Raw genomic sequence first — 57,671 nt, forward strand, 5'->3', positions numbered from 1 at the left:
GCACCTCCATCGGCTCGTCCACGCAGGTCAGCGGCGTGCCCTTCACCATCACCATCACGCTGACCAACACCAATGCCAACTGCGCGGCGCTGTCCGGCTACGCCATCTACCTGTGGCACTGCACGCAGGACGGCAACTACTCGGTCTACAGCTCCAACAACATCGCCGACAACTACCTGCGCGGCGTGCAGGCCACGGACGCGAACGGCACCGTCACCTTCACCACCATCGTGCCGGGCTGCTACGCCGGCCGCATGCCCCACATGCACCTGGAGGTCTACCGCAGCCTGGCCGCCGCCAGCAATGCCAGCAACAAGATCAAGACCACCCAGCTGGCCTTTCCCACCGCGCTGCTGAGCAGCATCTACAACGCCAATTCCGGCTACAGCGCCAGCGTGCGCAACCTGGCCTCCATCACCTTCGCCACCGACAACGTCTTCAGCGACGGCACCGCGCTGGAGATGACCACCATGCAGGCCAACAGCGGCGGCGGGTACTCGGCCCACATCACGATCTCTGTGGCCGCGTAGGCGCCACAGGCACCACAGGCACCTTCGACAGCCCGGCGGCGCGCGCCGGTTCTGGCCAGTGCGCCGCACCTTCTTTCCACCAACCCCAGGAATACACACCATGATTCTTAACGCCCTTGCCCGCCGTGCACAGGCCTTCGCTGCGCTCGCAGCCGTGCTGGCCGCCATGTCTGTCCGCAGCACCCGCGCTGGCACAAGCCCAGGGCCGCCAGGGCCCGCCCGCACCGCCGCCCGAGGCATACGCAGCCTGCAAGGGCCGGGCGGAAGGGACCAGCGTCACGCTGACCATGCCGGACGGCAAATCGCTCCCGGGCACATGCCGCACAATGGACGGCACCCTCGTGGCCATGCCCGCAGGCGGGCCCGGTGGCCCCGGCGGTGCGGGCGGCCCGCCCCCTGCCCGCTGACCCTGCCGACACGCTGCCGCAGCCCCGCTGACCGATGCCCCACCTCACCCTGCACCGCAAAGCCTTCCTCGCCCTGGCCGCCCTGCTGGTGGCCTTGCTGCTGATCTTCGCGGGCTTTTCGCGGCTGGGGCTGCAGCGCGGCCTGGGGCCGTATGTGGCAGAGATCGAGCTGGCCCGCATGGACTGGCTGGCCGAGCGGCTGCAGGCCCACCACACCCAGGTGGGCGGCTGGGAGACGCTGCGCAACCAACCCGGCCTGTGGGGCCGGCTCAGCCACCCGGGCGGCGGTCCGCGCAGGCCCGGCAGCAGCGACACTGGCGGCGGTTTCGGCCCCCCGCCCGACGGACCGCCGCCCGAGCAGCGGGGCAACGGGCCGGGCAGCAATGGAAGCACGCCCCCCCGCATGGGCGCAGTGGCCGACGACCGTCCGCCCCAGCCCCCAGAGCGGCATCCCAATGACCTCTACCCCCGGCTGGGCCTTGTGGACGCGCAGGACCGGCTGGTCGCTGGCAGCGCACCGCAGCCCGGAGGCGCACGGCTGGCCTTGCGCGGCGCCGACGGGCACACCCTCGGCCACCTGGTGCTCGCGCCACCGCAGGGTGTGCGCAGCGAGGCCGACCAGGCGTTCCTCGCGCAGCAGCTGGGCTTCGTCGTATGGACCGGGCTCGCGGGGCTGGTGCTCGCGCTGCTGCTGTCGGGCTGGCTCGCGCGGCGCTGGCTCGCCCCCGTCGAGGCCCTGGCCCACGGCGCGCGCGACATTGCGCAGGGCCACCTGCACACCCGCGTGCCCGTGCACGGCAACGACGAGCTGGCCCACCTCGCCCGCACCTTCAACACCATGGCCGAGCAGCTCGCCAGCATCGAGGCTTCCCGCCGCCAGTGGCTGGGCGACGTGGCCCACGAGCTGCGCACCCCCCTGGCCGCCATGCGCGCAGAGATCGAGGCCGTGCAGGACGGCGTACGCCCCTTCGACGACAAGACCGCGCTGCGCCTGCACCGCCAGGTAATGCGGCTCATCCAGTTGGTAGGGGATCTGCGCGCCAGCCTGGACGCCGCGGGCACCAGCGCACCGTCGGCCCAGGTGCCCGTGCACCCGCTGTCGCTGCTGGCCGAGGCGCTGGCGTCCATGCGCCCGCGGCTGGCACAGGCCCGCATCGCCGTGGACACCGCAGGGCTCCATGCCTTGGCCACGCAGTCGCCCGCACCGCTGGTGAAAGGCGACGCGCAGCAGTTGCACCAGGTGTTCCTGAACCTGCTGGAAAACAGCCTGCGCTACACCGACGCGGGCGGGCAACTGCGCATCGCCGCATTCGAAGCACAGGCGCCGGACAGCGCACCGCTGCTGCGCGTGCAACTGGACGACAGCGCCCCCGGCGTGCCCGCGCATGAGCTGCCCCGCATCTTCGAGCGCCTGTACCGCGCGGAGACCTCGCGCAACCGCGACCATGGCGGCTCGGGCCTGGGCCTGGCCATCTGCCGCGCCATCGTGCTCGCGCACGGCGGCACGCTGACGGCCGACGCATCGCCCCTGGGCGGGCTGCGCATCACGCTGGACCTGCCGCTGCTCGACAACCCGCCCCCCACCCCGTGACATGAACCACCGCATCCTCGTCGTCGAAGACGAACCCGACATCGCCGCCATCGTGGTGGACTACCTGCGCCACGCGGGCTACGCCGTGGAACACCAGGCCGACGGCCGCGCGGCCCTGGCCAGCATGCTGGCCGCGCCGCCTTCGCTGACCCTGCTGGACATCATGCTGCCGGGCATGGACGGCCTGGAGGTGCTGCGCCAGGCCCGCCGCCACACCCAGCACCCCATCATCATGCTCACCGCCCGCGTGGAAGAGGTGGACCGGCTCATCGGGCTGGAGCTGGGCGCCGACGACTACATCTGCAAGCCGTTCTCGCCGCGCGAAGTGGTGGCGCGCGCCAAGGCCGTTCTGCGCCGCACCGCCGCCGCGCAGGAACCCGCGCCCGGCACGACCACCACCGTGGCCGCGCTGGTGCTGGACGAACTGCACTGGCAGGCCACGCTGCACGGCACGGCCCTGGGACTCACACGGCGCGAGTTCCGGCTGCTGCAGGTGCTGGCGCGGCAGCGGGGGCGCATCTTCTCGCGCTCGCAGCTGCTGGACCAGGCCTATGACGACACGCTGGACGTGAACGAGCGGGCCATCGACAGCCACATCAAGAACCTGCGCAAGAAGCTCAAGGCGGCCAGCGCGGACGGCAGCGACTGGATCCGGTCCGTGTACGGCGTGGGCTTTGCGCTCGACCCGACGCCCCCCGAGCAATGACGGATGAGGCCGGGTGATGCCGGATGACGCGGATTTGCAGTCGATCATTCAACACCTTCAATACCGGTCGGGCTGAGCCTGTCGAAGCCCTGCGCAGCGCTTCGGCAGGCTCAGCCCGAACGGTTTTGTGTGCCCATGAAAATCCTGGAGTGCAGTGCGGGCAGGCTTCCCAGGCAGCCCGGCTGGCCTATTCTTGAACGCTATATTTTTTATAGCTAATAACGATTTACCAGCAAGCGTTAGAGCACATTTTCAACGGATTCTCGGCCCCTGTGCAAACCCGGCCTTCGGGCGGCGTCTCACCCGTTGGCTCGCACCGCACCTACACCGGCGATGCGCATTCGCGGTTGTGATCGAAAGCCTCTTCCCCACGGCTTTGCACACTGCCCATGTCCCGCCCGTCCAGCACATCCCGCACGATCGACACCGCCACGCCAAGGCCTCCAATCCCCCGGCCCACCCGGCTTCCCGGAGGGATGGTGTACGTCACGCCCGCGCTCCCGGGGCTGACCCGTGTGGCGGCGGGCGACAAGAAATTCCGCTACCGCCAGCCGGACGGCCAGTGGCTCAGCGACGAGGAAGAGATTGCACGCATCCAGCGCCTGGCCATTCCGCCTGCCTATACCGATGTGTGGATCTGCCCGCTGCCCAACGGCCACCTGCAGGCCACGGGGCTGGACGCACGCGGGCGGCGCCAGTACCGCTACCACCCTGAATGGCGCCTGCAACGCGACGAGGGCAAGTTCGAGCACATGCAGGCCTTCGGCCGCGCGCTGCCCCGTATCCGCGCCCGCGTGGCGCGCGACCTGGCGGCGCAGCGCAAGGGTGGACCGCTCACGCGCACCATCGTCCTGGCCACGCTGGTGCGGCTGCTGGACACCACCTTCCTGCGCGTGGGCAACGAGGAGTACGCGGCCACCAACAAGTCGTACGGCCTGACCACGTTGCGCACCCGCCATGTGAAGGTGCAGGGCAGCCAGCTCCGGCTGCGTTTTCGCGGCAAGAGCGGCGTGCAGCAGGAGGCCGAGCTGGACGACCCGCGCGTGGCCCGCGTGGTGCGCCACTGCCAGCAACTGCCCGGGCAGGAGCTCTTCCAGTACGAGGACGAGGACGGCGCTCTGCACACCGTGGGCTCGGGGGACGTGAACGACTACTTGCGCGAGATCACGCACAGCGCCGCCGATGCACAGGGCGACCCGTTCACCGCCAAGGACTTCCGCACCTGGCACGGCACCACGCAGGCGCTGGAACTGACCCGCCTGGCCTGCACGCGCACCGGCACGGCAGATACCGACGATGCAGGCCGCAAGAGCGCGCGCTTCAGCGCAAAGGCCATCCTGGCGGAGGTGGCGCGCCAGCTGGGCAATACACCCGCAGTGTGCAAGAAGTCCTACGTGCACCCCGCGGTGCTGGAGCTGGGCTCGCGCCTGGCCTCGGATGCAGGGCCGGGCATGCAGGAGGTGTGGGAGCGCATCGGCGGCGCCGCATCCCCCCGGGGCCTGAGCGCTGCCGAGCGGCGGCTGCTGGCCTTTCTGCGCAAGCCCCGCGGGCCGCGCCGGTCCCGCCGGGCGCGGGGCAAGGCCAGGGACTAGGCACAGGTTGCACCACGTCGTGGTGTCGCGCACGTGCCGCGCCAGGATGTCGCGCCAAGGGATGCCTCGCTAAACTGGCCGGCTGCGCTCACCTCCAGTCTGCCGCCATGACCTTTGCCGCCCTTGCCCTGCCTGAGCCTGCCAGCCCCTTGGCCGACCGCCACCAGCAGCGCCCGTTTCTGAGCCAGACCGAGCGCGAGGCCATCAACCGGGGCCGCTGGTTCGCCGCGCTCACGCCTTCGCTGCGGCACGACATCTTCCGGCTGGGGCGCGTCACGCGCTACGCGCACGGCCAGATGATCGTGGAACAGGGCGACCTGGCGCAGGACTGGTTCGCCTGTGCCAGCGGCGCCATCCGGTTTCGGCGCACCACGCCCTCGGGCAAGCAGGTGACGCTGGCCTATGTGGAGCCCGGCATCTGGGTGGGCGAGGCCGAGGTGCTGCACCGTGGTCCCAACACCTACGACGCGCACGCTCACGGCCCCACCACGGTGCTGAGCGTGGCCGAGGGCGTGTTCCGACAGCTGCTGCGCGAGCACCCCGAGTTCGGCGAAGCCCTGCTCACGCTGCAGGCGCGGCGCATGCGCTACCTGTACTGGATGATGGAAGACATGGCCACCCTGCCCCTGCGTGCGCGGCTGGCCAAGCAGCTGCTGCACGTGCTGCGCCGCTTCGGCGAGCGCGCCGCCGTGCCCGGCCAGCGCGGCGCCATCGGGCTGTCGCTGGTGCAGGACGAACTCGCGCAGCTGCTGGGCGGCTCGCGCCAGCGCATCAATGTGGAGCTCAAGTGGATGGAGCGCGAGGGCATCATCGGCATCCACCAGCGCAGCATCGTGGTCTACCAGCAGGAGCAGCTCGAGGCGCTGGCACAGCAGGAAGTGACGCAGCACGGCGACTGAGCCCGGGCCACATCCGTGGCGCGGGCCATGGCGCCGGGTGGGCGTGTCTGCCTGCACACGCCCACCCTCGCAACGCCCTCCCCGCCCTGGCGTCTTCTCCCCCGCTCTCTTCCTCTCTCTTTTTTGACTTCCTGCATCGGCTGCACTTTTCGCCAGCCCTGCGCGCCAGGGATCTTCTGCACGAATCGAGCTGCCAAGGGTGCGCTGCGGATAGGGATGGACTGCAAGGCGCACAACGCAGCAATAGCTGCAGCCATTGCGAGTGTTTGCAACGCCGCAGGCCATCCGAAACCGCAGATGCACACGGGGCGATGATTCGTGCAGAGAGTCCCTGGAGCCGTGCCGCCCTACCAGCGGTAAGCCGCCGACAGCGTGGCCGAGCGCGGGTTGCCGTGGCGGCAGAAGTTGCCGTTGCAGGTGAGGAACTCCTTGTCCGCCACATTGCGCACGTTGAGCGCCACGCGCCACGGCCCGTCCTGCCAGGCCAGCATGGCATCGACAAGGCCGTAGCCAGCGACACGCGTCGCGTTGGCCGTGCCGTCCACCATGTCTCCCGTGTAGCGCACGCCGGCCCCCACCGTCCAGGCCGGCAGGCCCCACGCAGCCAGGCGGTAGTGGCCCCAGAGCGACGCCTGGTGGTAGGGCACCTCGGCCGCGCGGCGGCCTATCTCTGCCGGGCGGTTGCTGCGGGTGATGCGCCGGTCGGTGTAGGCGTAGGCGCCCACCACCTCGAGGTGGCGGGTGACCGGGCCGCGCACCTCCAGTTCGGCTCCGCGCGAGCGGGCCTGGCCGGTCTGCACGCTGAACTGCGGGTTGACAGGGTCGGTGGTGAGCACGTTGCTCTGGCGCAGCTCATAGGCGGCGGCGGACAGCAGCAGGCCGCCTTCGCCCTGCGGCTGCCAGCGCACGCCGATCTCCATCTGTTCGCCCTCGGTGGGCTTGAAGCGCTGGCCCTGCGCGTCCTTGCCGCCCTGCGGCTGAAACGATTGGCTGTAACCCGCAAAGGGGGCCCAGCCACCCGGCGCGAGGTAGACCACGCCGACGCGGCCGGTGAAGGCGTCTGTGCGCTCGGCCGACCAGGGGCCAGGAGTGAAGAAGGGCCGCGAGCGGTAGTCGCTCCAGTCGTGGCGCAGGCCGGCGAGCGCCACCCAGCGCTCACCGAACTTGATCTGGTCCTGCACGTACAGGCCTGCCTGCCAACGCCGAGACGTCGACGAAAACGCCTGCGGCACCGGCGCGCCGGGTACGGCACCGTACTGCGGCTGGTACAGGTCGAGCGGCGCCAAGGTGCGCGAGTACCACTCGGACTCGGAACGAAAGCGCGTGTAGTCCAGCCCCGCGATCAGGGTGTGCGCCACATCGCCGCTGCGCCAGCGCTGCTGCCAGCTGGTGTCCGAGGAGAAGCCGCGCACGCGCTCGAACTCGTCGATGGCGCGGCGCTCCAGGCGCGTGGGGGCGGCAGGGTCCAACGTCGCGCTGGTGAAGAAGACATCCGCCTCGGAGTCGAAGAGCCGCACGCCCTGGCGCAGCGTGGCCTGCTCGTTCACCTGGTGCTCGAACAACGCCGTCAGCGTGGTCTGCTGCACGTCCTGCCGGTCGTAGGCGGGCTCGCCCACGAATCGGAAACGCGCCACGCGCTGGCCGCCAGGCCCGGGCAGCAGCGTGCCCGCCTGCGGCAGCGGGAACGAATAGCCCAGGCGGCGCTTCTGGTGCTGCAGCAGCAAGGTGAGCGACGTGGCGGCCGAAGGCTGCCAGTGCAGCGCGGGCGCGATGTACACCGTGTCGTTCTGAAGCTCGCGCACGGGCGTGTCGCTGTCGCGCGCCAGGGCCGTGAGGCGCCACGTCCAGTCGCTGCCAGGCGCCACGACTCCCCCCAGGTCCACGCCGATCTGCTTGTGCGCGTGGGTGCCGGCCTCGACCACCACTTCGCGCACCGCGTCGGCCATGGGGCGCTTGCTCACCGTGGCGAGCACGCCGCCCGGCGCCGACATGCCATACAGCACCGACGCGGCTCCCTTGACCATCTCCACCCGCTCCAGCCCATAGGGCTCCTGCTTGCCCGAGGCCCAGGAGTTGTCGGACACCTTGAGCCCGTCCGCGAACAGGCTGCCGCTGCCCGCATTGGCCTGGAAGCCCCGGCTGACGATCGCATCGTAGGAGCCGCTGTAGCCCGACACCGGGCGCACGCCGGCCGCGTACTCGAACGCCTGCTCCAGGTCCCGCACGCGCTGCACCTGCATCTGCTCCGCAGTGACCACGGTGATGGTCTGCGGGGTCTCCATGATGGGCGTGTCGGTCTTGGTGGCGCTGGCGCTGCGCCGGGCCACCAGCCCGCGCACCGGGCCCGTGGCGGTTTCCACCTCGGCCTCGGCGGCCACACGCACCTCGGGCAGTGCGGCGGCGCCGTCGGCCGGCACCCGCTCCAGCACCAGTGTGGCGCCGTCGCGGCGCATGCGCAGGCCGCTGCCGCGCAGCAGTTCGGCCAGCGCGGCGTCGGTGCTGCGGGAGCCCTGCACAGCCTGCGCCCGGCGGCCCTGCACCAGGTCCGGCGCATAGACCAGTTGCACGCCCGACTGCCGGGCAAACTGGGCCAGGGCGTCCGCCAGCGGCTGGGCCGGGATGTCGAACGACGCTGCGGCAGGCGCAACCTGCGCGATGGCCGGTTGCATCTGCATCTGCGCCAGCGTGGCCATGGCCAGCACGGCGGCGGCAAGTGCGTGGCGGGGAAGACCGATGCCGGAATCTGGCAAAGCGGATGGAGCGGGCTGACTGGGCTGACTAGGCATGGTGTCTGCCGCACGGGGCTTTTGTCGGTTCATGGTGAAGTCCTTTCCCCGCTACAACGAACCGGGCAGGTCACTTCCTGAATGGAGGGGCGCATTGCACACGTCGTCGCCACTCAAGCGATACAAAAACGATAGCAACCAGCGCTTGTTGGAAATGCCGCAGGCCCTGTTTTCATGCTTGAAACACCAGCGGCGCAGGTGTCGCTGGCCGATCACGCGGCGCCGATGTGCCACTGCCCCGCCACCAGCCGCACCCGCACGGGCATCACCGCAGGCAGCGTGCGCACGAAGTCTTCGGCCTGCGCGATGCGCACCTGCCCCGACAGGCGCAGCGTGGCTACGCTGGCATCCAGCTGAACGCGGCGCGGCAGGTAGCGGCGCAGGCGCTCCACCGCTTCGGCCAACGGCGTATCCGCAAAGGCGACCAGGCCATGCCGCCAATTCGCGGCCTCATGCGCCGGTGTGCGTGGCGGCTCCAGCAAGCTGCCGGGCGATACCCGCAACGCCTGGCCGCCGCTCAGCTCACGCACGGCGCCCACCTGCCCCTGCGGGTCCAGCGACTCCACCCGCACGCGGCCGGACTCCACCTGCACATCGACCGTCATGCCCGCCCCACCTTGGGCGCGCTCAATGCCGAACCGCGTGCCCAGCACGGTCACCCGCACCGCGCCGCCCGCGGCGCCCCCGGGCACATCCACCACGAACGGGCGATCGGCATCGCGCACCACGTCGAAGAACGCAGCCCCCGCCAGCAGCTGCATGCGCCGCTGACCGGCGTAGTACGCCATGTGCAAGCGACTTTGCGCGTCCAGCATGATGTGGCTGCCGTCGGGCAGCGGGTGGCGCAGCGTCTGCCCTTGACCCGTGGTGGCCACCTGCTGCCACTGCGCCACGGCCACGCGCCACCAGTGCCATGCGCCCGCGCCACCGACTGCCATGCCTGCCAGGCTGAGCAAGGCGGCCAGCGAGCGGCGGCGCCCGGCGCGCCGTGCCCCGCTCGGCAGGGGGGCAGCTGCAGGCGCAAGGCGGCCTGCCGCATGCCACTGCTCCATGGCAGCCTGAACATGGTCCATGGCCAGCATCATGTCGCGCTCGACCATGTTGCGCGAAATGCCGTATTCGGTCGCCAGCGCCCCCTGGCCCTCGCCATGGATGCGGTGGCGCAGGAAGATCTGCCGCGCCCGCTCGGGCACCGCTGCAAGTGCGGACTCGACAGCATCGACGGCCTGCCGGTACATCAGCGCCTCGCACTCGTCGGGACCGTGACGGCCAGGCACTGCGCCATCGCGCTCGCCAGGGCCATGCCCTTGCGCATGGCGCGCCACCACGCCTGCGTGCCGCTGGCGGTCGATGACGAGGTTGCGCGCCATGGCAAACACATAGGCACGCGCTTCGCCCCCGCACAACGCGGGCTGCTCGCCGCGCTGGTCCATGTCGGCCAGGCGCAGCCAGGTGTCATGCGCCACGTCGCGCGCATCGTCGGCATTGCCGGTGCGGCGCGACAGGTACCGCAGCAGGTCGCGGTAGCTGTCGCGAAAGCTGGCCAGCAGAACGGATGAAGGCGAGGACGATGGCGGCGCGGCGGTATCGCTGCCGGAGGTCACGTCAAAGGCCGACCATGTTGCCCGGCACCACCCACTGGTCAAACTGCTCGCCCGTCACGTGGCCCGAGGCCACGGCCGCTTCGCGCAGGCTGGTGCCTTCCTTGTGCGCCTTCTTGGCGATGTAGGCGGCCTTGTCGTAGCCGATGTGCGTGTTGAGCGCGGTCACCAGCATGAGCGAGCGGTCCACCAGCTCGGTGATGCGTTCGCGGTTGGGCTCGATGCCCACGGCGCACTGGTCGTTGAAGCTCACCATGCCGTCGGCCAGCAGGCGCACGCTCTGCAGGAAGTTGTGCGCCACCATGGGGCGGAACACGTTGAGCTCGAAGTTGCCCGACGCCCCGCCGAAATTGATGGCCACGTCGTTGCCGAACACCTGCGCGGCCAGCATGGTCACCGCCTCGCTCTGGGTGGGGTTGACCTTGCCGGGCATGATGGACGAGCCGGGCTCGTTCTCGGGGATGCTCAACTCGCCGATGCCGCTGCGCGGGCCGCTGGCCAGCCAGCGCACGTCGTTGGCGATCTTCATCATGCTGGCGGCCAGGGTCTTGAGCGCTCCGTGCGCATGCACCAGGCCGTCCACCGAGGCCAGGGCCTCGAACTTGTTGGGTGCGGTCACGAAGGGAAGGCCCGTGAGGCGCGCCAGCTCGGCGGCGGACTGCTCGGCATAGCCCTTGGGCGCGTTCAGGCCCGTGCCCACGGCCGTGCCGCCCAGGGCCAGCTCGTACAGGTGGGGCAGCGCGGCGCGCACGTGGCGCTCGCCGTGGTCCAGCTGCGCCACGTAGCCCGAAAACTCCTGGCCCAGCGTGAGCGGGGTGGCATCCTGCAGATGGGTGCGGCCGATCTTGACGATGCCGTCAAAGTCCTGCGCCTTCTTGGCCAGCGTGGCGCGCAGCCTGGCGATGGCGGGCAAGAGCCTGTGTGTCAGCGCCTCCACCGCGGCCACGTGCATCGCGGTGGGGAACACGTCGTTGCTCGACTGGCTGCGGTTCACATCGTCGTTGGGGTGCACCAGACGGCCCTCGCCGCGCTCACCGCCCAGCAGTTCGCTCGCGCGGTTGGCCAGCACCTCGTTGACGTTCATGTTGGTCTGGGTGCCCGAGCCGGTCTGCCACACCACCAGCGGGAACTCGCCCGGGTGCTTGCCGGCGATGACCTCGTCGGCGGCGGCCACGATGGCATCGGTCTTCTTCGCGTCCTGCAGGCCCAGGGCCTGGTTCACGACGGCGGACGCGCGCTTGACCTGGGCCAGCGCCTTGATGATCTCGCGCGGCTGCTGTTCGCCGGAGATGTCGAAGTTCTGCAGCGATCGCTGCGTCTGCGCGCCCCACAGTCTGTCGGCCGGGACGTCGATGGGGCCAAATGTGTCGCGTTCGGTACGGGTGGTCATGGGCAGCGGATCTCCAGGTAAGGCATGAGGCGGACAGGGGCGCACGGGCGGCAGGCTCCCGCACGGTCAGGGCGGCGGGGCGGGGCCGGCGTGCAGCGGCAATCAACGGTTCAGCAGGCAAAAGCCGGCGCGCCCGGCAGCATAATGCAAAAACAAACCATTCTCATTTACAAGACTGCATCCCACCATGAGCGCGCCCTGCAAGGGCTGTGCAGCCAGTGTGCGGCAGCCCGTCCAAGCGCGCGGCGCACAGAGGCGCCACCCTTGCAGGCGAGGGGCCTTCGGACACCCGGAGCTGCCGCTAAAGCCCCACGCCGGCGCACTTTGGTACCGATCGATACACTCGCGGCGCGTTCTGCATGCCAGCAAGCCGTTTTCGCCCGCAACGCCACCGCGCTCCCGGGCCTCTTCTTGACGGCGCTGCGCGCCCGATGCACCCTGCCCTACCTACCCCAGCACTCCTCGCACCATGAACACGTTCATGCCCTCCAGCTACAACCTGTTCGTCGTGGCCGCTTCCTTCGCCATCGCCATGCTCGCGTCGTACGTGACGCTGGACCTGGCTCGCCGGGTGCGCACCGCGCACCGACGCGTAGGACTTGCCTGGTGGGCCGCGGGCTCCATCGTGATGGGCACGGGCATCTGGTCCATGCATTTCCTGGGCATGCAGGCTTTCAGGCTACCCATCGCGATCGGTTTCTCGGGCGGGCTCACGCTCGCATCGTGGCTTGCGGCGGTGGGCGCGTCCGCCATGGCCCTGCAGCTGGCGAGCCGTGAAACCTTCGGGCGCGCGCCTTTGGCCCTGGGCGCGCTGGTGATGGGCGCAGGCATCAGCGCCATGCACTACATCGGGATGGCGGCCATGGAGATGGCGCCGGGCATCGTGTGGAACCCGCTGCTGGTCGCTGCGTCGGTGCTGATCGCGGTGCTGGCATCGGCCACGGCGCTGCTGATCTTCAAGCTGCTGCGCCAGGTGCAGCCCGCCCAGCGGCTGCCCTACCAGCTGGCGGCGTCGTTCGTGATGGCCGTGGCCATTTGCGGCATGCACTACACCGGCATGGCCGCAGCCAGCTTTGCGATGGGGTCGGTCTGCCTGAGCGCGGGCGAGCTGGGCGGCACGGGTCTCACGGCGATGGTGATCATCGCTACGGGCATGCTGCTCGTGAGCACGCTGTTCACATCCATCCTGGACGCCCGCCTGCAGGCCACCGCCGAGCGCCTGACTCTGTCGCTGCAAGACAGCAACACCCGCCTGCAGGCAGCCAACGACGAGCTGCAAAAACGCGCATTTGCTGACGCGCTGACCGGCCTGCCCAACCGGCTGCTGTTCGAGGACCGGCTGATCCACGCGCTGCTGCGGCTGGACCGCACCAACCACCATCGGGTGGAAGACCGCCTGGCCGTGCTGTTCGTGGATCTGGACGGCTTCAAACCCATCAACGATTCCTTCGGCCACGCGGCCGGCGACGTGATCCTGCGCAGCGCGGCCGAGCGGCTGCAGCGACAGGCACGCGAGTCCGACACCGTGGCGCGCGTGGGCGGCGATGAGTTCCTCATCCTGCTGGAAGACGTGACCGACGTGGCTGCCTGCGTCACCATGGCCAACAGAGTGCTCGCCGCGCTTTCGCAGCCCTTCGATGTGTCGGGCAAGAAGGTACAGATCGCGTGCTCCATCGGCATCGTGGTGCACCCCGACCATGGCGAACGGGGCAAGCTGGTTGCCAACGCCGACGCGGCCATGTATGCAGCCAAACGGGCCGGTGGTGGCTGCTACGCGCTGTTCGAACCCCACATGGGATCGGATGCCTCTGAACAGCTGGAGCTGCAGAACGACCTGCGCCAAGCCATCGACCGCGGCGAGCTGGCCTTGCACTACCAGCCCAAGATCGACGGCACGCGTGGCCAGATCAGCGGCGTGGAGGCCCTGCTGCGCTGGAACCATCCCAGGCACGGCATGGTGAGCCCGCTGGTGTTCATCGCGCTGGCCGAGCGCTTCGGGCTCATCGGCCGGCTGGGCAACTGGGTCATCAACGAAGCGTGCCGGCAGACGGCCGAATGGGCGCGCAGCGGCCTGCGCATGCGCGTGGCCATCAACCTGTCGGTGCACCAGTTGCGCGAAAGCGGGCTGGCCGAGCGCATCGAGCAGGCCCTGCTGCGCCACGGACTCGATGCCTCGCAGCTGCTGTGCGAGATCACCGAGTCGGTGGCCATGGAGGACATCAAGGCCACGCAGCGCACCTTCGAGGGACTGGCGCGCATCGGGGTGTTCCTGTCCATCGATGATTTCGGCACCGGGTACTCGAGCCTGAACTACCTGCGCCAATTGCCAGCCCAGCAGCTCAAGATCGACCGCAGCTTCGTGAACGACCTGGAGAGCAGCGACGATGCCCGCGCGGTGGTGGCCGCGGTGGTGAGCCTGGCCCACGCGCTGGGCCTGCGCGTGGTGGCCGAGGGAGTGGAGACCAGCGGCCAGCGCGACATCCTGCTGGGCATGGGCTGCGATGAGCTGCAAGGCTTCTTCTACGCCCGGCCGATGCCGGCCGACACCCTGCTGGCCTGGTCGCAGGGTGAAAAACCCGCTGGCAGCGCGGACTTCACACCGTCTGTGATCGGGTCGCTGCCGGATCTATGACCCGCGATACCCCGATCTGACAGGGGCTGCGGCGAAGATGGACGACGTCCATGTCAGCGGCGCCTGACATGGCACAGCGCGCCGCATGCCGACGATGTCGTGATGGCGGTTCTCCCGCCCCGCCGCACGGCCTGACCGGGCCCGCAGCGCATCATCCATCCACCGGAGCACACCATGGCCACCAGCAGCCTTCTCGGCATCGACAGCGACAACCTCCCGCCCGCCCACAGCGCGACCGGCATCGACAGCCTGGGGCCCAGCGATGCGTCCGATTCCGGGAGCGACAGCGCAGGCGCCTACAGCGCCGATTCCGACAGCGATACCGACCGCTTCGGCACCGGTGAGCGCAGCAGCGTCAACCCTGACACCCAGCCCACGGCCCGCGACATCCTGCCCGACCATGTGGAATCGATGGCCACCGGCGGGCCCGGCGAAGACGACGCCGATCCCGATGACGGCATGGTCGGCGACGACGAGGTCCGGGACGTGGACACCGAACGCGGCGGCCGCGAGACCCAGGCCCCCATCCGTTCCCCCTTGGGCGCTGACGACCTGCCCGGCGGGAACGACACCGATGACGCCGTCGAGGCCGACGAGGACGAGGCGAACGGCACTGCATAGACGCCCGCCCGGCCCTTCGGGAAGCGCAACCCGTGGGCGTCGTGGGAGGGCACCAAAGGCCGATCACAGGCGGCGGCCTTTGGACTACAGGGGGCCGGGGTCCGTGGCGGTCTGTCAAAATACGGTCCGCCTGCCTTCGGCAGTGCGGTCTGCGGCCCAGCGCTGGTTGCCGGACGGCGCATGCGGGGGGTGGGACAGGGACGCGCCAGCGTCCTCCACAAAAGACTCCCCCACGAACCGCCATGACCACCTCCATCCGCCAGGACGATCTCATCGAATCCGTAGCCGCTGCGCTGCAGTACATCAGCTACTACCACCCCACCGACTACATCGCCCACCTGGCGCGCGCCTACGAGCGCGAGCAGAGCCCCGCGGCCAAGGACGCGATCGCCCAGATCCTGACCAACAGCAAGAAGAGCGCTACGGGCCAGCGCCCCATCTGCCAGGACACCGGCATCGTCAACGTGTTCCTGAAGGTGGGCATGGACGTGCGCTGGGAAGGCTTCACGGGCAGCCTGGACGACGCCATCAACGAAGGCGTGCGCCGTGGCTACAACCACCCCGACAACACCCTGCGCGCGAGCGTGGTGGCCGACCCCCAGTTCGACCGCAAGAACACCAAGGACAACACGCCCGCCGTGATCTTCACCGAGATCGTGCCCGGCAACACCGTGGACGTCACCGTGGCAGCCAAGGGCGGCGGCTCGGAAAACAAGTCCAAGATGTACATGCTCAACCCCAGCGACAACGTGGTGGACTGGGTGCTCAAGACCGTGCCCACCATGGGTGCCGGCTGGTGCCCACCCGGCATGCTGGGCATCGGCATCGGGGGCACGGCCGAGAAGGCGGTGCTGATGGCCAAGGAAAGCCTGATGGACGACCTGGACATGTACGAACTGCAGGCCAAGGCCGAAGCCGCGAAGAATGGCGGGCCTGCGCTCGACAAGGTCGAGGCGCTGCGCCTGGAACTGTTCGAGAAGGTCAACGCCCTGGGCATTGGTGCGCAGGGCCTGGGCGGCCTGACGACCGTGCTGGACGTCAAGATCAAGATGTACCCCACGCACGCGGCCAGCAAGCCCATTGCGATGATCCCCAACTGCGCCGCCACGCGCCATGCGCACTTCGTGCTGGACGGCTCGGGCCCCGTGTACCTCACGCCGCCCAGCCTGGACCTGTGGCCCGACGTGAACTGGACGCCCGACTACAACAAGAGCAAGAAGGTCAACCTGGACACGCTCACCAAGGAAGAAGTGGCCAGCTGGAAACCCGGCGACACGCTGCTGCTCAACGGCAAGATGCTGACCGGCCGCGACGCCGCGCACAAGCGCATCCAGGACATGCTGGCCAAGGGCGAGAAGCTGCCCGTGGACTTCACCAACCGCGTCATCTACTACGTGGGCCCCGTGGACCCGGTCAAGGACGAGGCCGTGGGCCCGGCCGGCCCCACCACCGCCACGCGCATGGACAAGTTCACCGACATGATGCTGGAGAAGACCGGGCTGATCGCCATGATCGGCAAGGCCGAGCGCGGCCCGGTGGCCATCGAGTCCATCAAGAACCACCAGAGCGCCTACCTCATGGCCGTGGGCGGCGCCGCCTACCTGGTCAGCAAGGCCATCAAGACCGCCAAGGTCGTGGGCTTCGAAGACCTGGGCATGGAGGCCATTTACGAGTTCGACGTGGTGGACATGCCCGTGACCGTGGCCGTGGACTCCGGCGGCACCAGCGCCCACATCACCGGCCCGGCCGAATGGCAAAAGCGCATCGCCACGGGCGAGTTCAAGGGCATCGGGGTTGCAACGGCGGCTTGATGGGCCAGTCATTGCCGGGGAGGTCGCACCAGCTGGAACGGCGCCTGCGCCGGCCTGCCGCCCTTCCTGCAAGCCGCCTCAGGGCGGCTTTTTCATGGACGCTTGGCGGGGTGTCTAAAGCTCCCGCCCGCCCGTCCCCTGGCCTGGCCTGGCCTGCCCTGGATCGATCGAAATCGGCGCTGAGCGGATTCGGCAGCGTTGAATCAGGTAGTGCGTGTGCGCCGCGACGGGTTTGCTCCCTCTCCCCTTGCGGGAGAGGGCTGGGGAGAGGGGGCCTCTAACCCATTTCAATGGCCGGCCACCACCCCCCCCTCTCAACAGCCCCACCGACTGCACAACCGCCCACCAGCAACCACCAGGACTTCGCCGTTTTCCTACAATCCACGCTTTGCCCAACCCATGCGCTCCTTGATGCCGCTGCCCTCTTCTCCCATCGGTGTGTTTGACAGCGGCGTGGGCGGGCTGAGCGTGCTGCGCGCGCTGCGCGCCGCCCTGCCCTACGAGCGCTTCGTGTACCTGGCCGACAGCGCCAATGCGCCCTACGGCGAGCGTGGCGATCCGTATGTGGGTGCGCGCACGCATGCCATCACCCAGTACCTGCGCGAGCAGCACCACATCAAGGCTCTGGTGGTGGCCTGCAACACCGCCACGGCGGCCGCCATCCACGAAGTACGGGCCAGCCATCCCGACCTGCCGCTGGTGGGCCTGGAGCCGGCCGTCAAGCCGGCGCTGGCGGTTACGCGGACCGGCCGCGTGGGCGTGATCGGCACCCGCGGCACGCTGACGAGCAGCAAGTTCGCCAAGCTGCTGGCATCGCTGGAAAGCCAGGCCGATTTCGTGGTGCAACCGTGCGACGGGCTGGCGCACGCCATCGAGCGCAGCGTTAATTTGCCCGAGCCTCCGGCCGGCAACGCGGTCACCGTGTGCGCAACAGAAACCGGCGCGCTCTGCGAGCGCTACATCCGTGCCATGGGAGATTTCGGCACGGCCCCCGGGCAGATCGACACGCTGGTGCTGGGCTGCACGCACTACATCTTCGTGGCCCACGAGTTGCGAGCCCTGGTCGGTGCCGGCGTGCAATTCATCGAGACCGGCGAAGCTGTCGCACGGCAGACCCGCCGGCTGCTGGAAGCCGCGGGCCTGCTGCGGGCATCCGCCTGCACCCTGGTCGGCACGGGTGATGCCGGCTCCGACGACACTCCATCGGCCGCGCCCGACACCCTGCTGCTGACCACCGGCCCCGTGGACATGCTGCAGGCCGCCGCACATCGCTGGCTGGGGCTGCCGGCCGATTGCTGCGCCACCGTCGCAGTCCCCTGAGCCGGAAGCAACGGCGCTGGATATGATGCCTTTTTGGCATCTACCGCTTTACAGGCAAGCACCAATAGCTATCAAAACAAGAGCAAATTCATCCACCAAGCGCTGCGGCTCAGCGTTTCACCCGGGCTCGAGACCCCACAGCCGCTCACCCGAACTTTCCACGTGCGTGAGGTACAGGCGCAGGTCGAATTCGTACTGGTGGTAGTTCGGCTCCATGTGCGTGCACAGCTGGTAGAAGGCCTTGTCGTGGTCCTTCTCCCGCAGGTGAGCCAGTTCATGCACCACGATCATGCGCAGGAATTCGTCCGGCGCCTGCTTGAACATCGCGGCGATGCGGATCTCGTGCTTGGCGGATAGCTTGTTGCCTTGCACGCGGGACACCGCAGTGTGCAGGCCCAGGGCGTGGCGGACCACATGGATCTTGTTGTCGAACAATACCTTGTTGATCGTCCCGGCATTGCGCAGGTAGCGCGCCTTGAGGTCCTGCGTGTAGTCGTAAAGCCCCTTGTCGCCGCGCACCGAGTGCGGATGCGGGTACTTGCGCAGCAGCACCGCGCCCAGGCGCCCCTGCGTGAGCAACACCCGGGCTTGGTCCTGCAAGGATTCAGGGTAGGCGCGCAGGTAGGGAAGATCGGTGGTCATCAGTTTTCCACGGTGTTGCGCAACCCCGCAGGGCATTCAACGAGCACTGCCAATACCAGTGCACCCATGGAACTGGATTTGCAGGGCCACTGGATGCACCCCCATCAAGGAAAAGGCGAGGCGCGCAGCGCCTCAGCGAGTGCTTCGCTTCAATTTCAGTGCAGATGGCGCGGGCGGCGACCGCCACCCCCCCCGTGCCCGCTTCCCGAACCACCCGGCCCCCGCGGCGGCTTTCCGATCTCCAAGGAATTCACCAGCGCATCGAAACGCTGGCTGAACAGCTTGTCGATCTCTGCCACCACGCCGCCGAGCTCGGCGCCGTCGAAGTGGCGCTCCATCATGTTCACGACATCCTGCACCAGCAGATCTCGCTGCACCTGCATGATGGCGGCGGGCGTAGGCCCCACGAACAACATAACGAAGTCGTCGCGCGACTCGGCGCCTTCGCCTTCCTCTTCCTCATCGAAATCGGTGTCGTAGAACGTGACTTCGATGGCGGCACCCTGCTCGGCGAGTTCGTTGAGACTCATGCACATCTCGTCCAGCGACTGGCGGAAGTCCTCGTCGCCCCTCACCGTCCAGCAAACCTGCAGCAAGTGTTCCTGTGCATCGAACTTGATGCCGGGCTCCTCTTCGTACGCGCTGGCGGCGCCGTCGGCCAGCGACCGGGCGCCAGCGTACTTCCACAAGGGCTTGAGCGCCTCCTGCAGCTGCTCGAAGCTGGTATCGGCACGCAACTGGACCTGCCCGTGGACGTGGATTTCAAAGGGTGCGTTGTAACTTGACATGGATTCAGCCTAGAAACGGCAGTGGGATGCGCGAGCCGGGACGGCTATCGGAATGCAGGCGAGGCGGCCCGGCAAACATGCGGGCCGAAGTGCACACGTGCGGGCGACACCGCGAGGCGCTGCGCGGTTCATGACCGGGGCAATGGAAACAGGCGAAGTGAGCATCATGCGGCCTGTGAGAAGTTAGCAAGCAAGCAGTGAACGGCCATTTCCAGGTTCATGTTCGTGGTGCCCCGAGCCGGGGTCGAACCGGCACGCCCCTTTTCAGGAAAGCGGCGGATTTTAAGTCCGCAGTGTCTACCAATTTCACCATCGGGGCGCCGGCTGGGGCCCAACGCACACCTGCGTTGCAGCGTAACCCGGGCGGCGCATGCACGCAATGCCCTGTCTTGTAGGGTTGCGGGGCCACGGCAACAAGCCCCGCCCTGCAACGCCCAATAAAAAAGGGAAGCCGAAGCTTCCCTTTGGAATATGGAGCGGGAAAAGAGTCTCGAACTCTCGACCTCAACCTTGGCAAGGTTGCGCTCTACCAACTGAGCTATTCCCGCATTTGCTCCGATTCCTGATGTTGCCATCAGCGCGAATCAGCAAGCCTCAAATTATAGCGCCATTTTCTAGCACTGCGAGATTGCAGGCCAAAAAATTCCAACTTCTCACTTTCCGCAAAGCCAGCTTCTTACCGAAGAACGACTGCGGCGGACCGACAGCACGCGAATGCTGCACAACCCGGAATGTCTGGAGGCGCGGTCCGGAGTCGAACCGGACTAACCGGATTTGCAATCCGGGGCATAACCGCTTTGCTACCGCGCCAGGAATTCACATTCCTCTGACAAAAAAGGGAAGCAATTGCTTCCCTTTTTGTGGAAATTGGAGCGGGAAAAGAGTCTCGAACTCTCGACCTCAACCTTGGCAAGGTTGCGCTCTACCAACTGAGCTATTCCCGCATTTACCGAAGCCTAACATTCTACAACGTTTGCTGCGATGGAGTGAATTGTAGCGCATTTTTTGGGTCTCTCCAAAAAAATTGCATCAATGTTTGAGTCCATCGCCAGCGGGTACCGACGCACGGGCCTTTTCGGCCGCAGCGGCGGCCACTTCGGCCACCTCTTCGTCCGTCAGGGCCACTGGCTTGCGCTCCAGGGCGACCTCCAGAACCTTGTCGATCCAGCGCACCGGAACGATCTCGAGGCCGCTCTTCACGTTGTCCGGAATTTCCTGCAGATCCTTCACGTTTTCTTCGGGGATCAGTACGGTCTTGATGCCACCGCGCAGCGCGGCCAGGAGCTTTTCCTTGAGGCCGCCGATCGCGGTGACTTCGCCGCGCAGCGTGATCTCGCCGGTCATCGCCACATCGCCGCGCACCGGGATACCGGTGAGCGCAGACACGAACGCCGTGGTCATGGCGGCGCCAGCGCTCGGGCCATCCTTGGGCGTCGCGCCATCGGGCACGTGGATGTGAATGTCGCGCTTCTCGAACATGTCATCCTTGATGCCCAGCATCCGTGCACGGCTGCGCACCACCGTGCGCGCGGCCTCGACGGACTCCTTCATCACATCGCCCAGCGAACCGGTGCGCGTGATCACGCCCTTGCCGGGCATGGTGGCGGCCTCGATGGTCAGCAGGTCACCGCCCACCTCGGTCCATGCCAGACCCACGACCTGGCCCACCTGGTTCTGCAGCTCGGCACGGCCGTAGGTGTACTTGCGCACGCCCAGAAAGTCCGGCAGGTTGTCGGCCGTCACCACGACCTGTGGTTCCAATTTCTTGAGCTGCAGGCCCTTGACCACCTTGCGGCAGATCTTCGACAGCTCGCGCTCGAGAGACCGCACGCCGGCTTCGCGGGTGTAGTAACGCACCATGTCGCGCACGGCGGGCTCGGTGATCAGCAGTTCCTCGTCTTTCACACCGTTGTTCTTGAGCTGCTTGGGCAGCAGGTACTTCATGGCGATGTTGGTCTTCTCATCCTCGGTGTAACCCGACAGGCGGATCACCTCCATGCGGTCGAGCAGGGCCGGCGGGATGTTCATCGAGTTCGACGTGGCGACGAACATCACGTCGGACAGGTCGAAGTCCACCTCGACGTAGTGGTCGCCGAAGGTATGGTTCTGCTCGGGGTCCAGCACCTCCAGCAGTGCGCTCGACGGGTCGCCACGGAAGTCGGTGCCCAGCTTGTCAATCTCGTCCAGCAGGAACAGCGGGTTGCGCGTGCCCACTTTCGACAGGCTTTGCAGCACCTTGCCCGGCAGCGCGCCGATGTAGGTGCGGCGGTGCCCGCGGATCTCCGCCTCGTCGCGCATGCCGCCCAGGGCCATGCGCACGTACTTGCGGCCGGTGGCCTTGGCGATGGACTGGCCGAGCGAGGTCTTGCCCACGCCTGGAGGGCCGACCAGGCACAGGATGGGCGCCTTCACCTTGTCCACGCGCTGCTGCACCGCAAGGTATTCAAGGATGCGGTCCTTGACCTTGTCCAGGCCGTAGTGGTCTTCGTTCAGCACGCCTTCGGCATTGAGCAGGTCGTGCTTGATCTTGGTCTTCTTGCTCCAGGGCAGCCCCGTGAGCACGTCGATGTAGTTGCGCACCACCGTGGCTTCGGCCGACATGGGCGACATGAGCTTGAGCTTTTTCAGCTCGCCATCGGCCTTCTTGCGCGCCTCGGCAGACATCTTGGCGAGCTTGATCTTCTTCTCGATTTCTTCGATGTCCGCGCCTTCATCGCCCTCGCCCAGTTCCTTCTGGATGGCCTTGACCTGCTCGTTCAAATAGAAGTCGCGCTGGTTCTTCTCCATCTGACGCTTCACGCGGCCGCGGATCTTCTTGTCGACATTGAGGATGTCGACTTCGCGGTCCAGTTGCTCGAACAGATTTTCCAGGCGCGCCTTCACGTCGGACAAATCAAGCACCACCTGCTTGTTCTCGAGCTTGAGCGGCAGGTGGGCGGCGATCGTATCGGCCAGGCGGCCCGGGTCGTCGATGCTGGAGATGGAAGTAAGGATCTCCGGTGGGATCTTCTTGTTCAGCTTGACGTACTGGTCAAACTGCTGCATCACGGCGCGGCGCAATGCCTCGATCTCGCTGGGCTTGTTCGCCTCTGGCGTGGCCTCGACGGGCGTCACCGTCGCGGTGAAGTGGGTCTCCCCATCTTCGATGGACGTCACCAGGGCGCGCTGCTGGCCTTCGACCAGCACCTTCACGGTACCGTCGGGCAGCTTGAGCATCTGCAGGATGGTGGAGACGCAGCCCACATCGAACATGTCCGATACGGACGGCTCGTCCTTGGCGGCAGCCTTCTGGGCCACGAGCATGATGCGGCGATCAGCCTCCATGGCCATCTCGAGCGCCTTGATGCTCTTGGGACGGCCCACGAAAAGCGGGATCACCATGTGGGGGAACACCACCACGTCGCGCAGTGGCAACAGAGGCAGGTCAAGGGGGGTGGCGGGAAGGGGGGTATGTCCGGACATGGAAATCCTCAGTTAACTCTGTGGCATATGGTCCACACGCGGAGATTTTCAACCCCTTCCCACAGCCGCGCTGCAAAAGGGGTTGAAGGGCAGCATATGCAGCGCCCCGAAGCGGTGCCGGGCAAGGAATGCACGCACCGTACCAGCATCTTATTCGCCCGATTGCGGCACGTTATCCGAAAAGCACAAGCCTGGCACGGGCAAGGCCAGCGGACGCTGCACCCCGGCCACCTGGCCGCGCTGGCAGCCGCCTCCACGAGGAAGGTCGCTCGGGGCGGCTCGGGGCGTGCGCCATGGCTTCAGGCCTTCTTGGCCGCTTCGCGGTACACGAGCAGTGGCGGCTTGTTTTCCTCGATGGTGGACTCGTCCACCACCACCTTCTCGACATTGCTCGTGTTGGGCAGGTCGAACATCGTGCCGATCAGCGATTGCTCCAGGATGGAGCGCAATCCGCGCGCACCGGTCTTGCGGGCCAGCGCCTTGCGGGCGATGGCCTTGAGCGCCGCGGGACGGATCTCAAGGTCCACACCTTCCATGGACAACAGCTTGCTGTACTGCTTGACCAGCGCGTTCTTGGGCTCGGTCAGGATCTCGACCAGCGCGTCCTCGCTCAGCTCGGCCAGGGCAGTCACCACCGGCATGCGGCCCACCAGCTCGGGGATGAGACCGAACTTGATCAAATCCTCAGGCTCGATCTCGGTGAACACTTCGGTCAGCGAACGCTGCTTCTTGCTCTTGACCGACGCGCCAAAGCCGATGCCCGACGCCTCGGTACGGTTCTCGATGACCTTCTCCAACCCAGCAAAAGCGCCACCGCAAATGAACAGGATGTTGGTGGTGTCGATCTGCAGGAAGTCCTGGTTCGGGTGCTTGCGGCCGCCCTGGGGCGGCACGCTGGCCATGGTGCCTTCGATCAGCTTGAGCAAGGCCTGCTGCACGCCTTCGCCCGACACGTCGCGGGTGATGCTGGGGTTGTCGGACTTGCGCGAGATCTTGTCGATTTCATCGATATAGACGATGCCGCGTTGGGCGCGTTCAACCTCGTAGTTGCAGCTTTGCAGCAGCTTCTGAACGATGTTCTCCACATCCTCACCCACATAGCCAGCTTCCGTCAGCGTGGTGGCATCGGCCATCACGAAGGGCACGTCCAGCATGCGCGCCAGCGTCTGGGCCAGCAACGTCTTGCCCGAGCCGGTGGGCCCGATCAGCAGGATGTTGCTCTTGGACAACTCCACGTCATCCTTGTGGGCCTTGTCCTTGTGGCGCAGACGCTTGTAGTGGTTGTACACGGCCACGGCCAAGGTGCGCTTGGCCACGTCCTGTCCGATCACGTAATTGTCCAGGTTGTTCTTGATCTCCACCGGCGTGGGCAGGTCGCTGCGACCTTCACGCGCCACGTCACCGGCCGGAAGCTCATCGCGAATGATTTCGTTGCACAGGTCAATGCACTCGTCGCAGATAAAGACGGACGGACCGGCGATCAGCTTCTTCACTTCATGCTGGCTTTTGCCGCAGAAAGAGCAGTAAAGGGTTTTTTCGCTGGAAGAGCCTTTTTTCTCGGCCATGGGGGCAATGCCTTGTTACGTACGGAAAGTTGTCGGGATGATAACCAAATAAAAAACGGCGTCTTCCCCGGGGGAAAACGCCGCCGCGGCCACCTGGCGTGATCAGGAACGCTTGTTGATCACCTGGTCCACCAGGCCGTATTCCTTGGACTCTTCGGCCGACAGGAAATAGTCGCGCTCGGTATCGCGCTGGATCTTCTCAAGGGGCTGGCCCGTGCGCTCGGCCAGGATCTTGTTGAGCTGCTCGCGGGTCTTCAGGATCTCGCGCGCATGGATCTCGATCTCGGTCGCCTGGCCCTGCATGCCGCCCAGGGGCTGGTGGATCATGACCTTGGAGTTGGGCAGCGCAAAACGCTTGCCCTTGGCGCCCGCAGCCAGCAGGAAGGCGCCCATGCTGGCTGCCATGCCGGTGCACAGCGTGGACACGTCGGGCTTGATGAAGTTCATCGTGTCGAAGATCGCCATGCCGGCGCTCACCGAGCCACCGGGGGAGTTGATGTAGAAGGAAATGTCCTTGTCGGGGTTCTCGCTCTCGAGGAACAGCAGTTGCGCCACCACGAGGTTGGCGGTCTGGTCGTTGACCGGACCCACCAGGAAGATCACGCGCTCCTTGAGCAGGCGCGAGTAGATGTCATAGGACCGTTCGCCACGGCCCGACTGCTCGATGACCATCGGGACCATGCCCAGGCCTTGTGTTTCCAATGCGCTCATGTTTTCTCCAGTCAAGCAGGTACTGTACCCAGAAATGAATTGGGGCTTGTGCCCGAAAGCACAAGCCCCTGGTGTGTCCACCAACCGCCGCACGAACCCGAAGGAAGCCGCCGGCGTGGCAAAGGCCTATCAGCCCTGTTGAGCCATCAGTTCGTCGAAGGATACGGCCTTTTCCACGACCTTGGCCTGACCCAGTACGAAATCGGTCACGTTGTTTTCGATCACGACAGCTTCGACTTCCGCAAGACGCTGGCGGTCACCGAAGTACCAGCGCACGACGTCTTCGGGCTTCTCGTAGCTGGCGGCCAGCTCGTCGATGTGGGCCTTGAGCTGCTCGGGCTTGGCCTGCAGGTTGTTGGCGCGCACCAGCTCGGCCACCACCAGGCCCAGGCGCACGCGGCGCTCGGCTTGGGGGCGGAACACGTCTTCAGGGATCTCGGCCTTGTCGGCGTCCTTGATGCCACGCTGCTTGAGCTCGGCACGGGCACCTTCCAGCAGGCGGGCGATTTCAGCCTGCACGCTGGCGTTGGGCAGATCGAGTTCGGCCTTGGCCACCAGCGCATCCATGACGGCCTGCTTGTTGCGGGCCAGCAGGCGGAACTTGACTTCGCGCTCCAGGTTCTTCTTGATGTCGGCGCGCAGGCCGTCCACGGAACCGTCGGCGATGCCCAGCGATTTGGCCAGGGCGTCGTTCACTTCGGGCAGATGGGCGGCTTCGATCTTCTTGACCGTGACGAGGAAGTCAGCCGTCTTGCCGGCGACATCCTTGCCGTGGTACTCCGCGGGGAACGCCAGCGGGAAGGTCTTGCTTTCGCCAGACTTCATGCCGCGCACTGCGTCTTCGAATTCCTTGAGCATCTGGCCTTCGCCAACCAGGAACTGGAAGTCTTCGGCCTTGCCGCCGTCAAACGGCTCGCCGTCGATCTTGCCTTCGAAGTCCACGGTCACGCGATCTCCGTCCTGGGCAGCGGCGTCCATGGCGCGCTGGGCGAAGCTGCGGCGCTGCTTGCGCAGGATGTCAACGGTCTTGTCGATGGCGGCATCGGTCACTTCGGCCGACAGCTTCTCGACTTCGGCATCCGACAGGTCGGCGATCTTGACTTCCGGGAACACTTCGAAGATGGCATCGAAAGTGACCTGGCCTTCGGGAGCGCCTTCCTTTTCGGTGATGCGGGGCTGGCCGGCCACGCGCAGGTTGGCTTCGTTGGCGGCCACGGCAAAGGCTTCGCCGACCTTGTCGTTGAGCACTTCGTACTGCACCGAGTAGCCGTAGCGCTGGGCGACGACGTTCATCGGCACCTTGCCGGGACGGAACCCGTCCATCTTGACCGTGCGGGCCAGGCGCTTGAGGCGCGTGTCGACTTCGGATTGGATCAGGGTGACGGGCACGCTCAGCGTGATCTTGCGCTCGAGCTTCTCAAGGGTTTCAACAGTAACGGCCATGGCTATTCCTCTTATGGATGTGGATCGTGCTGGCTGCAGCGCAGCAGCGCCGTGTTCCGCAAAGTCTCACAGGGGTGGTGCGCGGGGGGGGACTCGAACCCCCACACCATTGCTGGCGTCAGGACCTAAACCTGGTGCGTCTACCAATTTCGCCACCCGCGCGGTTCTACAACAAACAAACAGGCGGCAACCCAAGGCTGCCGCCTGCGTGAAATCGGTCAACCTTCTATTTTACCCTGATGCGGGAAGGCTGGGAATCATCTCCCTCCAAGAAGCTCCGGCGCAGGCCGTTTCACACGGAACCACGCAGCGTACATCGCAGGCAGCGCCAGCAGGGTCAGCACGGTGGCCACCACCAGCCCGCCCATGATGGCCACGGCCATCGGCCCCCAGAACACGCTGCGCGACAGCGGGATCATCGCCAGCACGGCAGCGGCGGCCGTGAGCACGATGGGTCGCAGGCGGCGCACGGCCGATTCAACGATGGCATCCCACGCGGGGATGCCCTTGGCTCGGTCCTGCTCTATCTGGTCGATCAGGATCACGGAATTGCGCTGGATCATGCCCATGAGCGCAATCACACCCAGCAGTGCGACGAAGCCGAACGGCCGGTTGAGCAGCAGCAGGGCGCCCGATACCCCTGCGATCCCCAGGAAGCCGGTGATGTACACCAGGAACGCACGGCTGAAGCTGTGCAGTTGCAGCATCAGGAGCGTGAACACCAGGAACAGCATGATGGGCACACCCGCGACGATGGAGCTGGTGCCCTTGGAACTTTCCTCCACGGCACCGGCCACTTCGATGCGATAGGCGCCCTGCCCCGCGTTGCGCCATTTGTGCTCGATCTCATTGAGCGCCGGCCGCAGCGCCGCCGTCACCGTGGCACCCTGCAGGCCCTCCGTCACATCGCCCTGCACGGTGATGGCGTAGTCGCGGTTCTCGCGCCACATCACGCCCGGCTCCCACGTGAACACGGGCTTGGCGATCTGCGTGAGCGGGATCGACTTGCCCGAGGCGGTGGGCAGGTAAGCGTTGGCGATGTCCGTGATGGCATTGCGTTCGTCCAGCGGCTGGCGCAGCACGATGTCGATCAGCTTGTCGCCCTCGCGGAACTGACCTACCTGCGTGCCTGACAGGATGGTCTTGGAGGCCTGCGCGATGGACTGGCTCGTCACGCCCAGAGCGCGGGCCTTGGCCTGGTCAACCTCCAGGCGCAGCACCTTCACGGATTCGTTCCAGTTGTCGTTCACGCCACGCATGTCGGCGTTCTGGCGCAGCACGGCCTTGACCTCGTCAGCGCGCTCGCGCAAAACCCGCGGGTCCGGCCCCACCACGCGGAACTGCACCGGGTACGGCACGGGCGGCCCGTTGGGCAGCAGCTTGACCCGGCCGCGCACCTCGGGAAATTCCTCGGCCAGCAGCGTGGGCAGCTTCACGCGCAGGGATTCACGCACCTTCAGGTCCTGCGGCAGCACGATGAACTGCGACACGTTGCTTTGCGGGAACACCTGATCCAGCGGCAGGTAGAAGCGCGGCACGCCAGAACCCACCCAGGTGCTGACAGAGCTCACGCCCGCCTCGGCCATGAGGCGCTTTTCCACGCGCTTGGTCACTTCCTCGTTGCCCGCGAAAGAGGTGCCTTCCGGGAACCAGATGTCCACCAGGATCTCGGGGCGGCTCGAATCCGGGAAAAACTGCTGCTGTACCTTGCCCATGCCCACGATGCCCAGCACGAAGATCAGGATGGTGATGCCGATGGTGATCCAGCGGTGCGCCACGCACCAGTTCACCAGACGGCGGAACGCGCGGTAGAACGGGCTGTCGAACACTTCGTGCGCGCCTTCGGCGGTGCCGTGGTGCTCCTGGGCATGCAGCACATGGGCCGGCACCTTGAGCAGCAGCGTGCCCAGGTAGGGCACGAAGTACACCGACACGATCCAGCTCAGGACCAGCGCGATCACGGTCACGGCGAAGATGGCGAAGGTGTACTCCCCCGTCGTCGATTTGGCCAGGCCGATGGGCAGGAAACCCGCGGCCGTGATCAGCGTGCCGGTGAGCATGGGCATGGCGGTGATCTCGTACGCGAAGGTGGCTGCGCGCACCTTGTCGTAGCCCTCTTCGAGCTTGAGCACCATCATCTCCACCGCGATGATCGCGTCGTCCACCAGCAGGCCCAGCGCGATGATCAGCGAGCCCAGCGAAATCTTGTGCAGGCCGATGCCCCAGTACCACATGGCCAGGAAGGTCACGGCCAGCACCAGCGGGATGGTGATGCCCACCACCATGCCGGGGCGCGGGTCGATGTACCAGCGCTTCCACAGCGGCTGCTTGCCCGGACGGCGGTGAAAACCCAGCGCAATGAAGCTCACGGCCAGCACGATGACCACGGCCTCGATCAGCACCTTGACGAACTCATTGACCGAGGTGGACACGGCCTTGGGCTGGTCCTGCACGTTGACCAGGCTCACGCCCGCGGGCAGCGTGCCGGCAATGCGGTCGGCCGCGGTGCGCAGCGCCTTGCCCAGCGCGATGATGTCCCCGCCCTTGGCCATTGACACACCCAGCGCGATCACCTCACGGCCCTGGTGGCGCACCTTCACGGTGGCCGGATCCACATAGCCCCGCTTGACTTCTGCGATGTCGGACAGGCGCAGCTGGGCGCCCGAGGGTCCACGGATCGGCATGGCGGCAAGGTCTTCGATCGCGTTGAACTGGCCTTCCACCCGCACCTGCACCTGGTCCTGCGGCGTCTGGATGGCGCCCGCGCTTTCCACCGCATTCTGCTGGCCCAACTGGGCCAGCACCTGGTTCATGTCCAGGCCCAGCTGCGACAGGCGCTTTTGCGAGATTTCGATGAAGAGCTTTTCGTCCTGCACGCCGAAGAGTTCGACCTTGGCCACGTCAGGCACGCGCAGCAGTTGCTGGCGCGCGTCGTCGGCGAACTGTTTGAGTTCGGCGTAGCTGAAGCCTTCGGACTCCAGCGCGTAGATCACGCCGTACACATCGCCGAAGTCGTCGTTGAAGAACGGGCCCTGGATACCCTGCGGCAGGGTGTAGCGCATGTCGCCCACCTTCTTGCGCACGCTGTACCAGACATTGGCCACATCGCCGGGCTTGGAGGAGTCCTTGATCTGGAAAATGATCTGCGACTCTCCGGGCTTGGAATAGCTGCGGATCTTGTCCGCGTACGGCACTTCCTGCAGCGTGCGCTCAAGCTTGTCGGTGACCTGCTCGGCCACCTGCTGCGCCGTGGCGCCGGGCCAGTAGGTGCGCACCACCATCGCGCGGAAGGTGAATGGCGGGTCTTCATCCTGCCCCAGCTGGAAGTAGGCGACAAAGCCCAGCAGCATCAGCACCAGCATCAGGTAAAGCGTGAGCGCCGGATGGTCGAGCGCCCACTTGGAGAGGTTGAACCCCTCTTTGGGTTGTACTTGCGTCATGGCAGCGGCCTTTTTTACTTGGCGTTCGCGCTGGCGGCCGCGGCAGGAGCAGGCGCTGCAGCAGATGCGGGACTTGCTGCAGTATTTATAGCTGCTTGCGCTTTACTGGCGGTCTCTGTAGCCGTTTTTGCCTGGTAAACCACCACCTTCTGCCCAGGCGAGAGCACGTGCACGCCCGTGGCCACTACCTGTACGCCCGGCGCGAGGCCGCCGGCCACCACGGCCTCGTTGCCGTCGGCGGTGGCGATCTGCACCACTTGCGACTTCACGGTGCTGCTGGCGGGGTCGTACACCCACACCGCCGTGGCCTGGCCTTCCTGACGCAGCGCACTGGTGGGCAGCTTGATGGCAGGTGTGCCCGCATGGCTGAGCACCTTGGGCTTCACGTAGACGGTGGCTCCCAGCGGCGGTACGTCCGCACCATCGATGGCGACCTTGACCTGGTAGGTGCGGGTGGCCGCGTCGGCACTGGCGGCCACTTCGCGCACACGCCCGACCAGCTCCGCCCCGCCGGACCAGCCGCGCACCGTGACCTCGGAGTCCGGAGTGATCACGCCGACCTTGTCCTCCGGGACCGCGAACACCACATCGCGCGGCCCGTCCTGGGCGATGCGCACCACCGGCGTGCCGGCTGCGACCACCTGGCCCGGCTCGGCGTCGATGCCGGTGACCACGCCCGACACATCCGCCACCAGCGTCGTGTATGCCGCCTGATTGCCCTGCGATGACAGTTGCGCCCGCGCCTGATCCAGCGTGGCCTGCGCGGCCTTGAGCGTGGCGTCACGGCGCTCCAGCTCGGCGCCGCTGATGAAGTTCTGGTCCTTGAGCGCCTGGTAGCGCTTGTAGTCGGCAGCCGCCAGGTCGCGCTGCGTGGTGGCCGATGCCAGTTGCGCCCGCGCGGCATCGGTGGCCAGCTGGTAGTCCTTGGGGTCCAGTTGCGCCAGCACCTCGCCGGCGCGCACTCGCTGGCCCAGTTCGGCCTGGCGTTTGACGATCTTGCCGGCCACACGGAAGCCCAGGCGCGACTCCACCCGCGCGCGCACCTCGCCCGAGTACTCCAGGCTGGTCTGCAACGCGCCCACGCCCACGGTCAGCAACTTGACGGAGCGCACAGGCTCCTCAGGAGGTGTGGGGCGCGAGCAGGCGGCCAACAAGGCCACGGTGGCCAGCACCAGCAGCGGTCTGGAGGGCCAGTAGGAAGACCGCTTGGCGGAGGGTGTGCGCATGAGAGATCCGATGAAATTGATGTGAACCGTCAGGAACTGCATGAACAAACGCAGGCGGCGGGCAGGCCACGCAAGCCCGCGCCGAACGCGGATGAACCGCACGCTCCAGATTTGTGTATTTGTTTAATGACTGACCGGTTAGTAATCTATGAGAAGCCCCCCCGTGTTGTCAAGCGACAATTCGGGCGTGAACGACCCCACAAGCCCCCCCTCCCTGAACACGCCTGCTCCCGCTGGCACGCCGCCGGCGGCTGCAACGACAGCATCCACCGAAGCCCCGCCAGTCACGCACTACGAGAACTTTCCGGTCGCGTCCTTGTTGTGCCCGCCCCACCTGCGCCAGCCCATTGCCGCCATCTACGGCTTCGCCCGCACGGCGGACGACATTGCCGACGAAGGCGATGCGCCGCCGGCAGAGCGCCTGGCCGACCTGGCCGCCTACCACGCCGACTTGATGGCGGTCGCCCTGGGCCAAGCCCCCTCGCCGCGCTGGGCCAGCGTTTTTTTGCCGCTGCAGGCCGTGCTGCGCAGCCACCAGTTGCCCGTGCCGCTGCTGGCCGACCTGCTCAGCGCCTTCGCGCAGGACGTGGAGAAAACGCGTGACGCCGAGGGCTACACCGACCGCGCGGAACTCCTGGACTACTGCCGCCGCTCGGCCAACCCCGTGGGCCGCCTGCTGCTGCACCTTTATGGCGTGCACGGCGACGAGGCGCTGCGCGAGAGCGATGCCATCTGCACCGCGCTGCAGCTCATCAACTTCTGGCAGGACCTGTCCGTGGACATTCCCCGGGGCCGCCACTACCTGCCGCGCGCCGACTGCGTGACCCACGGCGCCAGCCAGGCCGACCTGCTGGCGCTGCGCGGCACGAGCGAGAACGCCCGGCTCATCGTCAACTGCGCCCGGTGGGCTCGCGCCACCATGCAAAGCGGCGCGCCCCTGGTTCACCGCCTGCCCGGGCGTGCTGGGTGGGAGCTGCGCCTTGTCGTGCAAGGCGGCCTGCGCATCCTTGACAAGGTCGACGCACTGCAGGGCGGCAGCCTGCACACCCGTCCGCGCCTGCACGCGTGGGACTGGTGCGTGATGCTGGCGCGCGCCCTGGTGATGTAGCTGTGCGATGGATGGCGGCGCGCGAAGTGGCGCTGCAAAGGCCAGCCGCACAACTCAGGGCGCCGACAGCCAGTCGCAGAATGCCATCGACACCGGGTCCTGCGCAGCGCGCGCGGGCCGCAGCCAGTAGTACTGCTTCTCGCCCGACAGCAGCTCGGCAAACGGCATGACCAGCAGCCCGCTGGCGAGCGCCTCGCCCATGAACCGGGGATTTCCCAGCGCCACACCCAGACCCTGGATGGCCGCCTGCACGCTCAGGTGGGCATGATCGAACACCAGATCGCCAGCAGGCTGCAGACCGGGCGCACCGGCTTCTTCCAACCACTGCTGCCAGACAAGGGGCGTAGACCGGCTGTGCAGCAGCGTCAGACGCGCCAAGTCCTTGGGCGTCTTCACGCTCCGGCCGCCTGCCAGCAGCGCGGGGCTGCACATGGGCGTCAACTGGTCCGGCAGGAATGCGCCCAGGCTGACGTCCCGCCACCCCGTGCGGTCGGGCAGCGCCGCCACGTCGGCATCGGCAAAGCAGCGGATCGACACGTCGTACTGCGCGGGCTCGAAATCCAGGTAGCCCACCGTGGTCACCAATTGCACATCCAGCCCCGGCATCTGCGCGCAAAAGCCCGACAGGCGAGGGATGAGCCACTGCGAGGCGAGCGTGGACGTGGCGTTCACCACCAGCGTATTGCGGCGTGTCAGCCGCTCGATGCCCGCCGTGGACTGCGCCATCAGGTCCAGCGCACTGGTGATGCCTGGCAACAGTGCCGCTCCGGGCGTGGTCAGCGCCAGGCGCCGGCCGTCGCGCGCCACCAGAGCAACACCCAGCCACTCTTCCAGCGCCTTGATCTGATGGCTCACTGCGCTTTGCGTCACGCTGAGCTCGCGCGCCGCGTGGGTCACGCTCAGCAGCCGGCCTGCGGCCTCGAAGGCGCGCAGCATATTCAGTGGCGGCAGCCGGCGCGGCGCGCTGCCCGCCATCGCGGGAGCGGGCGACGCGCCATTTTTGGCATGAGCTGGTTTCATGATTAGCGGAAATATTGTCGATAGTCGTACGGAACAGCCCCTCGTACGATGCGGCACATGCACGGAAGAACACCGCCCGACTGGATAGATTTACTCATTATGTGCCGCATCTGCACGCCCCCGGTCCAGCGCGATTGCCGCCCGCCTCCATGCGTACCGTCACCGCCCGGACCCGACCGGCGCTCGCCGGCCCTGCGGTCTTTTCAGGTGGGGTGGCACGCGGTGAAGTCGGCCTGGGGCCCGCGGCCCCCGCAGGATCGCAAGGCATCCGCCGCATGAGCGCAGTCTGCCCCCGCCCAGCCACCGCGCCGGCGCAGGAAACTCGCTCTCCATCACCGGGCCCGTCGCCGCTGCGCGTGGCGGTTCGGCATGCGCTCGCCACCTGGTCCCTCCGCGTGGCCTATGTGACGCAGGGAGCTGCAGCAGGACCGGCGCATGACGCACGGCACCAGCTGCGCCATGTTTTCGCCACCGCCGAGCGCCTGCTGCGCGAGGCCGACGCCCACCTCGACCAGGTCGTGTCGTGCGAGGTGTTCGTGCGTGAACCCGAGGCCCGCCGCACCATCGAAACCCTGCTGTGCGACGGGGTGGCTCACTGGCCGGGCCGCGCGCGCCTCGTGCGCCAGCCCCCTGGCGCCTCCGTGCCCGTCGACGTGGCCGTAACCTTGTTGGTCTCTCAGCCCGACCCGGCCGCCCACGCACTGTAAGAAACATTCATGGGTGGCAAGCGGCGCCATGCCAGGCATGCCAATCAGCTTTCCATATCAAGCCAAAATGGCCGCAAACGCCCTACCATATTGCGCCAAATGCTATAAATACTGAAGCAATCGCTGCACGCAAAGCCTGCGGCGCCTGGCCATTCGGCAGCGCGCTCAGGGTTTGCGCGTGTGCGGCCAAGGGTCTGCGCGGTTAGCCTCGCGCCCACCCCGGCTCCAAGAGCGCCGGGGCTCACGGATGTCTGCTTTGTTGCCGTCGTCGACAGACCAGCGGCGGCGCCACCCGCGCCGCCGCTGCCTCCCAGGCACGCCATGGATTGCATCCGCGCCACCACGGACCTACCCGGACACCCGCCAAGCACGCCACCATGTCAGTCAGCGTATTCGACCTCTTCAAGATCGGCATCGGGCCGTCGAGCTCCCACACGGTGGGCCCCATGATTGCGGCGCGTCAATTCGCCTGCCATCTGCAGGCCGGCGCGGGGCTGGCGGCGGTGCACGCCATCACGGTCGAACTGTTCGGTTCGCTGTCGGCCACCGGCGTGGGCCACGGCACCGACAAGGCGGTGCTGTTGGGCCTTGCGGGCCATGAGCCCGACCGCATCGACCCCGATCAGATCGAGCCGGCCATTGCCGCGATCCGCGCCAGCCGGACACTGTGCCTGCTGGGGGAGCGCACCGTGCCCTTCGTCGAAAAAGACCATTTGCTCTTTCGCCGCAAGAGCCTGCCCCTGCACCCCAACGGCTTGAGCTTTCATGCCTTTGATGCCCTCGGCGCCGAGATCACCCAGCGCGACTACTACTCGGTAGGCGGAGGCTTCGTGATCGACGCTGCTGGGGAGCGCGTACTCAACCAGGCCGCCAGCGCGCAGGCCGACAGCGCCGGCCATGCCCAAGGCCTGCCCCACCCCTTTCGCACCGGCGCCGAGCTGCTCGCCCAGTGCCAGGCCACGGGCTTGTCTCCCGCGCAGGTCATGGCCTCCAACGAAGAGCACTGGCGCAGCGCCGCCGAGGTACGCCGCCAGTTGATGGCCATCTGGCGGACCATGGCCGGCGCGGTGCAGCGCGGCTGCGCCAGCACCGGCCACCTGCCCGGCCCCCTGCAGGTGCGCCGCCGCGCCGCCGAACTGCACCGAAACCTGAAGGCCCAGCCCGAGGCCGCGTTGCGCGACCCCCTGTCAATGCTGGACTGGGTGAACCTCTACGCCATGGCGGTGAATGAAGAAAATGCCGCCGGCGGCCGCGTGGTGACGGCGCCCACCAACGGCGCTGCCGGCGTGATCCCCGCCGTGCTGCACTACTACGTCAATTTCCTGCCCGGGGCAGATGACGACGGCATCGCCACCTTTTTGCTCACGGCCGGCGCCATCGGCATCATCTACAAGGAAAACGCCTCGCTCTCGGGCGCCGAGGTCGGCTGCCAGGGCGAGGTGGGCGTGGCCTGCTCCATGGCCGCCGGTGCCCTGGCCGCCGTGATGGGCGGCACGCCCGAACAGATCGAGAACGCCGCCGAGATCGGCATGGAGCACAACCTGGGCATGACCTGCGACCCCGTGGGCGGCCTGGTGCAGATCCCCTGCATCGAGCGCAACGCCATGGGCGCCATCAAGGCCATCAACGCCGCGCGCATGGCGCTGCGCGGTGATGGGCAGCACGTGGTGTCGCTCGACAAGGTGATCAAGACCATGATGCAGACCGGCGCCGACATGAAGGTCAAGTACAAGGAGACTTCGCGCGGCGGCCTGGCGGTGAATGTTGTGGAATGCTGACGCGCGCCACCGGCCACGCATGCAACTGACCCGGTGCCGGTACACAATCCGCGCTCCACACACCGGCCCACAAGGCGCGGCTGTTTTCCCTGCGTCCTGCGGCGCCACTCCAAGCCTCGCTCTCTTTCTTCATTTTCCCTTTCATGAAAATCTCCTCGATGCTGCGCCCGTGGGCGCTGATGTCTGCCCTGGCATGTGCTGCGCACGCGCCCGCATTGGCCGAAGACACCCTCGCCCGCATTGCCAGCGCGGGCGAACTGCGCCTGGGCCACCGCGAAAAATCCCTTCCGTTCTCGTACAAGGACGCCAACTCCGGCAAGGTGCAGGGCTACACGGTGGACATCTGCCTGCAGATCTTTGAGGAGATCAAGAAGGAGCTCAAGCGCCCCGACCTGAAGCTGAGCTACCTGCTGGTGGACGGCAAGAACCGCATCTCCGACGTGAAGAACAACATCGTGGACCTGGAATGCGGCGGCACGGCCAACACCGCTGCGCGCCAGAAGGAAATCGCCTTCAGCCACCACATCTTCGTGGCCTCGTCCGCCTTCCTGGTCAAGAAAAGCTCCGGCATCAAGACGCTGGACGACCTGCAGGGCAAGAAAATCGCCGTCCAGGGCAAGACCACCAACGAAAACCTGCTCAAGGCCAACGAACGCACCTTCGCGCGCAAGTTCAACTACGTACCGGTCGACAGCACGCTCGACGCCGTGAACGCCCTGGCCAAGGGCGAGGCCGACGCCGCGTTCGCAGACGACGCGGGCATCTGGATCCCGCTCACCCGCCTGGGCAAGGCCATGGACGAGTACCAGTTTCTCGAAAAGCGCCTTTCCGTCGAACCCTACAGCATCGGCCTGCGCCGCGACGACCCCAAGTTCAAGGAACTCGTGGACCGCGTCACCCGCCGCATGATCCAGAACGGCGAGATGGCCGCGCTGTACAAGAAGTGGTTCAGCTCCGAGCAGGGTACGCTGCCCATGAGCGTGTTCATGAAGGAAGCCCTGCGCCGCCCGAGCGACATCGGGGTCGAGCAAATCGCGTTCTAGCCCCCAAGGCTTTGACTCCCCCTGAGTCGCTACGCGCCTTCCCCCTAAGGGGGACGCACCCGGTGGCCTGGCGAAGCCAGTTCCACGGGTGCGCTGGCCTGGAGCGTGCCAGTTTCGCAGGCAGCGCGCTGAACGAAGAAGTTCGCACGCCGTCAAGAGGCCTCCATTTCCCACGAGACCACGGGCTGCCGGCAATTTGGCTCGCCAGCCAGCGCGCCGGCCCATGGGACAATCGCGCCCCATGACCCCACAGCAATACGTACAGCAAAAAGCCGTGGCCTCGGGCAGCAGCTTCTACTACGCTTTCCTGTTCCTGCCGGCCCCTCGCCGCGCAGCGATCACGGCGTTTTACGCGTTCTGCCGCGAAGTGGATGATGTGGTGGATGAAGTCTCCGACACCGGCGTGGCGCGCACCAAGCTCGCGTGGTGGCAGGGCGAGGTGGCCAAGGCCTATGCCGGCCAGCCCACCCACCCGGTGATGCAGGCGCTGATGCCGCACACGGGCGAATACGGCATAGAGCAGCACCACCTGCAGGCCGTCATCGATGGCTGCCAGATGGACCTGGAGCAGACGCGCTACCTCGACTTTGCGGGCCTCAAGGGCTACTGCCACCTGGTGGCGGGCATCGTGGGAGAAGTCACGGCACGCATCTTCGGCCAGACCGACGAGCGCACCACCCAGTACGCCCACACCCTGGGCCTGGCTTTCCAGCTCACCAACATCATCCGCGACGTGGGCGAAGACGCCATGATGGGCCGCATCTACCTGCCGGTCAGCGAACTGCAGCAGTTCGACGTGAAGGCGCACGAGATCCTGAAGCGCACCTACTCCGACCGCTTCACCGCGCTGATGCGCTTCCAGGCCGAGCGCGCGCACCGTCTCTACGAAGAGGCCCTGACCCTGCTGCCCGCAGCCGACCGCCGTGCGCAAAAGCCCGGCCTCATGATGGCCAGCATCTACCGCACCCTGCTGCGCGAGATCGAACACGAGAACTTCCAGGTGCTGCACCAGCGCATCCGCCTCACGCCGCTGCGCAAGTTCTGGCTGGCGTGGAAGGTTCAGGCACTGGGCAGGATGTGAGCCAGGCCGCCTCGCACGCGCACACCCCGCGCCGCCCCGCATCCGAACGACTGGACGTGCCGAGATGAAAGTCGCAGTCATCGGCGCCGGCTGGGCGGGCATGGCAGCGGCCATCGCACACGCGCAGGCCGGGCGCGAGGTCACGGTGTTCGAAGCCGCCCGCACCGTGGGCGGCCGGGCGCGTGCCGTGCCCGCCACGCTGCCGGGGGGCGAATCGGTCACGCTCGACAACGGCCAGCACATCCTCATCGGCGCCTACGCCGAAAGCCTGCGCCTGATGCGCCTGGTGGGGGTGGACGCCAGCGCCGCACTGCTGCGCCTGCCGCTCACGCTGCAGTTTCCAGACGGCCAGGGGCTGCAGCTGCCCGACCTGCCGCCACCGCTGGATGCCCTGCTGGGCATCGCGCGCGCCAAGGGCTGGAGCCTCGGCGACAAGCTCGCGCTGCTGCGCACGGCCACAGCATGGCAGTTGAAGGGCTTCCGCTGCGCGCCCGCGACCTCGGTGGCTGACCTGTGCGCGCCACTCACGCCCCGCCTGATGGCCGAGTTCATCGACCCGCTGTGTGTATCGGCGCTCAACACCCCCGCGCACCAGGCCAGCGGCCAGGTATTCCTGCGCGTTCTGCAGGACAGCCTGTTCAGCGGTCGCGGCGGCTCCAACCTGCTGCTGCCGCGCGCCGACCTGGGTGCGCTCTTTCCAGAGCCTGCTGCGCAGTGGCTGGTAACGCAGGGCCTCCACCAGGTCGTCACCGGCCAGCGGGTGCAGCGGCTTCAACCCCAGCCGGGCGGGCGCTGGCAGGTGATCTGCGCAGGCTCCGCCGAAGACGCATCACCCGTGTTTGACCACGTGACCCTCGCCTGCCCCTCCTGGGAGGCCAGCCGCCTGGCGGCCGGCGTGGCCAGCATCGCCGGACTTGCCGAGGCCGGCCGCTGGAGCGCCCTGGCAGGCGCCCTGAAGTTCGAGGCCATCACCACCGTCTACGCCCATTCGCAGGCCGCACGTCTGGCCCAGCCCATGCTGGCGTTGCGCAGCGGCCCGCACCACCCCGCACAGTTCGTCTTCGACCGCGGCCTGCTGGACGGCAACCAGGGCCTGCTGGCCTTCGTAGTCAGCGCCAGCGACGGCGAGCGCACCCGGATCGAGCAGCAGGTGCTGCAGCAAGCCGCCGCGCAACTGGGCATCAGTGGCCTGCAGCCCGTGCAGACCGTGGTGGAAAAACGCGCCACCTTTGCCTGCACGCCGGGCCTCGTGCGCCCTTGCATGCAAGTACTGCTCGGGCTGTCGGCCTGTGGCGACTACGTGGACGGCCCCTACCCCGCCACACTGGAAGGCGCCGTGCTCAGCGGCACCGCGGTAGCCGCCATTGCTTGACACCCCTTCCCCGGGAAAACCCCAGGGCGACTGACAGCTTTCCGAAAGCCCGTGGCGCGCACCATCACGGTCTGTCACGCCTACATGGCCTTCACGGAGACACACATGCCCATCGACCCGCAATTTCCCCACTACCTGCCCGCCACCCGGCGCCACCTGCTGGGCGCTGGCGGCGCCCTGGCGCTCGGCGGCATGCTGCCCACCCTGGCGTCGGCCCAGGCCGCCTGGCCGGCCAAGTCGATCCGCTTCGTCGTGCCTTTCGCACCGGGCGGCAGCTCCGAGATCGTCGCGCGCTCCACGGCGGCCGAGCTGACCAAGACGCTGGGCCAGAGCGTGTTCGTGGACAACAAGCCCGGCGCCGCCGGCAACATCGCCATGTCGGAAGTAGCCCGCGCCGACGACCAGCACACGCTGATCCTGGGCCACATCGGCACGCTGGCCGTGAACCCCTACATCTTCGACAAGCTGCCCTACGACGCCAACAAGGACTTCAAGCCCGTGAGCCTGCTGGCCAAGGTGCCCAGCCTGTATGTGGTGCACCCCGATGTGCCGGCCAAGAACCTCAAGGAGTTCATCGCCTATGCCAAGAAAAACCCCGCCAAGCTCAGCTACGGCTCGGCCGGGAACGGCAGCGCGGGCCACCTCGCGTTCGAATACCTCAAGATGACCGCCGAGATCTTCATGCTGCACGTGCCCTACCGCGGCACCGGCCCCATGATGACCGACCTGCTCTCGGGCCGCCTGGACGCGGCCGCCGTGGGAGCCGCTGCGCTGCTGCCGTTCATCAAGTCGGGCAAAGTGCGCTGCATTGCCACCGGCTCGGCCCAGCGCTTGCCCCAGCTGCCCGACGTGCCCACCGTGGCCGAGCAGGGCTTCCCGGGATTTGAGATGACGCAGTGGTACGGCATGCTGGCCCCCGCCACCCTGCCCAAGGAACACCTGGACAAGCTGGCCATCGAAACCGCCAAGGCTGTCAAGGCGCCCGACTCGCTCAAGCGCCTGAACGGCGACGCGGCCGAAGCCATCGGCGGAACCCCGGCCCAGTTCGCGCAGTTCATTGCGGCGGAACAGACACGCTGGCAAAAGGTGCTCAAGCGCGCACAAGTCAAACCGAATTGAGAAGCCCCCTGAGCCGCTTCGCGTCTTCCCCCCAAGGGGACGCCACCCGTGGCCTGGCAAAGCCAGTTCCACGGTGGCGCTGGCATGGATCGCGCCCGTATCAACCTCTCGCGTTGAATGGAAATATCCACCAACGACGGTAGCATCCCCTCATGCGCATCCTCCTGGCCGAAGACGAACACAGCCTGGGCACCTGGCTCAGCCGGGCGCTGGAGCATGCGGGCATTCAGGTCGAGTGGGTGAGCGATGGCCGCGTGGCAGACCGTTCGCTGCAGGAGCACGGCGACTACGACGCGCTCGTTCTCGACCTGGGACTGCCCGGCCTGGACGGCCATGCCGTGCTGCAGCGGCTGCGTGACCGCGACCAGCGCCTGCCCACGCTGATCCTCACCGCGCGCGATTCGCTGGACGAGCGTGTGCGCCTGCTCAATGCGGGGGCGGACGACTTCCTGGCCAAGCCTTTCGAGCTGGCCGAGCTGGAGGCCCGCCTGCACGCGCTGGTGCGCCGCGCGCGCGGCTCCGACCCGCCCCGCCTGGCCTGCGGGCAGTTGGCCTACGACACCGCGCGCAAGCAGTTTGTGCTGCAGGGCGAGCCCCTGGCGCTCTCGCCGCGTGAGCAAGCCGTGTTGCGCGTGCTGGTGCAGCGCAGTGGCGAGCCGTTTTCCAAGCAGCAGATCCTGGACCGCGTGTTCGTGGGCGATGAGGACGTGCACCCCGAGGCCGTGGAAGTGTTCGTGCACCGCCTGCGCAAGCGGCTTGACGGTAGCGGGGTGCGCATCGTCACGTTGCGCGGCCTGGGCTACGCCCTGGAAGCCTACTGAACATGGGCCTGGTCGCACGCTTGCGCCGCGCCAGCCTGTGGCGCTTGCTGGCCTGCCTGCTGCTGCCTTTGCTGGCCGTCGTGACGGGCGTGGAGTTGTGGATGACGCGGCACGACGCGCTGGAGGCCGCCAATGCGGCGTACGACCGATCGCTGCTGGGGGCGCTCAAGTCCATCGACGCCAACATCTCCACCGCATCGGGCGGGCTGTCGGCCGAGCTGCCCTACAGCATGCTCGAATTCTTCGAACTGACCGCCAGCGGGCGCGTGTACTTCCGGGTGGCTTCCTCCGACGGGCTGGTGGAACTGGGCAATGCCGACCTGCCGCTGCCGACAGGCGCCCTGGAAACCGGAGTGCCGCGTTTCTACGACGCCACCTACTTCGGCGAATCCGTGCGCCTGGCCGCTTACCGCCGCGCCATGCAAGAGCCGGACGCCGGCGCAAGGCCCGCGGCCGGCTTGCCCACCGACACCGCCACCGTGCTCGTGCAGGTCGCCGAAAGCACCCAGTCGCGCCAGGACTTCACGCGCCGCTTCGTGCACCGTGCTGCCCTGCGCGACGGCCTGGTTCTGGGGCTCATGGTGCTGGGCACGGCAACCACACTGGCCCTGGCGCTGCGGCCACTGGGCCGCCTGGCCCGCGAGGTGCAGGCCCGCAGCCCCGACGACATGACGCCCGTCGCCGGCGCCGAGCTGCCCGCCGACATCCGCCCTCTGGTCACGGCGGTCAACGCGCAGATGGCCCGCACGCAAGACCTGGTGGCGCAGCAGCGCCAGTTCCTGGACGACGCCTCGCACCAGCTGCGCACCCACCTGACCACCCTGCAGATGCAGATCGACTATGCCCGCCGCGAACCCGACGCGGCCCAGGTGCAGGACGCGCTCGCCGCGATCGGCAACGAGATAGCGCGCGCCACGCGCAGCACCCAGCAACTGCTGGCGCTGGGCCGCAGCGACACTGCTGCCGTGGACCTGGCCCCGTGCGACCTGGCCGCACTGCTGCGCACCGTGGCGCTGGAACTGCTTCCGCAGGCGCGTGCCCGGCAGATCGACTTCGGCATCCACAGCGCCACCCCCGAGCTGGCCGCCGTGGGCGACAGCGGGCTGCTGCGCGAGGCCCTGACCAACCTGGCCGCCAACGCCATTGCCTACACGCCGAACCACGGCACCATCACCGTGTCGGCAGCGGCCGACAGCCTGGGCTGGAGCCTCAGTGTGGAAGACAACGGCCCCGGCCTGTCGAGCGAAGAGCGCGATGCGCTGGGCCACCGCTACCGGCGCGGCTCGCAGGCCGTAGCGGGCGGCTCGGGCCTGGGCCTGGCCATCGCCCGGTCGATCGCCGAACGCCACCGGGGCCGCCTGCGCCTGGAGGCGCGCGACGGTGGCCCCGGTCTTCTGGCCATACTGTGGTGGCCGCGCCCATGACATACACACCGCCCCACTCCCCTCTCACCGCTCTGCAGGCCCCGGCGCTGCTGTACCGCCGCCAGATGCTGGTGGCGCTGGCGGCCGCCACGGGTGCGGGCGGCGCGTTGCCGGCGATGGCGTCCGATGCGTCCACGGAGCCCGCCGAATGCGTGGCCCCTTCGCGCCCAGGAGGCGGGTTCGACCTGACCTGCGGCCTGACCGCCCAGGCGGTGCAGGCCGTGCGCCCCGCGCGTGCGCCGCTGCGCACCCGCTACCTGCCGGGCGGCATCGGTGCGCTGGCTTTCGACCAGGTGGCCACCGGGCGCCTGGGTGGGCCCGGGACATTGGTCGCGTTCTCCAGCGGCTCGCTGCTCAACATCGCGCAGGGCCGCTTCGGGCCGCACCCGGTGACCGCCGTGCGCTGGATTGCCACGCTGGGCACCGACTACGGCATCGTGGCCGTGCGCCGCGACGCGCCCTACCAGCGCCTGCAGGACGTAGCTGCAGCGCTGCGCAAGGACACCAACCGGGTGGTATTCGGCGCGGGCGGCACACTGGGCAGCCAGGACTGGATCAAGGCGGCCCTGCTGGTGCGCGCCGCAGGGCAGGACCACAAGCGCATGCGCTTCGTGTCGTTCGAAGGTGGCGGCGAGGCGCTCAAGGCGCTGCGGGGCGGTCACATCGACATCTTCACCGGTGATGCGGCCGAGGCCATGCAGGCCGCTGCCCAGGGTGCGCCGCTGCGCGTACTGGCGGTACTGTCGCAAGCGCGCCTGGCGGGCAATCTGTCGGGCTTGCCCACCGCCCGCGAGCAGGGCATGGATCTGGTCTGGACCACCGTGCGCGGCCTGTACATGGCCGCCAGCGCTCCCGAAGCCGCCGCGCGCGCATGGACCGCAGCGCTGCACGACGCCCTGGCAGCCCCGGGCTACGCAGCCCTGTGCGCACAATACGGCCTGTACCCCTTTGCGTTGACGGGCACCGCGCTCGACGAGTTCGTGCAGCGCAGCCTGGCGGAATACCGCCGACTGGCGCAGGAACTGGGCCTCAGGACCTGGGCGCGCTGAGAACGTGTCGAGGATATTTCAAGGCCGCGCAAGCGCCTGGCCCGAGGGCTTGCCGCATGCGAGGGCGGGGAGCTCTGGCTGAAGGACTCCGCCTGCAAGGCCGTACAGGCTTGTCCTACCTGCGGCGTTCACCCACAAGGCGAGGCTGCAACACAGTCCTTCGCACCGCGCAGCCACCGGCCATGCTCCGATTCCGTTTCATGCCACCCCCTCTGGCCCCGTGCCACCGGCCCACAGTCCATCGCCGCTCTCTGGCGCGCAGCCAGGCACCGCAGCCGCATCTGGGCGCGGGCTGGTGGGCGCCGCGCACCACCCAGCTGGCCAGGCACGCGGTGCATGCGGACGGCATGCCCGCCAGCGCTGACTGGCCCGACCCGAGCGGCTGGCGAGGCCCTGCGCAGCCACGTGTTTCGGCATCCGCCGGGTTGTTGCGACAGGCAGCCCGGCAAGCCAGAAAACGCCGCACCGCCGCCCGACGGCAGATTGCCGGCCAACCGCTGCAGACAGCACGGCCTTGGCCGAGGCGGCACGGACGGTAGCGCAACGTAAAGATCGGGCTGAGGAACAGCGGGCGCTGCGGGCGGCGCGGCGCATCACCGCTCAAGCCACCACTGGATGACCACCTTGGCCAAAAAACCGATGAAACCCACGCCCAAGCCCAGGAACAGCACAAAGGTTCCGAACCGGCCGGCCTTGGACTCCCACGCCAGCTGGCCGATGATGAACAGCATGTACGCGATGAACGCGCCCACGCCATAGGTCAGGAAGAAGCCCGAGATCTGCGCCTCGGTGAAGCCAAAGATCACGGTGCCACCCCGCTGCCCTGGGTTGCAGCCAGGGCCGCATCACGCTCGGGCAAGCTCGACGCATCGACCAGGTCCCGGTACGCGTGCCAGCTGGCATGGCCCAGCATGGGCATCACCGCGATCAGGCCCAGCAGCAGCGAGCCAAGCCCCAGCAACGTGAACCCCAGGATCAGCGCTGCCCAGAACGCCATGGGCAACGGGTTGCCCAGCACGGCTTGCCAGCTGGTCAGCACCGCTTGCAGCAGCGTGGCACGGCGGTCCAGCAGCAGCGGCATGGCCACCACGCTGGACGCAAAGATGGGCGCGGCCATGAGGCTGCCCAGCGCCAGCCAGATCTCGAACAGCCAGCCCTCGCGCGCCAGCACCACGTGGCGCAAAAAATCGAGCGGCGTGGCGATGGGCACGGGGGCCAGCAGCGTGATGAGCGCGGCGGAAGTCATCACCCACCCCGTGGCCGCCAGCGCGAGCAAGGCGCCGAACTGCAGCATGCACCAGTAGTCGCTGCCCCATTTGTTGACGTGGTGGTTCTGCCAGTTGAGCCAGGTCTTGAGCACCACGCCCAGGTTGGCCGGTTCTCCCCGCTCCAGCGCGCGGCTGATTGCGTACAGGCTGGTGGCCAGCACAGGCGCCACCACCAGGAAGCCCGACAGCGCCCCGGCCAGCAACCAGAAACGGTGGTGGCCCACGGCAAAGATGGCGGCGCCGAACAGCGCAAGCGCCAGGCCATGCGCAAAACTCACCCAGCCTGCGCGGGCCATGTCTCGCCAGGCCAGCGCCAGCCAGGTCATGGGCTGCATGAGCCCGATGGTGCGCACGGCAGGCAGGGCGGGAGGTGTTCTCGGCATGCCTGCAGTGTGGCCGCGCAGGTGACCGAGATCAAGACCGCACTGGCACCGTCATGCCCGGTTCTTGATCTGGGACAAGAAACAACCTATGCCGTAAGCAGCCGGCAAAGCTCGGTGAGATTGCTCACCGTGGCATGTGGCGGCGTGTCATACGGCCAGGCGGCCTCGGCAGGGTTCAGCCACACGGCCTGCATGCCCGCGTCCATGGCGCCACGGGCGTCCAGCGTTGCATCGTCGCCCACGTGCAGCACCTCGTGGGGCGCCACCTGCAGCGCCTGCGCGGCCGCCTGGAAGATCCGCGCATCGGGCTTGGCCACGCCCAGCACCGAGGCGCTCAGGCTGTGCTTGAAATAGTGGCCGATGCCCACCTTGTGAACGTCGGCATTTCCGTTGGACACCGCCACCACTGGGTAGCGCGACGACAGGAAGGCGAGCGCCTCGTGCGCATCGTCGAAGAGCGTCACGCGCTGGCGCTCGGCGAAGAACAGGTCGAACGCGGGTTCTGCCAGCGCACCGTCATCGCCCGCCTGGGTCAGCGCCAGGCGTATGGATTCGCGGCGCAGCGCGCTCAGGTCATGTTGCAGGTCGGGCCGCAGGTTCACCATCTGGTTGCGTATGGAGCGCAGTGCTTCGGTGCTCTGGAACAGGCTCGCCGTGGCGGGCGCATGCTCGGTCATCCACTGCAGCAGGACGGCTTCGGCGCGTTCGATGGTGGGCCAGATGGGCCAGAGCGTGTCGTCCAGGTCGATGGTGATGGCACGGATGCGGGGGATGTCCAGGGAGGGGGTCAGCACGAGGGCGCACCTGCAGAAAATCAGCGTGAGTGGAGGGCCCGGCGGCGGGCCGGACTGCGATGGAACAGCATAACGCAGCGATTTGCTGCGGCGGATGGACTGCGCTGTGCGAGGCTCCGACAGGCTCAGCCCGAACGGAATGGGGTGGACGGTATGCAATCGAATGACGAACCGCCGGTCCCGATCACGCGCCCACTGACGAACCCCGCACGATGAGCGTGCCCGGCAGCAGGTTCTCACGCGCGGCGCCCTGCAGCCCACCGATGCGCTCCAGCAGGCAATGGGCAGCGCGCTGGCCGATGGCGTCGGTCGGCTGGGCCACGGTGCTCAGCCCCGGGCGAATCAGGGGCGCCCATTCTGGATCGTCAAAACCCACAAAGCCCAATTCCTGCCCAAAAGTCCACTGCAGCCTTGCCACCGCCGCTGCCACGCGCAGCGTGACGACCGAGTTGCCGGCCACCACGGCGCAGCGCCCCTTCGCCCCGGCACGTTCGCGAAAGTCCACAAGCGCCCGGGCCAGGGCGTCCTCGCCCTGCTGCGCATCGATCTCCAGCACCCGCCCCCGCACCTTTGGGCCCTGCGCTGCCATGCACGCCCGGAAGGCGCCCGTGCGCTCCAGCCGAGAGCTCACGCCATGCAAGGGCTGGGTGACATACAGCAGGCTCTTCCAGCCCTGCTCGACCAGGTGCGCGCAGGTCTCGCGCATGGCAGCCTCGTTATCCAGCGCCACAAAATCCGCGTCCAGTCCCGCATGCCGGCGGTCCACCAACACCGCCGGCTTGCCGTGCAGCGTGTTCACATCGGCCAGGCCCTCGCCCTGCCCCAGCGTGTTGAGGATGAATCCGTCCACCTGGTAGCTCGCCAGCGCATCGATGGCCGCGCGCTCGCGTTCACGGTCGTTGCCCAGGTTGAACAGCATCACCAGGTAGCCCGCTTCCTGGCACGCCTTTTCGGCGCCGCGCAGCACGGCCACCGAATACGGATTGGTGATGTCAGCCACCACCAGGCCGATGAGGCGCGAGCGGCCGTGGCTGAGCGCCTGGGCCATGGGGCTGGGCACGTAAGCCAGCTTGGCGATGGCAGCCTCGACGCGCGCGGCAATGTCGGGGCTGAGCAGGCGCTCGCGGTGGTTGAAGTAGCGCGACACCGTGGCCTTGGACACGCCGGCCTCGGCAGCAACGTCGGCGATGGTGGGGCGGGCGCGGGCGGCAGAGGGGGCGGGTGAGTTCATGCTTGCGCGGCGTTATACACGGCGGCGGGCCGCTCGCCCCCCAGCGCCTGCAGCAAATTGGTGGTGGCCAGCACGGCCATGGCGTGGCGCGTGCCATGCGTGGCCGATCCGATGTGCGGCAGCGGCGTCACGCGCGGGTGGGTGCGCAGGGGCGATTCGAGCGGCAGCGGCTCGGTGGCAAACACATCCAGGCCCGCTGCGCGCAGCGTGCCATGGTCGAGCGCGTGCAGCAGGTCCTGCTCGAGCACCGTGGCACCCCTCCCACCGTTGATGAAGATGGCACCGGGCTTCATGGCCGCGAACACGTCGGCATTGACCATGCCCCGCGTACTGCCCGACAGCGGCAGCATGGCCACCACAAAGTCGGACCGCGCCAGCAACTCGGCCAGCGGCACATGCGCAGCCTTGCCCACCAGTTCAGGCGCCGTGGCGGCCAGGTCCACAGGCCGGCGGGCGTGGTAGACCACCGGCATGCCGAATCCCAGCGCCGCACGGCGCGCGATGGCCTGGCCGATTCGGCCAAAGCCCAGCAGCCCCAGCGTCTTGCCATGCACATCGCTGCCGAACAGGTCTTCGCCGATGTTCTTCGTCCACCGGCCCTCGCGCACCAGTTGCGCCAGCTCCACCACGCGGCGGCTGGTGGCCATGAGCAAGGCGAACACGGTGTCGGCCACCGTTTCGTCCAGCACGCCGGGCGTGTGGCACAGCACGATGCCCCGGGCCTGCAGTGCGTCGAGCGCGTAGTTGTCCACGCCCACCGACACGCTGGAGACCACCTCCAGCCGGGGCGCCCGCGCCAGCAGCGCGGCATCGACGGGGTAGCTCGACCCGATAAGCCCCTGGGCGTGGCCCAGCGCCTGGTCGAACAGCGCGCGCTCTTCAGGCTTGCGGGGGTTGGCCACCGTCACATCGTGCACGGCCGCCAGCCGCGCCAGCTGGTCGGGCGGCAGCTCGCGGAACACCAGTACCTTCTTGCGCACGGCGTTGCGGCCATCCGCCATCGATTGCAGCACGCTCACAGCCCGGCCTCCCGCAACTGAGCCCGCGTGGGCAGGCCTTCGGTGTCGCCAAGCACCTGCACTGCCCGCGCGCCAATCCAGGCGCCGCGGCGCACGGCCGCGGGCACGCTCAAGCCTTCCAGCAGTGCGCTGATGATGCCCACCGCAAAGCCATCGCCCGCGCCCACGGTGTCCACCACCTGGGCCACGGGCACGCCGGGCACGCGGCCGGTGCCGGCCACGTCGCTGTCGTAGTAGGCGCCCTCGGGCCCCAGCTTCACAACCACCAGCCTGGCGCCCCGCTCGCGGTAGAAGCGCGCCACGCCTTCGGCCGTGGTTTCGCCGGTCAGGAACACGCCCTCTTCCAGGCCCGGCAGCACCCAGTCGGCATAGCCGGCCAGGGCGTTGATCCAGTGGCGCATGGCCTCGGGCGATGCCCAGAGCGTGGGGCGCAGGTTGGGGTCGAACGAGATGGTGCGGCCTGCGGCGCGCGCGACCTCGAGCGTGCGGATGGCTGCCTGCAGGCTGGTTTCCGAGATGGCCGCGAACACGCCGGTGGCGTGCAGGTGGCGCGCAGACCGCAGCCAGGGTTCGTCCACATCGGCCGGGCCCATCTGGCTGGCGGCCGAGCCCTTGCGGTGGTATTCGACCTGCGGGTCGCGCCCGTCGGTCACGCGCTCCTTGAACTGAAAGCCCGTGCGCTGAGCCGCATCGCACACCACGTGCGAGCAATCGATGCCCTCGCCGCGCATGGCGGCCAGCAACGCGCGGCCCATGGAGTCGGTGCCCAGGCGGCTGGCCCAGCCCACCTTCAGCCCCAGGCGCGCCAGGCCAATGGCCACATTGGTCTCGGCCCCCGCAGTGCGCTTGTGAAAGCCAGTGGCGTTCTCCAGCGGTCCTGGCTCGTTGGCCACCAGCAGCAGCATGGCCTCGCCGAACAGGGCCACGTCGAATGCGGTGTCGCCGGATTTGGAAACAGCGTCGCTCATGCAGCACCTCGCACGGCGCGGATGAAGTCCACCTGCTCACGCGTGACGGCCACCAGGTCGTCTCCCACCAGCGGGTATTCGATGGCATGCGGCACATCCCCAGGCAGCGCGCGCAGCACGGCTCGCCAGGGCGCAAGCGACTCGGCAAGGGGCACGGCCACCCACTTGCCCGGCAGGCGCTGCACGCCCTTGCAGTGCACATAGCGCACATGGGCCGCAAGGGCCTGCGCTGCCTGCAGCGGACATTCGCCCAGCCAGTGCCAGTTGCCCATGTCGAAGGTCATGCCCAGGTCGAGCCCCGCCTGCGCCTGCACGGCAAAGAAGGCCTGCATGGCGGCCAGCGTGCCGGCGGTGGTGGTCTGGTCGTTCTCGATGACCAGTTCCACCTGCGGGGCCGCCGCCAGCAGAGCCTTCAGCTGCTGCAGCGATGCGTGCGATGGCCCACCAAAGCCGCCGATGGACATCTTCAGCCGCGGCGCGTGCAGCTCCTGCGATGCGTGAATCCCGCGCCGCAGGGCAGCCTCGTCAAGCAGGCCGTCGTGGGTCCACAGCCCTTCGGGGCTGGAGTACACCGCGGCCCGGCCGGCCAGCGCGGGCAGCTCGGCAACCGAGTCGCGCAGCAGCTCGCCACGCACCTCCACGCCGTCAGCGCCGGACTGGGCGGCCAGCTCGGTGCACCACAGCTGGCCGTGGCGCCCGGTCTCGGCCGCGCCGAAGGAGGACAGGGAAATCAATACCTTCATGGGTGTTCTTTCAAGCCCATGGATCGGGCTTTCACAGGACTTGGTGTCTGTCGGGACTTGCGCCGCCAACGCTCAGCCCATTCAGTGGGCGTTGTGCGAGCTCAATATCTGGCCCAGGAACTGGCGCGTCTTCTCATGCTGCGGCTGGCCGAAGAACTGCGCAGGCGGGGCCTGCTCCAGGATCTTGCCTTCGGCCATGAAGATCACGCGATCGGCCACGCTGCGCGCAAAGCCCATCTCGTGCGTCACGCACAGCATGGTCATGCCGTCCTCGGCCAGGCCGATCATGGTGTCCAGCACTTCCTTGACCATCTCCGGGTCCAGCGCCGACGTGGGCTCGTCGAACAGCATCACCTTGGGGGCCATGCACAGCGCGCGGGCAATGGCCACGCGCTGCTGCTGCCCGCCCGACAGCTGACTGGGGTGCTTGTGCGCCTGCTCGGGAATGCGAACGCGCGTGAGGTACTTCATGGCCACCTCTTCAGCTTGCGCCTTGCCCATGCCGCGCGAGCGCATGGGCGCCAGCGTGCAGTTCTCGAGGATGGTGAGGTGCGGGAACAGGTTGAACTGCTGGAACACCATGCCCACCTCGGCACGCACCGCGTCCACGTTCTTGCCTCCGGCGGTCAGGTCGATGCCGTCGACCACGATGCGCCCCTTTTGCACCGTCTCCAGCCGGTTGATGCAGCGGATCAGCGTGGACTTGCCCGAACCCGACGGCCCGCAGATCACGATGCGCTCGCCAGCGCGCACCGACAGGTCGATGTCGGTCAGCACCTGAAAGCTGTCGTACCACTTGTTCACACCCTCCATCGTGATGATGGGGGGTGCACCGGCGGTGGTCGTCGTTGTGACTGCGTCCGTCGTCATTGTCAAGGGCTCCTGGGATGGCTGGGGTTCACGCTCAAGCGATATGGGTTATTGCAGCTTGGGAAGATCCGCGCCCAGCCACTTTTGGTAGAGCTTGTTCAGCTCGCCGTTGGCCGTGTTGCGGGCGACGAAGTCGTTCACCGCGCGGGTCAGCTCGTCCTGGCCGGGGCGCAGGGCGATGCCCATGGCCTGCTGCAGCAGGTTGAACTTGTTCTCGAAGGTGTTGGCGGGCACGCGCTTGGCGATCTGCGCCGCGACAGTGACCGAGCAGCCGATGGCATCGACCTGGCCGGAAATCAGCGCCTGCATGGCCGATGCGTCGTCGTCAAAGCGGCGGATTTCGGTGCCCTCGGGCGCGGCCTTGGTCACGGCCACATCCTGCGTGCTGGCACGGGCCACGCCCACGCGAACGCCTTTCAGGTCCGCCGCGCTCTTGATGGCGCTGCCCGTCTTGCCATACAGCACGATGGTGGCGGCCGCATAAGGCTGCGAGAACTGCACCTGCTTGGCGCGCTCGGGCGTGATGGCCAGGGACGCGACCAGCACATCGACCTTGTTGGTCAGCAGGAAGGGAATGCGGTTGGGGCCGGTCACGGGCACGATGTTGGCCTTCACGCCCAGCTCCTTGGCCAGCAGCTTGGCTACGTCGGCGTCGTAGCCGTCGGGCTGGTTCTGCGCGTTGGTGGTGCCGTAGGGCGGAAAGTCCACCAGCATGCCGATGGTCAGCTCGCCCTTCTTCTTGATGTCGGCCACGGACTGCGCGGCGGCCAGCGGCGCAAACGCCGTGAGGGCTGCGCCCAGGCCCATTGCGGCCAGGGCGGTGGTAACGGTGCGGCGGTGCAGGGAAAAGGTCATGGCATGTCTCCTGGTAGTTGGTGTGTGAACGAGAGAAAGAATGACAACGGACGTGCGGGCCTGCGCTGGCGACCTCAGCGCGCCAGCGCGCGGGCCCGCTTGCGCTCCATGTGCGCGGCCAGCAGCGACAGCGGCCAGCAGATCACGAAGTACAGCGCCGCCACGGTGGTGAACACATGCAGCGGCTGAAAGGTGGCGTTGTTGATGATCTGCCCGGCCCGCGTGATCTCGGTGAAACCGATGATGGCGGCCAGCGATGTCCCCTTGATGATCTGCACCGTGTAGCCCACCGTGGGCGGCAGCGCGATCTTGAAGGCCTGCGGCAGCACCACGAAGCGCATGCGGTTGACGTAGCTCAGGTTGAGCGCCTGCGCGGCCTCCCACTGGCCGCGCGGCACCGCCTCGATGCAGCCGCGCCAGATCTCGCCCAGGAAGGCCGCGCTGTTGAGCACCAGCGCCACGCCGGCGGCGATCCATGGGTTGATGTCGAACCCCAGCACCGGCGCGCCGAAGAAGATCAAAAACAGCTGCAGCAGCAGCGGCGTGCCCTGAAACACCTGGATGAACACCCGCGACGCGTTGCGCGCCACGACGCTTTCAGACGTGCGCGACAGCGCCACCACCAGGCCCAGCAGCGCGCCGCCCACGAACGCGATGGCCGACAGCGCCAGCGTCCACTGCGCGGCCTGCACGATGAAGAGGAATTCGGAGAGTCCGAAGGTACGCATGACTTGATTTCCTCAGCGACGGTCGGGGTAGTTGAGCGCGCGCTGGTAGATCAGCTTGAACAGCGCCGAGAACGACAGCGCCAGCGCCAGGTAGATCACCGCCACCACGATGTAGATCTCGAAGCTGCGGAACGTCTGCGACTGCAGGTTGGCCGCCACCGACGTCAGGTCGTCCGCCGAGATCACCGACACCACGGCCGAGCTGAGCATCAGCAGGATGAACTGGCTGGTGAGCGCGGGGTAGATGGCCTTGAGCGCGGGCTTCAGGATGACGAAGCGAAAGATCTCCCAGGGCTTGAGGTTGAGCGCCTTGCCGGCCTCGATCTGCCCCTTGGGGATGGACTCGATGCCCGCCCGCACGATTTCGGCCGCGTACGCCCCCAGGTTGACCACCATCGCCGTGAGCGCCGCCGTGTAGGGCGACCAGCGCAGGCCGATGGACGGCAGCGCGAAGAAGAAGAAAAACAGCTGCACGATGAACGGCGTGTTGCGGATGACCTCGATGTACGCGTTGATCAAGAACCGCAGCCACGCCGGCCCGCCCGTCTTGCCCCAGGCGCAGAAGATGGCCACCACCAGCCCCAGCACCGTGGCCGTGAGCGAAAGCTGCACGGTGATCCACGTGCCCTTGAGCAGCAGCGGCCATGCGGCAAAAACGGCGTCGAACTGGAACTGGTAATTCACGGCGTGGGTCGTTCGGATAGGATGCGCAGAGTTTATGAAACCGGTTTCATAACCGCATCGGGGATTACCCGACTGCCGTCAAAACGGCCCCTGCGATGACGTTGAAGCCCTGTTGGACACCAGGCACCACGCGTGGGCGAAAATGCCGCATGCCCTCCTTCCGCCCCGAACCCCCTTACACCCACGGCCAGGCCGAGCGCACCGCAGTGCTGCTGTGCAACCTGGGCACGCCCGACGCAGCCACCGCCCCCGCCGTGCGCCGCTACCTCGCGCAGTTTCTGGGCGACCACCGCGTGGTGGAGATCCCCAAGCTGGCGTGGTGGCCCATCCTGCACGGCATCATCCTGCGCACCCGCCCTGCCAAGTCGGCCGCCAAGTACGCCAGCATCTGGACGGCCGAAGGCTCGCCCCTGGCGGTGTGGACGGGCAGGCAGGCCAACCTGCTGCGTGGCTGGCTGGGCGAGGCCGGGCACGCGGTGCTGGTGCGCCACGCCATGCGCTACGGCAACCCCTCCATCGACAGCCAGCTCGACGCGCTCAAGGCCGAGGGCGCCACGCGCATCCTGATCCTGCCGCTGTACCCGCAGTACTCCGGCACCACCACGGCCAGCCTGTTCGACGCGGTGTACGCCTGGGCCGCACGCACCCGCCACGTGCCCGAGCTGCGCTTCGTGAACCGCTACCACGACGCCCCCGGCTACATCGACGCGCTGGCCCGCACCATCGAAACCCACTGGAAGCACAACGGCCAGCCCGACCAGCTGGTGATGAGCTTTCATGGCGTGCCCGAGCGCACGCTGCACCTGGGCGACCCCTACCACTGCGAGGCGCGCAAGACCGGCCGCCTGCTGGCCGAGCGCCTGGGCCTGCGCGAAGAGCGCTACCGCATCACCTTCCAGTCGCGCTTTGGCAAGGCCAAGTGGCTGGAGCCCTATACCCAGCCCACCATCGAGGCGCTGGGCAAGGCCGGCACGCGGCGTGTGGACGTGGTGTGCCCGGGCTTCACCAGCGACTGCCTGGAGACACTCGAAGAAATCAACATGGAAGTGCGCGAGGCTTTCCTGCACGCGGGCGGCCAGGAGTTTCACTACATCCCGTGCCTGAACGACAACAACCACTGGATCACCGCCCTGTCGCGCATCGCCCAGCAGCACCTGGCCGGTTGGCCCACCGAGATGCCCGGCGCCGCAGCCCTGGCCGACGCCAAAAGCCGTGCGCTGGCCGGTGGCGCCCCTGCGGGCCAATGCCCGGTGGCGCGCGGCTGAGCCGCCTGCCCACACCCCACCCCAACCCGCCCCGGTTTGAACATCACCCGTTCAGATCACTATTATTTTGATAGCTGCTACCGCACTACCATCCAGCGGTAGGCAGCGATTTTGCTGAAAATTTACGTGCCCCAGATGCACCCCCCTCCGTTCGGGCTGAGGCCGTCGAAGCCAGGGCATGCCCCCAGCGTGCAAGGCTTCCACAAGCCTGTCGTGAGCCTGTCGAAGCGCTCGGCCCGAACGGGTGGGGACGTGAAGTCTGAGGTAAGTCGCCCACCGGGTGATTTGACTTCATCACCCCAAGCAGGCACCGTGTGACGCACCCGCCTGCCCCCCGCCAGCCCCCATGCCTGCTTTGCCCCTTGCTCCCCACCAGCTGCGGCTGACCATCGACCCCGCCACCCTCGGCTTTGCCAGCACCGCCGAGCTTGCGGGCCTGCCCCTGCCCTGGATCGGACAGGAACGCGCCCACGCCGCCGCGCAGTTCGGGCTGAACATGCTGCAGCCCGACTACCACCTGTTCGTGCTGGGCGAAGTCGGAAGCGGCCGCACATCGCTGTTGCGGCAGGCCATGCAGACGGCCGCCGCCGCACGGCCCGTGCCGCCCGACCTGTGCTACCTGCACAACTTCGACCAGCCCGACCGCCCCCGCGCCCTGCGCCTGCCGCCCGGCCAGGGCCGCGTGCTGCGCCAACGCATGGCCGACATGGGCAAGAACCTGCAGGCCGACATCCCGCGCCGCCTGGCCAGCCCCGACTTCAAGGCCGACGCCGAACGCATCGAGCAGGCCTGGCAAGAGCAGGAGCGCAGCGCGTTCGCCACGCTCGACGCCTTTGCCGAGGCCCGCCAGATGCGCCTGTCGCGCGAGAACGGGCACATGGTGTTCACCCTCATCGGCCCCGGCGGGTCGCCGCTGTCCGAAGCCGACGCCCGCGCCCTGCCCCTCGAGCGCCGTGCCGAGATCGATACCGCCGAATTCGCCTTGCGCGCCGAGATCACCCGATTCATCGAAACCACCCGCCCGCTGGAGCGCGCCCGCGACGAAGCACTGGCCAGGCTGCGCCGCCAGACGGTCAAGCCCCTGGTGGAGCACGCGCTGCACGACATCCGCCAGGGCCTGGGTGAGCAGGTCAAGGATGCCGTCAAGCTGGGCCTCTGGCTCGATCAGGTTGAACACGCCGTGCTGCAGAACATCGACCTTTTCGAGGGCATCGATGACGAACAGGACGGTGACGACGATGATGCCGCGCAGGACCGCAACGACGCGCTGGACGAACTGCTGGCCCGCTGCAGCGTGAACCTGGTGGTGGACCACCACGGCCAGACCACCGCCCCCGTGCTGGTCGAAGACCACCCCACCCTGCGCACCCTGTTCGGCAGCATCGAGCACGGCAGCGAGTCCGACACCATGCAGGCCGACCACGCCGCCATCCACGCGGGCAGCCTGCTCAAGGCCCACGGCGGCTTCATCCTGCTGCACCTGTACGACCTGGCCGCCGAAGAAGGCCTGTGGGCGCGCCTGCGCCGCTTTCTGCGCTGCGGCCGGCTGCAGATCGACGAGGGCAGCCCCGGCGCCCACGCGGTCGGCGGCGGTGGCGGCGGTGCTGCCGCAGCCCTGCAGCCCGAGCCCGTGGATGTGGACGTCAAGATCGTGCTCATCGGGTCGGTGGACGAGTACTACGCCATGCAGGAGTCCGACCCCGACGCCGCACGCCGCTTCCGCGCCAAAGTGGACTTTGCCGAGCGCTTTGCCGCCACGCCTGCCACACGCCAGGCCACAGCGATCTTCGTGGCCCACAGCTGCCAGCGGCGCGGCCTGCCCCACTTTGCAGCCGGCGCCGTGGCCCTGCTGCTGGAACAGACCCACCGCGACGCCGACGACCAGCGCCGCCAGAGCGCGCTGTTCGCCCACACCGAGGCACTGCTCATCGAAAGCGCCGCCCTGTGCCGCGCCCGCGGCGGCGCGCTGGTGGAGGCGCCAGACGTCGCGGCCGCACTGGCCGCCCAGCGCCTGCGCCACAACTACCCCGAAGAGCAGCTGCACGAATCCATCACCGAAGGCGAGCGCCTGATCACCCTGCGCGGCGCCGTCACCGGCCAGATCAACGCCATGACGCAGATCGACCTGGGCGACTACCGGTTCGGCTTTCCGGTGCGCATCACTGCGCGCACCTTTGCCGGGCAAGAGGGCCTGCTCAACATCGAGCGCGAGGTCGACATGTCGGGCCCCATCCACGACAAGGGCGTGCTCATCCTGCACAGCTACCTGACCGCGTTGTTCAGCCACGTGGCGCCGCTGGCGCTCAATGCCTCCATCGTGTTCGAGCAGGAATACAGCGGCGTGGAGGGCGACTCCGCATCGTGCGCCGAGCTGTACGCCCTGCTGTCCAGCCTGTCGGGCCTGCCCCTGCACCAGGGCATTGCCGTGACCGGCGCGCTGAACCAGCACGGCGAGGTGCTGCCCGTGGGCGGCATCAACGAGAAGATCGAAGGCTGGTTCCAGGTCTGCGCAACCGCCGGCCTGGACGGCACCCAGGGCGTGCTGATCCCGGCACGCAACCAGCACCATCTGATGCTGGAGCGGACAGTGCTCAACGCGGTGGAGCGCGGTCTGTTCCGCGTGTACACCATGGGGCATGTGAGCGAGGGCATTGCGTTGCTGACCGGGGAGGCTTCGGGAATGAGCCCGGCAGAGTTGCTGGAAACCCTGGCGGATGCGAATGGGGGTGCTGACCCGCGTGAGGGCGCTGCGAGTGGGCAGGCGACGGCAGTGGAAGCCACGGTGCTGCAGCGGGCCGAGCAAACGCTGCGGGCGTATCGAAGGGCTTGCCAGAGTGCGGCATACACCCGGCGTGCAAGGGGCCAGAGATGATGAACGAATGCCCGGCGAGGTGGCCTGGGTACTTGATGTCGAAGCCACTGGCGCCAGAGAACATTCCAACGTTTCTCTGCACCCACCGGTTGGGAAATCTGCTTTCCGCAGCCGGCAGCTCACCCCGACCTCAGGGCCCAAGAACGTGATCGCCAAGGGCCGGCGTCGCTCGGCCGCACACGCAAGGGCTTCGGCAGGGATTGAGACTCAGATCCACTGATCGTTTGCCACGGTGCGTGCCCCCGGCGCGCCGTCGCCCGTGTTCACCACGCCCTGCGGTTCAATCAGCAGCATCTTCACTTCGGC

At 67.6% G+C, this 57,671-nt stretch carries 46 protein-coding genes and 5 tRNA genes (2 of these 51 running past the window's edge); 21 read left to right on the forward strand and 30 right to left on the reverse strand.

The features are described 5' to 3' along the window. The 3 genes from KW835_RS18895 to KW835_RS18905 form a co-directional block, all read left to right on the forward strand. Nucleotides 1-530, forward strand: the 3' portion of a protein-coding gene (locus tag KW835_RS18895; protein ID WP_218385246.1) for an intradiol ring-cleavage dioxygenase. It extends 337 nt beyond the left edge of the window; the window shows 530 of its 867 coding nt (coding positions 338-867); the start codon falls outside the window, past its left edge; the stop codon is at nucleotides 528-530. Nucleotides 531-971: 441 nt separating this feature from the next. Further along, the gene (locus tag KW835_RS18900) at nucleotides 972-2,528 is read left to right on the forward strand and encodes an ATP-binding protein (protein WP_218385248.1); all 1,557 of its coding nucleotides are present in this window, start codon (nucleotides 972-974) and stop codon (nucleotides 2,526-2,528) included. A 1-nt stretch (nucleotide 2,529) separates the two neighbouring features. After that, a complete protein-coding gene (locus KW835_RS18905; RefSeq protein ID WP_218385250.1) occupies nucleotides 2,530-3,234 on the forward strand; it encodes a response regulator in 705 nt (234 codons plus the stop codon). A 322-nt stretch (nucleotides 3,235-3,556) separates the two neighbouring features. Here the strand turns inward: KW835_RS18905 and KW835_RS26910 are convergent, their stop codons facing one another. Continuing rightward, a complete protein-coding gene (locus KW835_RS26910; protein WP_255593673.1) occupies nucleotides 3,557-3,724 on the reverse strand; it encodes a hypothetical protein in 168 nt (55 codons plus the stop codon). Between KW835_RS26910 and KW835_RS18910 the strand changes: the two genes are divergently transcribed. After that, on the forward strand, nucleotides 3,711-4,826 hold the full coding sequence (locus tag KW835_RS18910) for a DNA topoisomerase IB (protein ID WP_255593666.1): 1,116 nt from the start codon (nucleotides 3,711-3,713) through the stop codon (nucleotides 4,824-4,826). The genes KW835_RS26910 and KW835_RS18910 overlap by 14 nt on opposite strands. Nucleotides 4,827-4,933: 107 nt before the next feature. Then, entirely contained in the window at nucleotides 4,934-5,725 is a 792-nt protein-coding gene (locus KW835_RS18915; RefSeq protein ID WP_218385254.1) for a Crp/Fnr family transcriptional regulator, read from the forward strand. A gap of 347 nt (nucleotides 5,726-6,072) precedes the next feature. On the opposite strand, the gene KW835_RS18920 is transcribed toward KW835_RS18915, so the two are convergent. The 3 genes from KW835_RS18920 to fumC form a co-directional block, all read right to left on the reverse strand. Beyond that, nucleotides 6,073-8,544: a TonB-dependent siderophore receptor gene (locus KW835_RS18920; protein ID WP_218385256.1), complete on the reverse strand. Its 2,472-nt coding sequence runs from the start codon at nucleotides 8,542-8,544 to the stop codon at nucleotides 6,073-6,075. 179 nt (nucleotides 8,545-8,723) lie between these two features. Then, a complete protein-coding gene (locus tag KW835_RS18925; RefSeq protein WP_218385258.1) occupies nucleotides 8,724-10,115 on the reverse strand; it encodes a sigma-70 family RNA polymerase sigma factor in 1,392 nt (463 codons plus the stop codon). Between the two features lies 1 nt (nucleotide 10,116). Further along, a complete protein-coding gene (gene fumC / locus KW835_RS18930) occupies nucleotides 10,117-11,502 on the reverse strand; it encodes a class II fumarate hydratase (protein ID WP_218385260.1) in 1,386 nt (461 codons plus the stop codon). Nucleotides 11,503-11,971: 469 nt separating this feature from the next. Between fumC and KW835_RS18935 the strand changes: the two genes are divergently transcribed. The 4 genes from KW835_RS18935 to murI all read left to right on the forward strand — a co-directional run bounded on the left by KW835_RS18935 (nucleotide 11,972) and on the right by murI (nucleotide 17,886). Beyond that, nucleotides 11,972-14,134, forward strand: coding sequence for a bifunctional diguanylate cyclase/phosphodiesterase (locus KW835_RS18935; RefSeq protein WP_218385262.1), 2,163 nt, complete (start codon nucleotides 11,972-11,974; stop codon nucleotides 14,132-14,134). Between the two features lie 174 nt (nucleotides 14,135-14,308). Beyond that, nucleotides 14,309-14,755 carry a hypothetical protein gene (locus KW835_RS18940; RefSeq protein ID WP_218385263.1) on the forward strand — a complete coding sequence of 149 codons (447 nt, stop codon included), beginning with the start codon at nucleotides 14,309-14,311 and terminating at the stop codon, nucleotides 14,753-14,755. A 242-nt stretch (nucleotides 14,756-14,997) separates the two neighbouring features. After that, nucleotides 14,998-16,566 carry a fumarate hydratase gene (locus KW835_RS18945; RefSeq protein WP_218385265.1) on the forward strand — a complete coding sequence of 523 codons (1,569 nt, stop codon included), beginning with the start codon at nucleotides 14,998-15,000 and terminating at the stop codon, nucleotides 16,564-16,566. A 399-nt stretch (nucleotides 16,567-16,965) separates the two neighbouring features. Further along, complete coding sequence (gene murI / locus KW835_RS18950) at nucleotides 16,966-17,886, forward strand: glutamate racemase (protein WP_370633651.1); 921 nt, start codon at nucleotides 16,966-16,968, stop codon at nucleotides 17,884-17,886. Between the two features lie 117 nt (nucleotides 17,887-18,003). On the opposite strand, the gene KW835_RS18955 is transcribed toward murI, so the two are convergent. The 13 genes from KW835_RS18955 to KW835_RS19015 form a co-directional block, all read right to left on the reverse strand. Further along, nucleotides 18,004-18,528: a M48 family metallopeptidase gene (locus KW835_RS18955; protein WP_218385267.1), complete on the reverse strand. Its 525-nt coding sequence runs from the start codon at nucleotides 18,526-18,528 to the stop codon at nucleotides 18,004-18,006. 155 nt (nucleotides 18,529-18,683) lie between these two features. Next, on the reverse strand, nucleotides 18,684-19,316 hold the full coding sequence (locus KW835_RS18960; protein ID WP_218385268.1) for a DUF6806 family protein: 633 nt from the start codon (nucleotides 19,314-19,316) through the stop codon (nucleotides 18,684-18,686). 226 nt (nucleotides 19,317-19,542) lie between these two features. Continuing rightward, nucleotides 19,543-19,635: transfer RNA gene (locus KW835_RS18965), tRNA-Leu, on the reverse strand. A 153-nt stretch (nucleotides 19,636-19,788) separates the two neighbouring features. Continuing rightward, a tRNA-Gly gene (locus tag KW835_RS18970) sits at nucleotides 19,789-19,864 on the reverse strand. A 188-nt stretch (nucleotides 19,865-20,052) separates the two neighbouring features. Further along, a tRNA-Cys gene (locus KW835_RS18975) sits at nucleotides 20,053-20,126 on the reverse strand. A 58-nt stretch (nucleotides 20,127-20,184) separates the two neighbouring features. Next, nucleotides 20,185-20,260: transfer RNA gene (locus KW835_RS18980), tRNA-Gly, on the reverse strand. A gap of 85 nt (nucleotides 20,261-20,345) precedes the next feature. Continuing rightward, the gene (gene lon, locus KW835_RS18985) at nucleotides 20,346-22,778 is read right to left on the reverse strand and encodes an endopeptidase La (protein WP_218385270.1); all 2,433 of its coding nucleotides are present in this window, start codon (nucleotides 22,776-22,778) and stop codon (nucleotides 20,346-20,348) included. Between the two features lie 299 nt (nucleotides 22,779-23,077). Further along, entirely contained in the window at nucleotides 23,078-24,343 is a 1,266-nt protein-coding gene (gene clpX, locus KW835_RS18990; RefSeq protein ID WP_218385278.1) for an ATP-dependent Clp protease ATP-binding subunit ClpX, read from the reverse strand. A 102-nt stretch (nucleotides 24,344-24,445) separates the two neighbouring features. Continuing rightward, entirely contained in the window at nucleotides 24,446-25,054 is a 609-nt protein-coding gene (gene clpP, locus KW835_RS18995; protein ID WP_304505171.1) for an ATP-dependent Clp endopeptidase proteolytic subunit ClpP, read from the reverse strand. A gap of 129 nt (nucleotides 25,055-25,183) precedes the next feature. Continuing rightward, nucleotides 25,184-26,497 (reverse strand): trigger factor, encoded by a 1,314-nt coding sequence (tig, locus tag KW835_RS19000; RefSeq protein WP_218385291.1) that lies wholly within the window; start codon nucleotides 26,495-26,497, stop codon nucleotides 25,184-25,186. Nucleotides 26,498-26,572: 75 nt separating this feature from the next. Further along, a tRNA-Leu gene (locus tag KW835_RS19005) sits at nucleotides 26,573-26,659 on the reverse strand. A gap of 95 nt (nucleotides 26,660-26,754) precedes the next feature. Beyond that, on the reverse strand, nucleotides 26,755-29,937 hold the full coding sequence (locus KW835_RS19010) for an efflux RND transporter permease subunit (protein ID WP_218385293.1): 3,183 nt from the start codon (nucleotides 29,935-29,937) through the stop codon (nucleotides 26,755-26,757). 14 nt (nucleotides 29,938-29,951) lie between these two features. Continuing rightward, a complete protein-coding gene (locus KW835_RS19015; protein ID WP_255593658.1) occupies nucleotides 29,952-31,163 on the reverse strand; it encodes an efflux RND transporter periplasmic adaptor subunit in 1,212 nt (403 codons plus the stop codon). A gap of 214 nt (nucleotides 31,164-31,377) precedes the next feature. Here KW835_RS19015 and hpnC point away from each other — a divergent pair, with 214 nt between their 5' ends. Further along, entirely contained in the window at nucleotides 31,378-32,271 is an 894-nt protein-coding gene (gene hpnC, locus KW835_RS19020; RefSeq protein WP_255593668.1) for a squalene synthase HpnC, read from the forward strand. A 54-nt stretch (nucleotides 32,272-32,325) separates the two neighbouring features. Here the strand turns inward: hpnC and KW835_RS19025 are convergent, their stop codons facing one another. Further along, on the reverse strand, nucleotides 32,326-33,291 hold the full coding sequence (locus KW835_RS19025; protein ID WP_255593659.1) for a LysR substrate-binding domain-containing protein: 966 nt from the start codon (nucleotides 33,289-33,291) through the stop codon (nucleotides 32,326-32,328). 275 nt (nucleotides 33,292-33,566) lie between these two features. On the opposite strand from KW835_RS19025, the gene KW835_RS19030 reads away from it, so the two are divergent. The 9 genes from KW835_RS19030 (at nucleotide 33,567) to KW835_RS19070 (ending at nucleotide 43,685) form a co-directional block, all read left to right on the forward strand. Beyond that, a complete protein-coding gene (locus KW835_RS19030) occupies nucleotides 33,567-33,998 on the forward strand; it encodes a RidA family protein (RefSeq protein WP_218385296.1) in 432 nt (143 codons plus the stop codon). Nucleotides 33,999-34,375: 377 nt separating this feature from the next. Next, the gene (locus tag KW835_RS19035) at nucleotides 34,376-35,776 is read left to right on the forward strand and encodes an L-serine ammonia-lyase (protein WP_218385297.1); all 1,401 of its coding nucleotides are present in this window, start codon (nucleotides 34,376-34,378) and stop codon (nucleotides 35,774-35,776) included. Nucleotides 35,777-35,919: 143 nt separating this feature from the next. Further along, nucleotides 35,920-36,819, forward strand: a complete 900-nt coding sequence (locus KW835_RS19040) for an amino acid ABC transporter substrate-binding protein (protein ID WP_255593660.1) — start codon at nucleotides 35,920-35,922, stop codon at nucleotides 36,817-36,819. Between the two features lie 241 nt (nucleotides 36,820-37,060). Beyond that, complete coding sequence (gene hpnD / locus KW835_RS19045; protein ID WP_218385299.1) at nucleotides 37,061-37,900, forward strand: presqualene diphosphate synthase HpnD; 840 nt, start codon at nucleotides 37,061-37,063, stop codon at nucleotides 37,898-37,900. Between the two features lie 64 nt (nucleotides 37,901-37,964). Then, nucleotides 37,965-39,272, forward strand: coding sequence for a hydroxysqualene dehydroxylase HpnE (gene hpnE, locus KW835_RS19050; RefSeq protein WP_218385300.1), 1,308 nt, complete (start codon nucleotides 37,965-37,967; stop codon nucleotides 39,270-39,272). A gap of 105 nt (nucleotides 39,273-39,377) precedes the next feature. Further along, nucleotides 39,378-40,391: a tripartite tricarboxylate transporter substrate binding protein gene (locus tag KW835_RS19055; protein ID WP_218385302.1), complete on the forward strand. Its 1,014-nt coding sequence runs from the start codon at nucleotides 39,378-39,380 to the stop codon at nucleotides 40,389-40,391. 152 nt (nucleotides 40,392-40,543) lie between these two features. After that, complete coding sequence (locus KW835_RS19060) at nucleotides 40,544-41,212, forward strand: response regulator (RefSeq protein WP_218385303.1); 669 nt, start codon at nucleotides 40,544-40,546, stop codon at nucleotides 41,210-41,212. A gap of 2 nt (nucleotides 41,213-41,214) precedes the next feature. Continuing rightward, a complete protein-coding gene (locus KW835_RS19065; RefSeq protein WP_218385304.1) occupies nucleotides 41,215-42,636 on the forward strand; it encodes a sensor histidine kinase in 1,422 nt (473 codons plus the stop codon). Beyond that, the gene (locus KW835_RS19070) at nucleotides 42,633-43,685 is read left to right on the forward strand and encodes a tripartite tricarboxylate transporter substrate-binding protein (protein ID WP_370633656.1); all 1,053 of its coding nucleotides are present in this window, start codon (nucleotides 42,633-42,635) and stop codon (nucleotides 43,683-43,685) included. The genes KW835_RS19065 and KW835_RS19070 overlap by 4 nt, the downstream gene beginning before the upstream one ends. A gap of 593 nt (nucleotides 43,686-44,278) precedes the next feature. Here KW835_RS19070 and KW835_RS19075 read toward each other — a convergent pair. The 11 genes from KW835_RS19075 to KW835_RS19125 form a co-directional block, all read right to left on the reverse strand. Then, entirely contained in the window at nucleotides 44,279-44,491 is a 213-nt protein-coding gene (locus KW835_RS19075) for a DUF2788 domain-containing protein (RefSeq protein ID WP_007859622.1), read from the reverse strand. After that, nucleotides 44,488-45,336 (reverse strand): DUF2189 domain-containing protein, encoded by an 849-nt coding sequence (locus KW835_RS19080; RefSeq protein ID WP_218385306.1) that lies wholly within the window; start codon nucleotides 45,334-45,336, stop codon nucleotides 44,488-44,490. The genes KW835_RS19075 and KW835_RS19080 overlap by 4 nt, the downstream gene beginning before the upstream one ends. An 86-nt stretch (nucleotides 45,337-45,422) precedes the next feature. After that, nucleotides 45,423-46,130 carry an HAD-IA family hydrolase gene (locus tag KW835_RS19085; RefSeq protein ID WP_218385307.1) on the reverse strand — a complete coding sequence of 236 codons (708 nt, stop codon included), beginning with the start codon at nucleotides 46,128-46,130 and terminating at the stop codon, nucleotides 45,423-45,425. A gap of 184 nt (nucleotides 46,131-46,314) precedes the next feature. Continuing rightward, on the reverse strand, nucleotides 46,315-47,361 hold the full coding sequence (locus KW835_RS19090) for a LacI family DNA-binding transcriptional regulator (protein WP_218385309.1): 1,047 nt from the start codon (nucleotides 47,359-47,361) through the stop codon (nucleotides 46,315-46,317). Further along, nucleotides 47,358-48,362: a D-glycerate dehydrogenase gene (locus KW835_RS19095; protein WP_218385370.1), complete on the reverse strand. Its 1,005-nt coding sequence runs from the start codon at nucleotides 48,360-48,362 to the stop codon at nucleotides 47,358-47,360. The genes KW835_RS19090 and KW835_RS19095 overlap by 4 nt, the downstream gene beginning before the upstream one ends. 14 nt (nucleotides 48,363-48,376) lie before the next feature. Continuing rightward, nucleotides 48,377-49,348 (reverse strand): sugar kinase, encoded by a 972-nt coding sequence (locus KW835_RS19100; RefSeq protein ID WP_218385310.1) that lies wholly within the window; start codon nucleotides 49,346-49,348, stop codon nucleotides 48,377-48,379. Next, entirely contained in the window at nucleotides 49,345-50,091 is a 747-nt protein-coding gene (locus KW835_RS19105; RefSeq protein WP_218385312.1) for a sugar phosphate isomerase/epimerase, read from the reverse strand. Before KW835_RS19105 ends, KW835_RS19100 begins: the two co-directional genes overlap by 4 nt. 81 nt (nucleotides 50,092-50,172) lie before the next feature. Beyond that, nucleotides 50,173-50,961, reverse strand: coding sequence for an amino acid ABC transporter ATP-binding protein (locus KW835_RS19110; protein ID WP_255593661.1), 789 nt, complete (start codon nucleotides 50,959-50,961; stop codon nucleotides 50,173-50,175). 48 nt (nucleotides 50,962-51,009) lie between these two features. Beyond that, nucleotides 51,010-51,816: a transporter substrate-binding domain-containing protein gene (locus KW835_RS19115; protein WP_218385313.1), complete on the reverse strand. Its 807-nt coding sequence runs from the start codon at nucleotides 51,814-51,816 to the stop codon at nucleotides 51,010-51,012. 74 nt (nucleotides 51,817-51,890) lie between these two features. Continuing rightward, nucleotides 51,891-52,544: an amino acid ABC transporter permease gene (locus tag KW835_RS19120; protein WP_218385315.1), complete on the reverse strand. Its 654-nt coding sequence runs from the start codon at nucleotides 52,542-52,544 to the stop codon at nucleotides 51,891-51,893. A gap of 12 nt (nucleotides 52,545-52,556) precedes the next feature. Then, the gene (locus KW835_RS19125) at nucleotides 52,557-53,228 is read right to left on the reverse strand and encodes an amino acid ABC transporter permease (RefSeq protein ID WP_218385316.1); all 672 of its coding nucleotides are present in this window, start codon (nucleotides 53,226-53,228) and stop codon (nucleotides 52,557-52,559) included. A gap of 149 nt (nucleotides 53,229-53,377) precedes the next feature. Here KW835_RS19125 and hemH point away from each other — a divergent pair, with 149 nt between their 5' ends. Further along, on the forward strand, nucleotides 53,378-54,493 hold the full coding sequence (gene hemH, locus KW835_RS19130) for a ferrochelatase (protein WP_218385318.1): 1,116 nt from the start codon (nucleotides 53,378-53,380) through the stop codon (nucleotides 54,491-54,493). A 346-nt stretch (nucleotides 54,494-54,839) separates the two neighbouring features. Further along, nucleotides 54,840-57,365, forward strand: a complete 2,526-nt coding sequence (locus tag KW835_RS19135) for a Lon protease family protein (RefSeq protein WP_218385320.1) — start codon at nucleotides 54,840-54,842, stop codon at nucleotides 57,363-57,365. 207 nt (nucleotides 57,366-57,572) lie between these two features. Here the strand turns inward: KW835_RS19135 and KW835_RS19140 are convergent, their stop codons facing one another. After that, nucleotides 57,573-57,671, reverse strand: partial view of a cupin domain-containing protein gene (locus KW835_RS19140; RefSeq protein ID WP_370633657.1) — the 3' portion only. 327 nt of this gene lie beyond the right edge of the window; the window shows 99 of its 426 coding nt (coding positions 328-426); its start codon lies off the right edge, out of view; it ends in the stop codon at nucleotides 57,573-57,575.

Origin of the sequence: Acidovorax sp. sic0104, assembly GCF_019219095.1 — a bacterium.
Classification (GTDB): Bacteria; Pseudomonadota; Gammaproteobacteria; order Burkholderiales; family Burkholderiaceae_C; genus Acidovorax.

Coding starts and splice junctions, on each gene's coding strand:
- KW835_RS18920 (WP_218385256.1), bottom strand. CDS start 8,544: ATGAACCGACAAAAGCCCCGTGCGGCAGACACCATGCCTAGTCAGCCC.
- KW835_RS19030 (WP_218385296.1), top strand. CDS start 33,567: ATGAGCGCAGTCTGCCCCCGCCCAGCCACCGCGCCGGCGCAGGAAACT.
- KW835_RS18960 (WP_218385268.1), bottom strand. CDS start 19,316: ATGTCAAGTTACAACGCACCCTTTGAAATCCACGTCCACGGGCAGGTC.
- KW835_RS19105 (WP_218385312.1), bottom strand. CDS start 50,091: ATGAAGGTATTGATTTCCCTGTCCTCCTTCGGCGCGGCCGAGACCGGG.
- hpnE (WP_218385300.1), top strand. CDS start 37,965: ATGAAAGTCGCAGTCATCGGCGCCGGCTGGGCGGGCATGGCAGCGGCC.
- KW835_RS19055 (WP_218385302.1), top strand. CDS start 39,378: ATGCCCATCGACCCGCAATTTCCCCACTACCTGCCCGCCACCCGGCGC.
- KW835_RS19070 (WP_370633656.1), top strand. CDS start 42,633: ATGACATACACACCGCCCCACTCCCCTCTCACCGCTCTGCAGGCCCCG.
- KW835_RS18935 (WP_218385262.1), top strand. CDS start 11,972: ATGAACACGTTCATGCCCTCCAGCTACAACCTGTTCGTCGTGGCCGCT.
- KW835_RS19080 (WP_218385306.1), bottom strand. CDS start 45,336: ATGCCGAGAACACCTCCCGCCCTGCCTGCCGTGCGCACCATCGGGCTC.
- KW835_RS19015 (WP_255593658.1), bottom strand. CDS start 31,163: ATGCGCACACCCTCCGCCAAGCGGTCTTCCTACTGGCCCTCCAGACCG.
- KW835_RS19115 (WP_218385313.1), bottom strand. CDS start 51,816: ATGACCTTTTCCCTGCACCGCCGCACCGTTACCACCGCCCTGGCCGCA.
- KW835_RS18905 (WP_218385250.1), top strand. CDS start 2,530: ATGAACCACCGCATCCTCGTCGTCGAAGACGAACCCGACATCGCCGCC.
- KW835_RS18900 (WP_218385248.1), top strand. CDS start 972: ATGCCCCACCTCACCCTGCACCGCAAAGCCTTCCTCGCCCTGGCCGCC.
- fumC (WP_218385260.1), bottom strand. CDS start 11,502: ATGACCACCCGTACCGAACGCGACACATTTGGCCCCATCGACGTCCCG.
- KW835_RS18910 (WP_255593666.1), top strand. CDS start 3,711: ATGGTGTACGTCACGCCCGCGCTCCCGGGGCTGACCCGTGTGGCGGCG.
- murI (WP_370633651.1), top strand. CDS start 16,966: ATGCGCTCCTTGATGCCGCTGCCCTCTTCTCCCATCGGTGTGTTTGAC.
- KW835_RS18955 (WP_218385267.1), bottom strand. CDS start 18,528: ATGACCACCGATCTTCCCTACCTGCGCGCCTACCCTGAATCCTTGCAG.
- KW835_RS19090 (WP_218385309.1), bottom strand. CDS start 47,361: ATGAACTCACCCGCCCCCTCTGCCGCCCGCGCCCGCCCCACCATCGCC.
- KW835_RS18940 (WP_218385263.1), top strand. CDS start 14,309: ATGGCCACCAGCAGCCTTCTCGGCATCGACAGCGACAACCTCCCGCCC.
- KW835_RS19040 (WP_255593660.1), top strand. CDS start 35,920: ATGAAAATCTCCTCGATGCTGCGCCCGTGGGCGCTGATGTCTGCCCTG.
- tig (WP_218385291.1), bottom strand. CDS start 26,497: ATGGCCGTTACTGTTGAAACCCTTGAGAAGCTCGAGCGCAAGATCACG.
- KW835_RS19120 (WP_218385315.1), bottom strand. CDS start 52,544: ATGCGTACCTTCGGACTCTCCGAATTCCTCTTCATCGTGCAGGCCGCG.
- KW835_RS19060 (WP_218385303.1), top strand. CDS start 40,544: ATGCGCATCCTCCTGGCCGAAGACGAACACAGCCTGGGCACCTGGCTC.
- KW835_RS19095 (WP_218385370.1), bottom strand. CDS start 48,362: ATGGCGGATGGCCGCAACGCCGTGCGCAAGAAGGTACTGGTGTTCCGC.
- KW835_RS19065 (WP_218385304.1), top strand. CDS start 41,215: ATGGGCCTGGTCGCACGCTTGCGCCGCGCCAGCCTGTGGCGCTTGCTG.
- hpnD (WP_218385299.1), top strand. CDS start 37,061: ATGACCCCACAGCAATACGTACAGCAAAAAGCCGTGGCCTCGGGCAGC.
- KW835_RS19035 (WP_218385297.1), top strand. CDS start 34,376: ATGTCAGTCAGCGTATTCGACCTCTTCAAGATCGGCATCGGGCCGTCG.
- KW835_RS19135 (WP_218385320.1), top strand. CDS start 54,840: ATGCCTGCTTTGCCCCTTGCTCCCCACCAGCTGCGGCTGACCATCGAC.
- lon (WP_218385270.1), bottom strand. CDS start 22,778: ATGTCCGGACATACCCCCCTTCCCGCCACCCCCCTTGACCTGCCTCTG.
- KW835_RS18915 (WP_218385254.1), top strand. CDS start 4,934: ATGACCTTTGCCGCCCTTGCCCTGCCTGAGCCTGCCAGCCCCTTGGCC.
- KW835_RS19025 (WP_255593659.1), bottom strand. CDS start 33,291: ATGAAACCAGCTCATGCCAAAAATGGCGCGTCGCCCGCTCCCGCGATG.
- KW835_RS18945 (WP_218385265.1), top strand. CDS start 14,998: ATGACCACCTCCATCCGCCAGGACGATCTCATCGAATCCGTAGCCGCT.
- hemH (WP_218385318.1), top strand. CDS start 53,378: ATGCCCTCCTTCCGCCCCGAACCCCCTTACACCCACGGCCAGGCCGAG.
- KW835_RS19100 (WP_218385310.1), bottom strand. CDS start 49,348: ATGAGCGACGCTGTTTCCAAATCCGGCGACACCGCATTCGACGTGGCC.
- KW835_RS19010 (WP_218385293.1), bottom strand. CDS start 29,937: ATGACGCAAGTACAACCCAAAGAGGGGTTCAACCTCTCCAAGTGGGCG.
- clpP (WP_304505171.1), bottom strand. CDS start 25,054: ATGAGCGCATTGGAAACACAAGGCCTGGGCATGGTCCCGATGGTCATC.
- KW835_RS19110 (WP_255593661.1), bottom strand. CDS start 50,961: ATGACGACGGACGCAGTCACAACGACGACCACCGCCGGTGCACCCCCC.
- clpX (WP_218385278.1), bottom strand. CDS start 24,343: ATGGCCGAGAAAAAAGGCTCTTCCAGCGAAAAAACCCTTTACTGCTCT.